Here is a 54751-nt window from a genome sequence, read left to right as displayed (position 1 = left end):
AGCACGGCTCGTTGAAGCCTATGTGCCCGTCGGTCCCGATCCCGAGCAGCTGGAGGTCCACCCCGCCGGCCTCCGCGAGAGCCCTGTCGTACGCCTCGCACGCCCCCTGCACGTCCTGCGCCGTGCCGTCCGGGCCCGTGAACTGGTCCATCCCGATCCCGAGCGGCTCCAGCACCTCACGCCGCAGCACCGACCGGTACGACTCCGGATGGTCGGCGGGCAGCCCCACGTACTCGTCGAGCTGGGCGATCCGTGCCCGCGCCGCGTCCACGGCACCGGAACGCACCTTGGCCGCCAGCGCCTCGTACACCGGCAGCGGCGTCGAGCCCGTGGCCACGCCGAGCAGGGCGTCGGGCTTGCGCCGGAGCAGCTGCGCCATGGCCTCGGCGATGAGCTCGCCACCCGCCTTGGCGTCCGGAACGATGACAACTTCCACGCTGGGCCTGCCGATCTGAGGAGGATGCTCGACTGGGACTGGAGGACCCGGGAGGGGGTCGTGTGGTTTAGACCAATCTAACAGAGCGGGGGCGTCCCTCCCAGGGTGCGGGGCGCCGCTCCCGGGCAGGCGACAGTGCCGTGCCGGCCTGGTCTCCGGCAGGTGAACAGCACGGGTCCCGCGTGGTCGTTCCGCGGCCCGGGGGAGTGGAATGGGAGCTGCACGCGCCGACGCCCCGGGAGGAACCGCCATGACCGCCGCCGCCACACCGGGCCCCTCCAGCGAACTCCCCGGCCGGACCATGGCCCGGGAGATGGCGGAGCAGCCCGCCGTCCTGCGCCGGATCCTGACCGAGGGCGCCCCCGCGATCCAGGACGTGGCCCGGCGGATCGCCGCCCGAGCGCCCCGCTTCGTCCTGCTCACCGCCCGCGGCACCTCCGACAACGCCGCCCTGTACGCCAAGTACCTCCTGGAGATCCGGCTCGGCCTGCCCTGCGGACTCACCTCGATGTCCACCACCACGGCCTACGGCGCCCGCCCCGACCTCACCGACGTCCTCGTCGTCACCGTCAGCCAGTCGGGCGGCTCCCCCGACCTGGTCGCCTCCACCCGCGCCGCCCGCGAGGCCGGCGCGATCACGCTGGCCGTCACCAACAACCCCGGCTCACCGCTCGCCGGCGTGTCCGAGTACCACATCGACATCCTGGCCGGACCGGAGAAGGCCCTCCCGGCGACCAAGACCTACACCGCCTCCCTTCTCGCCCTGTACCTCTTCGTCGAAGGACTGCGCGGCGGCGACGGGGCGGCCGCCCACGTCCTGCCGGAGCTCGCCGCGGGGCTGCTCGCCCGGCAGGACGAGGTGCGCACCCTCGCCGCCCGGTACCGCTTCGCCGAGCGCATGGTGCTCACCTCGCGCGGCTACGGCTATCCCACGGCCAAGGAGGCCGCCCTCAAGCTGATGGAGACCAGCTACATCCCCGCCCTCTCCTACTCCGGCGCCGACCTGCTGCACGGACCGCTCGCCATGGTCGACAACGTCTCCCCGGTCATCGCCGTGGTCACCGACGGCAAGGGCGGCGAAGCGCTCCAGCCCGTACTGGACCGGCTGCGCGGCCGCGGCGCCGACCTCGTCGTCGTCGGCCCCCCGCACCAGGTCGAGCAGGCCTCGGCCGGCTTCGTCCTGCCCACCCAGGGCGTCGCCGAGGAGGTCCAGCCGGTCCTGGAGATCATCCCCCTGCAGTTCCTGGCCTACGAGGTCACCATCGCCCGCGGCCAGGACCCGGACGCGCCGCGCGCACTGGCCAAGGTGACGGAGACGCGGTGAGGGAGGGGGCGGGCCGAGTCGGCGGCGGGGGGCGGGGGATACGCCTCCGCGTTCGGGGCGGCCTGGGTCTTGGGGGTGATGCCGAGCCATGCCTTCGGGGGAGCGTGGGGGGTAACTCCGAAGCCTTGGGGGGTGACTCCGGGTGCGCCCTCGGGGGACCGAGTACCGCGAGGCGGGCGCGGCCGGGCTAGGTCAGCGACCCCCCGGTCACATCCACCCAGCTCCCAGTGACCCACCGGCCTCCGTCCGAGACCAGGAACGCCACCACGTCGGCGACCTCGGCGGGCCGGCCCACCCCGCCCAGCGCCGATATCGCCGCGGCCTTCGCCCAGCCGTCGTCGCTGCCGTGCAGCAGCTCGGCCGTGTTGTCCGTGTCGATGATGCCCGGCGCCACCGAGTTCACCGTGACGCCCCGTGCCCCCAGCACCTTGGACAGGTCGCGGGAGAGCACGTCCAGCGCGCCCTTCGTCATCGCGTACGCCACGTTGTCCGGCATCACCGCCGTGCGGGCCAGCCCGGACGAGATGTTGACGACCCGGCCGCCGTCGCGCAGACGCGTCATGCCGTGCTTGAGGATGAAGAACGGCGCCTTCACGTTCACCGCGAAGGCCTCGTCGAACTCCCGCTCCGACAGCTGCGCGATCGGGCGCGTGGAACCGATGGCCGCGTTGTTCACCAGGATGTCGAGCCCGTCCGCGTGCCGGTCGAACTCCTCCCACAGCGCCTCGGCGTCGCCGGCCACGCCCAGTTCGACACCGACCGCGAAGGCCGAGCCGCCCGCTGCCTCGATCGCGGCGACCGTCTCCTTCGCCGCGGCCTCGTTCCTCCCGTAGTGCACCCCGACCCGGGCACCGTCCCGCCCCAGTCGCTCCGCGATCCCGCGGCCGATGCCCCTGCTCGCCCCCGTGACCAGTGCCGTCCTGCCCGTGAGTACGCCCATGACGGCGCCCCTCCCCATTTCTCTAGCGGTCGCTACAGAAATGACCGTACCGCAGTCCGCCGACATTTCTCTAGTGCCCGCTATAAAATGCACCCCATGGTGAACGACGACGGAACCGCGAAGACCCGGGCCAAGGCTGCACCCAGGCCCCGCGGGCGCCCTCGCTCCTTCGATCGCGAGACGGCCCTGGAGAAGGCGCTCCTGGCCTTCTGGGAACACGGCTACGAGGCCACGTCCGTCTCCGACCTGACCCGCGTCATGGACATCGGCGCCCCCAGCCTCTACGCGGCCTTCGGGGACAAGCGGTCCCTCTTCGACGAGGTCGTGCGTGTGTACGGCACGCGCTACGGCTCGTTCACCGACCGCGCCCTGGCCGAGGAGCCCACCGCCCGGGCCGCCGTCGCCCGCACGCTGCGCGAGGCCGCCACCGCGTACACGGAGCCGGGCCACCCGCACGGCTGCCTCGTCGTGCACGCCGCCGCGAACTGCTCCACCCCCGAGGTCGAACAGTCGTTGCGGGACCGCCGCAACGCGAACATCGCCGCCTTCGAGCAGCGGATCCAGGCCGACGTCGACGCCGGCCTGCTGCCCGCGGACACCGACGCCGCCGCGCTGGCCCGGCACACCGGCGCGATGATCCAGGGCATGTCACAACAGGCGCGCGACGGGGCGAGCCGGGAGGAACTGGAGGCCGTCGCCGAAATTGCCATGTCCATCTGGCCCCGCACAGGAACCCACACGGGTTAGGCTGCGTGATGGACGCCCGCGCGTCCGACGAGTCGCGGAATTAACAACAACGAACAGCCTCCCACGCATGGACACCCCGAGTGGTCTAGTCCACAATGCGTGAAGAGAGCGCGTGCACCACGCGCACCAGACCTCCGTCTTCCCCGCACAGGAAGACGGACCGAGGAACCGAGGCTCTCTGCCCTGACTGCCCCGGCTCCTCATCCTTCGGCCGACCGGGACCGCACACCCCACGGCCGATACTGCTCCGGGCTGCGGTGCCGGGAGGGTTGAGGGTCCCTCTCAGGCGCCGCGGCCCGCGGGTGTTTCCGGGCTCCGGGTATTTCGGAGCCGTACAAACGCCCGGGTACGCTCGCCCCGTGCCCTCCATGAACGAACTCGTACGCCAGCACACCGCCCTCGACGACACCGACCTCGAGTGGCTGCACCTGCTGGTCTCGGAGTGGCAGTTGCTCTCCGACCTCTCCTTCGCCGACCTGGTCCTCTGGGTCCCCACCAGCGACGGCACCCGGTACGTCTCGGTCGCCCAGATGCGGCCCAACACCGGCCCGACCTCGTACCAGGACGACATGGTGGGCCACCTCGTCCCGCGGGGGCGCCGCCCCATGCTGGACGCCGCCCTCGACGAGGGCCGCATCGTGCGCGAGGGCGACCCCGAGTGGCGCGAGGAGGTGCCCGTCCGGGTCGAGTCGATCCCCGTACGGCGGGAGGGCCGGGTCCTCGGGGTCATCGCCCGCAACACCAACCTCCTCACGGTGCGCACCCCCAGCCGACTGGAGCTCACCTACCTGCAGAGCGCCTCCGACCTGGCGCAGATGATCGCGGCCGGGTCCTTCCCGTTCGCGAACCAGCAGCTCGACATGGACGCCTCGCCCCGCGTCGGTGACGGCCTCATCCGGCTCGACGCCGACGGCCTCGTCCAGTACGCCTCGCCGAACGCGCTGTCCGCCTACCACCGGCTCGGCCTCGCCTCCGACCTCGTCGGCCAGCACCTCGGGCGGACCACGGCCGAACTCGCCCCGACCCGGGGCCCGGTGGACGAGGCCCTGGCCAAGGTCGCCAGCGGCTGGGCGCCGCGTGAGTTCGAGATCGAGGCCCATGACGGGGTCATCCAGTTCCGCGCGATCCCCCTCAAGCCCAAGGGCACCCGCATCGGTTCGCTCGTCCTGCTCCGGGACGTCACCGAACTCCGTCGCCGCGAGCGTGAGTTGATCACGAAGGACGCGACGATCCGGGAGATCCACCACCGGGTCAAGAACAACCTCCAGACGGTGGCGGCCCTGCTCCGGCTCCAGGCCCGGCGCATCGAGTCCGACCGCGGACGTGAGGCCCTGGAGGAGGCGGTGCGGCGGGTCGGGTCGATTGCGATCGTGCACGAGACCCTCTCCCAGAACCTGGACGAGCGGGTCGAGTTCGACGACATCGCCGACCGGGTCCTCGCGATGGTCGCGGAGATCTCCCCGGGCAAGGTCGCGGGCCGGCGCACCGGACGCTTCGGCATCCTGGACGCGGAGGTCGCCACCCCGCTGTCGATGGTGCTGACCGAAGTCCTGCAGAACGCGCTGGAGCACGGCTTCCGTGAAGGCGACACCGGCACCGTGGAGGTGTCGGCGGTCCGCGGCGGCACCACGAAGGAGGCGCGGCTGCTCGTCACCGTGCAGGACGACGGCGTCGGACTGCCGGAGGGTTTCGATCCGCACACGGCCGGCAACCTCGGACTGCAGATCGTCCGCACCCTGGTCGAGGGGGAGTTGGGCGGCACGTTCGACATGGTCCCGGCTCCGGAGCGCGGCACCCGCGTGATCCTGGACATCCCGGTGCGCGCGCAGAAGTAGCGGAGCCCGTCGCGACTGCCCAGCTCGGAGGCAGGGCCCACCTCAGAGGGAGGGGTTCGGTCCGCAACGCCGACCGCACCCGTGGGAAGTGCCGGTGGAAAGCAATGAGCCCCGGGCCACCAAGTGGCCCGGGGCTAAAGCTCGTTGCTGCTTAACTAAGCGCATCGGGGGAACTGCGCGCTGCGGCTCGGGGGCGGGAGATGCGTGCTCGCTGCACGCGCCGCCAAGCTCAGGCTGTCAGCAGGGGTGGGTTGTCAGGCGGAGGCCTGACGGGCCCGGTTGCGGGCGGCGCGGCGCTTCATGGCGCGGCGCTCGTCCTCGCTGAGACCACCCCAGACGCCGGAGTCCTGGCCGGACTCGAGCGCCCACTGCAGACACTGCTCGATTACCGGGCAGCGACGGCAGACGGCCTTGGCTTCCTCGATCTGCAGCAGCGCAGGACCGGTGTTGCCGATGGGGAAGAAGAGCTCGGGGTCTTCCTCGCGGCAAACGGCGTTGTGACGCCAGTCCATGGCTGCTACCTCTCCTTGGTATTACGTGCAGGTGCTTGTGAATGTGAACGCTTTCACGAATCCCTCAACAAGTGAAGGGCCGACCGCCAGGTTCCCTGGCGTGGGTCCTGTGAGTTGAAGAGGGGTTCCGGTGATCAGTGGAGGCCGGTGTTGCGGGCCGTCCCGATCGCCACGTAGAGACTCGCAAACCTCAGCGGCGGATACAACCCCTTCTGGAAAGTTTTTTTTGATTCTTCGGTGTCGACTAGGTCACAGCCGTACTTCCATGGGGTGGATCCTGGCCTAAACGTTCGAGTGAAAGGACTTTAGCCAGTTCTGCTCACACAATCACACGCAGTGCACGGCGTACGCCTGTGAACGTCACGCTGGTGCGCAGCCCCAGGTGGTCACCGTCCATCTGGAGGGGGAGAGGCACCTTCGAATGCAAGGTGAACTCCGTCAAGTCGTGCAGAGAGGTGGCGTGCTTGCCCTGGGGTCCCCGCTCCGGGGACGAAGTGAGCAACTGGGTGCCATACCGGGCAACAGCGGCGGTCGACAGGCGGCTGAGAGCGAAGATGTCGAGGCCGGTATCGAACGAGGCCTTAGGTGCCGCGTAGATCGGGCGATTCCCCAGAAACGTCCACGGGGAGGTGTTCGAGACTATGGACAGCACGAGATCGGTGACCGGTTCGGCGTCGGCCCGCTCCAGGGTGATCGTGCCGTGCCGGCGGTTGGGCTCGCCGAAGAGCTGGCGCACGACCTGGCGGACGTAGAGAGCGTGTGTGGATTTCCGGCCGCGCTCGCGGTGCTGCTCCACCCGGCCCACCACGCCGGCGTCGAAGCCGAGGCCTGCGTTGAAGGTGAACCAGCGGGCCGGCACCGACTCGTCCTCGGTGCCCGGCGTCCCCGAGGTCAGCCCCAGGCCGACCGTGCGCTCGCTGCCGTCGCGCAGGGCGTCCAGCAGGGCGCCGGTGGCCTCCACGGCGTCGTTCGGCAGGCCGAGGGCGCGGGCGAAGACGTTGGTGGAGCCGCCGGGGACCACGGCGAGACCGGGGAGGTGCCCCGGGGCGGGGCCGGCGTGCAGCAGGCCGTTGACCACCTCGTTCACCGTGCCGTCGCCGCCGAGGGCGACCACCAGGTCGATGTCGTCGCTGTCCGCCGCCAGCCGGCCCAGGTCGCGCGCGTGGCCGCGGTACTCGGTGGTGACCGCTTCCAGCTTCATCTCACTGGCCAGCGCGTGGATCAGTACGTCGCGTGTGCGCGCGCTCGTAGTGGTTGCCGCCGGATTGACCACAAGAAGTGCACGCATGACTGGCAGCGTACCTACTGGGTGGTACCGGGCCCAGACCGAGGTAGGGATCGGGTAAGAGAGCAGGGGTGAACCTCGGCACGGGGGCGCACGACGCGAGGGCTACCCTTCAGGGGTGAGCAGTGAGCAGACCCCCACCACCCCGGAGATCACCGGCCCCCGCCCGCGGCGCCTGACGTACGCCGCGCTGCTGGCCGCCCTGGAGGGGCTCGCGCTGGTCGTCGGCGGGGTCTGGATCCTCGTCCTCGGTGTCACGGGGCACCCGGACGACCGGCAGCAGGCCGTCACCGGGGGCATCACGCTGGTCGCGCTCGCGCTGCTGCCGCTGCTCGCCGCACGTGGGCTGCTGGCCCTGCGCAGCTGGAGCCGCGGCCCGGCCGTCATCACCCAGCTCATGGCGCTGCCGGTGGCCTACAACCTGCTGCAGGCCGACAGCATGGCCATCCCCGGCGGGATCGCCCTCGCCGTGGTCGCCGTCGCCTCGCTCGTCCTGCTGATCAATCCCGAGACGACCCGGGCCCTCGGGATCCGCGGGCCCGGCAACGCCGGCAGTACTCAGAAGTAGGCGGCAGGCGCAGGCGGCACGGCGAAGGAGCCGTCACTCCTCGACGAGGAGCTTCTCCCGGAGCTGCGCCAGCGTGCGCGCCAGCAGCCGGGAGACGTGCATCTGCGAGATGCCGACCTCCTGCGCGATCTGCGACTGGGTCATGTTCCCGAAGAACCGCAGGAGCAGGATCCGCTTCTCGCGCGGCGGGAGGTCCTCCAGCAGCGGCTTGAGCGACTCCCGGTACTCCACGCCCTCCAGCGCCTCGTCCTCCGCGCCGAGGGTGTCCGCGACCGCCGGGGACTCGTCGTCGGTGTCGGGGACGTCCAGGGACAGCGTGGAGTACGCGTTGGCGGACTCCAGGCCCTCCAGGACCTCCTCCTCGGAGATCGCCAGCTTCTCGGCTAGCTCGTGGACCGTGGGGGAGCGGCCGTGCAGCTGCGACAGCTCGGCCGTCGCCGTGGTCAGCGACAGCCGCAGCTCCTGCAGCCGGCGCGGGACCCGCACCGCCCAGCCCTTGTCGCGGAAGTGCCGCTTGATCTCGCCCACGACCGTCGGGGTCGCGTACGTGGAGAACTCCACACCACGGTCCGGGTCGAAACGGTCGACCGACTTGATCAGGCCGATCGTGGCGACCTGGGTCAGGTCGTCCAGCGGCTCCCCGCGGTTGCGGAAGCGGCGCGCGAGATGCTCGACGAGCGGCAGGTGCATGCGGACCAGCTGGTTGCGCAGCTCCGCGTACTCCGGGCTGCCGCTGCTCAGCGTGCGCAGCTTGAGGAACATCTCACGGGCGCCGCTGCGGTCCGGGGCGCCGTGCTGCGCGCCGTGCGCACGCTGTGCGTTCGGCGCCTCGTCCTCGGAGTGTCGCTCGTGCTCGCTCATCGTCCCGCCCGTCGCCCTTCCCCGAGCCCTCGCCTCCTCCGCCCCTCCCGACTTCGCGCGAGTGGGGGGAACCCCCTGGGCCGGGGACGTGCTGATCCCCCCGCCCGGAGGCGCGCTCCGCACGGCACCGTCCTGGCCGTGCCGCCCGCCGCCCGGGAGGACGGCCCCCGCGGAGTCGTCCTCGGGATGCGGGCGGGCCTGCTCGGGGATGCCGTCGATGCCCTCCGCCATGCGCCGGCCTCCGGCCGGACCGCTCACGCCCGTGCCCTCGGCCGGCAGCTCTCGTGTGCCGCGCTCTTCGTCCCGCACCGGCCCGTCCTCGTTCCTCACGCCGGCCCGGGTCCCGCGCCGCGCTGTTTGTAGAGGCTGATCGAAACGGTTTTGTCCTTGTCCACGGCGGAGGAGACCTTGCCCGCGAGCGCGGACAGCACCGTCCAGGCGAAGGTGTCCCGCGAGGGGGCATGCCCGTCCGTGGTCGGCGCCGAGACGGTGACCTCGAGTGAGTCGTCGACGAGGCGGAAGACGCAACTGAGCACCGAGCCGGGCACGGCCTGCTGGAGCAGAATCGCGCAGGCCTCGTCCACCGCGATGCGCAGGTCCTCGATCTCGTCGAGGGTGAAGTCCAAACGGGCCGCGAGACCGGCCGTGGCCGTACGCAGCACCGACAGGTAGGCACCCGCGGCCGGCAGCCGGACTTCCACGAAGTCCTGGGTCGCGGGCTCGCCTGCGATCTGGGACACCCTCACCTCCATGGTGGTACAAGCGTTTCAGGGCCGAGGGTCGCCCCCCGGGGTAACGCGATACGTGGTTCAGCGGTGACGCTATCGCGCTCTCGACGATCCTGTCCCCGGGACCTCAACCCCTTGCCGTCACTCACAGTAAACCTGTGGACACGCTCCGTGTCTAGGGGTTGGGCGGGCCCAAATGGGAAGAGCGCGCGCCGGATTGACGTACCCAGACGTCAGACGCTCGAACCGTCCTGGTCGGACCGTCCTGCGCCGGGGTGGTGCCGCCTCACACGAGGACATGGTCGACGAAGCACCAACGCCAGGTCTCCCCGGGTTCGTGCGTCCGCATGACGGGATGACCGGACTCCGTGTGGTGCCGCGCCGCGTGCCGTCCCGGCGAGGAGTCGCAGCAGCCGACGTGACCGCAGCTGAGGCACAGCCGCAGCTGCACCGGATCCGTGCCCTCCGCCAGGCACTCCGGACACGTCTCGCTGAGCGGGCCGGGTTCGGGGTGCGGCAGCGCGTCGGCGTGCGTGCACTGTTTCATGATTGCCAGGTTACGACGGTCGAGCGGAAGACCGCGTCGGAAAAAGAGGGCGGGCGAGGACGATGGACGTGATGCCACTGCTGTTGCTGGTGGCGGGCAGTGCCGCGATCGCCGCGGCCGCGCGGCGCACCCCGGTGCCCGCGCCGCTGCTGCTGGTCGCGGTCGGGCTGGCGGTCAGCTATCTGCCCGGCGTGCCCGACTACACCCTCGACCCGCACATCGTCCTGCCGCTCATCCTGCCCCCGCTGCTGCACACGGCCGCCACCGACAGCTCCTACCTCGACCTGCGGGCACAGCTGCGGCCGGTCGCGATGCTGTCCGTCGGGTACGTGCTGTTCGCGACCTTCGTGGTCGGCTGGGCCCTGTACATGATCGTGCCGGGCATGCCGCTGACCGCGGCCCTGGTCTTCGGCGCGGTCGTGGCGCCGCCGGACGCGGTCGCGGCGACCGCGGTGGCCCGCCGGGTCGGGCTGCCGTCGCGGATCACCACGATCCTCCAGGGCGAGTCCCTGCTGAACGACGCCACCGCGATCACCGCCTACCGGGTGGCCCTGGCCGCCGCCGTGGGGGAGGGTGCGACCTGGGCGGGGGGCATCGGCGAGTTCCTGCTCGCCGCGATCGGCGGCGTCGTGGTCGGACTGCTGCTGATGGCGCCGATCCACTGGCTGCGCACGCACGTGAAGGAAGCGCTGCCGCAGAACACGCTGTCCCTGCTGATCCCGTTCGTCGCGTACGCCGTCGCCGAGCAGGTGCACGCCTCCGGTGTGCTCGCGGTCGTCGTGGTCGCGCTCTATCTGGGACACCGCGCGTGGGAGGTCGACTTCGCCACGCGCCTGCAGGAGGAGGCGGTGTGGAAGATGGTCGCCTTCGTGCTGGAGTCCGCGGTGTTCGCGCTGATCGGGCTGCAGTTGCCGGTGGTCCTCCGCGGCCTCGGCGAGTACGAGGGCGTCGAGGCAGCCTGGTACGCCGTCGCCGTCTTCCTGGTGGTCGTCGCGGCCCGGTTCGTCTGGGTGTACCCGGCGACCTTCCTGCCACGGCTGATGTCGGAGCGCATCAGGGAGCGCGAGGGGCAGCTGACGTGGAAGGGGCCGTTCGTCATCGCGTGGGCCGGCATGCGGGGCGTGGTCTCCCTGGCGATCGCCTTCTCCATTCCGCTCACCCTGCACGGCGGTGAGGAACCGTTCCCGCAGCGCAACCTCATCCTCTTCCTGACCTTCACGACCGTCATCGGGACCCTGGTCGTGCAGGGGCTGACCCTGCCTCCGCTGATCCGTCTGCTGAAGTTCCCCGGGCGGGACGCGCAGGCCGAGACGCTCGCCGAGGCCAACGCCCAGGCGCAGGCGTCCCGGGCCGCCGAGCGGCGCCTGGACGAACTCCTCTCCGACGAGCGCAACGCCCTGCCCGGCCCACTCGCCGACCGGCTGCGCACCGTCCTGGAACGCCGCCGCAACGCCGTCTGGGAGCGGCTGGGGCAGGCCAACCCGGTCACCGGGGAATCGGTCGACGACACCTACCGGCGGCTGTCACGGGAGATGATCAGCGCCGAGCGCGAGGTGTTCGTCCGGCTCCGGGACGGCCGGTACATCGACGACGAGATGCTGCGCACGTTGCTGCGCCGGCTGGACCTGGAGGAGGCGGCGGCCTTCCGGGAGGCGACGTAGCGGCGGGAAGCGACGTGAGCGGCAGGAGGGGCGACCCGGTGGCGGGCCCGCGCCCGGTCAGGGGAACGGGCGACCGGTGATCACGGCCGCCACGGTCGCCCCGCGCGGGAAGGCGCCCTCGCCGGCCAGGGTGGCAAGCGCGTACAGCAGCTTGGCGACGTAAAGGCGTTCGACGGGTACTGCGTGGCGCCGCTCGAAGTCCGCGGCGAAGGCGTCGAGCTCCGCGGGCACGCGCGCGTAGCCGCCGAAATGGAAACGGTCGTCCATGTCCCAGTCCCCGCGCCGGCCGCCGAACGCCTCCTGCTGCAGGGCCTCCGTGTCGGCGGCCAGGAAGCCGCCCTTGAGGACCGGCACGCCCAGCGCGCGCTGCCCCGGCGCCAGACCGGCCGCCAGGCCCGCCAGCGTGCCGCCGGTACCGCAGGCCACGGCGACGACGTCGGCGCGATCGCGCAGCTCGGCGCCGAGCTCCCGGCAGCTCCGGACGGCTTCGGCGTTGCTGCCGCCCTCGGGGACGACGTACGCGTCCTCGGCGTCCGCCGCCCGCAGGAGCCCGGCCAGCACTCGCGCCTCGGACTTGCGGCGGTAGGACGCCCGGTCTGCGAAGTGCAGCCGCATGCCGTCGGCCGCGCACCGGGCCAGTGAGGGGTTGAGGGGCCGGCCGGCCAGCTCGTCGCCGCGGACGACACCGACGGTGGGGATGCCGAGCAGGCGGCCCGCGGCGGCCGTGGCGCGCAGGTGGTTGGACCAGGCGCCGCCGAAGGTGACGACGGTACGGCCGGCCGCCGCCGTCAGGTTCGGCGCCAGCTTCCGCCACTTGTTGCCGATCAGCTCCGGATGGATCAGGTCGTCCCGCTTGAGCAGCAGCCGCACGCCCCGGCGGTCGAACCGGCTGTCGGCGGCCTCCTGCACCGGCGAGGGCAGCCGGGGACGGAGACCGGCGAGGCCGGGGGTGTCGGGGCTGGTCACCGGGCCATTGTCACCCGAGGGTGGGAGAGGCGGCACCGGCCGTTCCATCGCGGCCCAGGTCCTCGCCGCTCGTCGTGCCGGGCCGCGACCGCGCCGCTCCGCGTCGGTTGCGCACCCACTCGACGAGCGAGGGCCCGCCGCGCAGGCACCACAGCGCGATCACCGGATCGCAGATCGCACAACCCAGCGAGGACGTGTGCGCGAACGGGATGATCGGGTTGCCCTTGAGGTGGTGGACGATGTCCCACACGGTGTGCAGCAGCCAGCCGACGCCGATCCACGTCCACGACTCCAGACCGCGGAAGGCCACGTACGTCAGGAGCGCGGTGAAGGCGAACTCCCAGCCGCCCAGGCCGCCTCCGCTGAGGTACGCCGCGCCTGCCCCGGCCACCATGACCGCGTTCAGGCGCCGCCGGTGCGGTTCGCGGACCAGGGACATCACCAGGGCGTAGAGGATGCCGATGCCGATCGGCGCGACGTACTGCATGGCGGGGCCGTTTCTGGAGGTGGAGGGGAACGGCTCACCACGCTAGGGCCGGCCCCGAAGGTCCCCCAGAGGCACGGCCGCCAAGTTCCCACGGGTTGTCGCCAGCCGGTCCGGAGCCTCGGCGGGGCGCTCCGCAAAGCCCGGCCCGGAGCTTCGCCGAGCCTCACCGACGCACTTTCGAACACCACCGAAACGGGCGCCTCCTGCCCAGCAGTACGAAGATCCATTCCCGCTCTTTCGGGTAATACCATCGCTGCGCTGCGTGAGGAAGGCTGGTCGTGCACATCGATGCCCGAGGCATATGGGCGTCGGTCACAACCGGGAGGGCAGTTCTCTATGTCGGTAGGCGAAGAGGTCCGCACGGAGCAGACCAAGCCGCAGCAGAGTCTCGGCACGGCGGCCGCGCGGAACCTGGCCACCACGACCAAGTCCGTGCCGCAGATGCAGGAGATCAGTTCCCGCTGGCTGCTGCGGATGCTGCCCTGGGTCGACATCCAGGGTGGTACGTACCGGGTGAACCGGCGGCTGACGTTCGCCGTGGGCGACGGCCGGCTGACGTTCGTCAAGACCGGCGACCAGGTCGAGATCATCCCCGCGGAGCTGGGCGAACTGCCGGCACTGCGCTCCTACGAGGACGAGGAGGTGCTGTTCGAGATCGCTCGCCGCTGCGAGCAGCGGGAAGTCCCGGCGGGCGAGGTGATCGCCTCCTTCGGCAGCCCGTCCGACGAGGTGTACCTGCTGGCGCACGGCCGCGTCGAGAAGGTCGGCACGGGCCCCTACGGCGACGACGAGTCCCTCGGAGTCCTCGCCGACGGCGCCTACTTCGGCGACGACGCGCTGCTGAACGAGGACGCCATCTGGGAGTACACGGCCCGCGCCCTCACCGCGTGCACCGTCCTCGTGCTGCCCCGCCAGGAGTTCGCGCAGATCGCCGAGCGCTCGGACTCGCTGCGCGAGCACCTCCAGCACATCCGCTCGATCCCCGCGCAGCGCTCCAACAAGTACGGCGAGAAGGAGATCGATCTCGCCGCAGGCCACTCCGGCGAGCCGGACATCCCGCACACGTTCGTCGACTACGAGGCCAGGCCGCGCGAGTACGAACTGAGCGTCGCCCAGACCGTGCTGCGCATCCACACGCGCGTGGCCGACCTGTACAACCAGCCGATGAACCAGACCGAGCAGCAGATCCGGCTGACGGTCGAGGCGCTGAAAGAGCGTCAGGAGCACGAGCTCATCAACAACCGGGACTTCGGGCTCCTGCACAACTGCGAGTACGACCAGCGGATCCAGCCGCACGACGGCGTGCCCAGCCCGGACGACCTGGACGAGTTGCTCAGCCGGCGTCGTGGCACGAAACTGCTCCTCGCCCACCCGCGCGCGATCGCCGCGTTCGGCCGCGAGCTCAACAAGCGGGGACTGGTCCCGGAGACCATCGACATGGCCGGGAACCGCATCCCCACCTGGCGCGGGGTGCCCATCTTCCCCTGCAACAAGATCCCGGTGACGGAGGCCCGCACCACGTCGATCATCGCCATGCGTACCGGCGAGAGCGACCAGGGCGTCATCGGTCTGCGGGCCTCGGGCATCCCGGACGAGATCGAGCCCAGCCTGTCGGTGCGCTTCATGGGCATCAACGAACAGGCCATCATCAAGTACCTGGTCACGGCCTATTACTCGGCAGCGGTCCTGGTACCGGACGCGCTCGGTGTCCTGGAGAACGTCGAGATCGGCCGCTGGCGGTGACGCTTCCGGCAGGCCGGCCGTGTCCCGCTCGGGCGGGACGGGTACACCCTGGGGGTACGCGCCCGGCGGCAGCCCAGGCGCCACCGTCCGTTCCTTCTCCGAGGCGGTCCGATGGGTGAATCCCTCACGGAGTCCAGGACGGAGCCGACGCTGCCCGCCCCCGGTGGGCGGCGCCGCGCCGCCCACCGGCCCGAGGCGGGGGCGCCGGAAGGGCGGGGACTCGAAGGGCGAGGGCTCGAAGGGCAGGGACCCATCGGGAAGGACCACCGGCCGGAAGGGGCCGAGGGGCACGAGGCGGTCGCGCTTCTGGAGCGGGCCCGCGCTGAGGTCGACCCGGTGCTGCGGGCCGCGCTCGACGCACTGCCCGGGCCGATGCGCCGCGTCGCGTGCTACCACTTCGGCTGGGAGCGGGCGGACGGCACACCGGCCGAGAGCGGTTCGGGCAAGGCGATCCGTCCCGCGCTCGTGCTCGCCGCGGCGGGCGCCCTGGGGGGACCCGAGGCGCGGGCACGGGCGGTGCGGGCGGCAGCCGCCGTGGAACTGGTCCACAACTTCACCCTGTTGCACGACGACGTGATGGACCGCGACGCCACCCGGCGGCACCGGCCCACCGCCTGGGCCGTGTTCGGTGACGCCGACGCGATCCTCGCCGGGGACGCCCTGCAGGCACTGGCCCTGCGGCTGCTCGCCGAGGACCCGCATCCGGTCTCCCCGGCGGCCGCCGCCCGGCTGGCGGACTGCGTGGTCGAACTGTGCGCGGGGCAGCACGCGGACACCTCCCTGGAGCGCCGCGCCCCGGCCGAGGTCACGCTGGAGGAGGTGCTCGCCATGGCGGAGGCCAAGACGGGCGCCCTGCTGGGCAGTGCGTGCGCGATCGGCGCGCTGTACGCCGGCGCCGGTGAGTCGGACGTGGCGGCGCTGGACGCGTTCGGCCGGGAGGCCGGACTGGCCTTCCAGCTCATCGACGACGTCATCGGCATATGGGGCGACCCGAGCCGCACCGGCAAGCCCGTCGGCGCGGACCTGGCCACCCGTAAGAAGTCCCTGCCGGTCGTCGCGGCCTTCGTCTCCGGCACCCCCGAGGCCGCCGAACTCGCCGAGCTGTACGCCCGGCCCAGCGACGAGGCGGACCTGGACCACATCGCCCGGACCGTGGAACGTGCGGGTGGCCGGGACTGGGCACAGGACCAGGCGGCCGACCGGATGGCCCGGGCGATGCAGCAACTGGCGCACGCGGTACCGGATCCGGAGGCGGCGGGCGGTCTGCTGGCCCTCGCCGAGTTCGTGACCCGGCGGACCAGTTGACGGCCGACGGCGCGGGCGGGCGGCGGCACCGCTGCCGACGGTCCTCCGGGTGACGGAAGGCCCGCACCGAGACAGGCCCCTTCGGGCGACCGGAGGGCAGGGCCCCGGGCTCCGGAGCCGTGCGGATCCTGACACCGCACGGTCGCCGGACTCCGGCCGGCGGGTCCCGCACCGCCCCACGGTGTGCGGGGCCCGTCCCTCCCGTGCTGCGCGGGCCTTGTCCGACGCTGTGCCGGGCCCGCCCTGCCAAGCTGTGCGGGATCCGCCTCTCTGGCGTTGTGCCGGGCCAGCCCTTCTGCGCTGTGCTGGATCCGCCTCTCCGATGCTGTGCTGGGCCCGCCCTTCTGCGCTGTGCGGGACCCGCCTTTTCGGCGCTGTGCTGGGTCCGGTCCGCGCTGGGCTGTGCTGCGCGGCCACCTGGACCCGCTTCTTCCGCTCCGTGCCGGACCTGCCCCTCCCGCGCTAAGCCGGGTCCGCTCCCCCCGCTGTGCCGGCCTGCCCCTCACTCGTGTCACACGCCCCTGTTTGGGCATGCGTTCGACGAGTTTCCGCCAAGGTCCGGGACCGGCCTCGGCGTCGGCTCACGGCGGCCCTACGATCAACGCCGGTCGGCCCGGTGACGGCACCGGCGATCGGCACCGATGACCGGCACGGGCGAGGGGACGTTGGACATGGGCGTGGCGATCCGGACGGCGGGGGCGGCGGACCGGGAGCTGATCGTCCGGCTCCTGGACGAGGCCTTCCAGGACGACCCCGTGAGCGGCTGGGTCTTCCCCGCGGCCGCGGAGCGCCGGGCCAAGCATCCCGGGCTCATGGCCGCGTTCACCGACATCGTGCTCGCGGCCGGCCGTGTCGACGTCACCGAGGACGGGTCCGCCTGCGCCCTGTGGCTCTCGATGCCGGCCGAGGACGGTCACGGCGACGACGGTCACGGCGGGGAAGGCCACGCCGGCGCCGGTGAGGACGACGGCCCGGCCCAGGTGCGGGAGGCCGTCGACCCGGACAACCCGCGCATCGAGGAGATCGGGCGTCTCACGGCCGCCATCCATCCCTCCGGGCGGGCCCACGAGTACCTGTGGATGATCGGCGTGGCCCCCGGCCGTCAGGGCGAGGGTCTCGGGACGGCGCTCATCGAGTCGGTTCTCGACCGCTGCGACCGTGAGGGGCTGCCCGCCTACCTGGAGGCGAGCAACGCCCGCAGCCGCAAGCTGTACGAACGCCTCGGCTTCGAGCTCTGCGGCCCGGTCCTCGATCTCCCCGACGGCCCGGCGATGTGGCCGATGTGGCGCGAGCCCCGTACGGCGACGACCGCCTAGCCCTCCCGTGACGCGCCTCCCGCCCGGGTGCCGCGCGTTCTCCCGGCCCTTCCGGCAGCGGCATCGCCTCCGGCCGTAGCTCCTCCGAGGCCAGGCGCGGCGCCGACCATGCGGAGTCTCCCTTGCCACTTCTGCTCGGGTGTCGATAATCCCTTGCAACCACTACATGAGGAGTACTACAACTAGAGTTGTTACAGCGACAGTCAACGAAAAGAGACGCTCTTGCGCAAGCTCACGTACTTCATCGCCTGCTCCCTCGACGGCTTCATCGGGGACCCGGACGGCGACGCGACGGCGATGATGAGCTTCCTCGACGAGGAGTACCTCGCCTTCCTGGGAAGCGAATATCCGGAGACCGTGGCCACCCACGGCCGCCGGGCCCTCGGCATCGACGACCTCCCGAACAAGCGGTTCGACACGATCATCCAGGGCCGCAGGAGCTATGACCTGGCCCTGCAGATGGACATCACCAGCCCCTACGCCCACCTGCGCGAATACGTCGTGTCCAGCACCCTGAAGGAGTCGCCCGACCCGAACGTGGAGATCATCTCGGACGATCTGATCGGCACGGTCCGGAAACTGAAGGCGGAGGAGAGCGAGCTCGGGATCTATTTGTGCGGCGGGTCGAAGGTCGCGGGCGAACTGTTCGACGAGATCGACGAGCTGATCATCAAGTCCTACCCGCTGGTGTACGGCGCGGGCATGCCCATGTTCGCCACGGGGTTCGCCATCTCGGAGTTCGCCCTGGAGTCGGTGCGCGCGTTCGGCAACGGCGTGGTGGTGCGCGCGTACAGCAGGAAGCGCTGAGGCCCGCCCGGGCCTACCCTGAAGGCATGGGCAGTGAGGAGCACGTCTGTCCGACCTGCGGACAGCCAGTCGAAACAGTCGTCCGGCGGCACAAGACGCTGGGCACCTGGGTCCCGAAGTGGGTGGCGGGCCCGTGCCACAACCCCGAGTGCGGGGCCTACGACGCGGAGGCCGGAGAAGCCGGTCACCCGGAGAAGGACGCCCGGACGGCCGAGCACGTCGAGACGGTCCGGGCAGCCGAGGGGTCCGTCCCTCCCGTGGGGACCCGACCCGTGACGTCCCCGCCGGAAACGGCCCCCGGGGAGACCGTCATGAAGCACCCCTGAGCCCCGAAGCATCCGCGAGCCGCAGGACCGCCTGAGCGTCCGTGCGGCCCGGCAGAGGGCGCGCGTCGGCCGGGCACCGGAGCCGCAGGGGCCGTGCGTCCCGGAGCGGACAGGACTCAAGTCCGTGGCCGGCCCGTCCGCGGGTCCCGGCTCGTCAGGCAGTAGGTGCCGCCCGCCGGGTCGCGCAGCACCGTCCAGCCGGAGAAGCGCGCCACGCACACGGCCCCGAGCGTCTCGTGCCACGCCCGGGTCGCCTCGACGTCCGCGCAGGCGAGGTCGAGGTGGGCGGAGGCCGGGCGTTCCGTGCCGAGGCGTTGCAGGAGCAGACGGACCGGCAGCCCCGGCGGCGGCTCGACCACGTGGAACTCGGGGAGGGCGCCCGGCCGCGACTCCCAGCCGGTCAGCAGCCCGCTCCAGAAGGCGACTTCGGCGGCGTACACCGACGGCGGCACGTCCAGGCACACCTGGTCGAGCCGGCTGCCCCGCACCACACCGGGCCGGGACGATTGCCCGCGCCAGGGGTCGGCGCAGAACAACTGCCCGCCCGGCGAACGCAGCACGACGAGCGAATCGAGGTCCTGCACCACGCGCGCCCCGAGCCGTACCGCCGCGTCCGCGAACTGCCGTACGTCGTCCACGCAGAAGTCGAGGTGGGCGCCGCCCGGGCCCGACTCGACGGCCTGGGCCTTGACGCACGCGTCGGCGCCGTCCGGGAGCAGCGTGACGAACTCGGTGTGCTCGCCGCGCCGTTCGGAGAGCCGGGTGGCGGTCACCGCCGTCCAGAAGGCGCAGGCGGCGTCGAAGGCCGCGCGGGGCCGGTCGGCGAAGGCGTACGTCCAGCGGATGCTCATGGCGGTGATCGTAGGGGGCGCACGCCACGGCCACCTGCGTGAACCTTGAGCAGGCTGCGCCCCGCCGTTCCCCGCCCCTGGCTCGAACTTGTTTGCATGCAGCAATGGACCACATCACGTTCCTCGTGGCCGTCGTCATCGTCACGGCGCTCGCCTTCGACTTCACCAACGGATTCCACGACACGGCGAACGCGATGGCCACGTCCATCGCCACGGGCGCGCTCGCGCCCCGCACAGCGGTCCTGATCAGCGGTGTCCTCAACGTCGTCGGTGCCTTTCTGTCCACCGAGGTGGCCAGGACGATCTCCGGCGGCATCGTGGACGACACCCTCGTCACTCCCGGGATGATCTTCGCGGGGCTGGTCGGGGCGATCCTGTGGAACCTGCTGACCTGGCTCCTCGGGCTGCCCTCCAGCTCCTCGCACGCCTTGTTCGGCGGGCTGATCGGAGCCGTCTGGGTGGGGGCGGGCAGCCACGGGATCCACTTCGCCAAGGTCGTCGAGAAGGTACTGCTCCCGGCGGTGGCCTCGCCGGTCGTGGCCGGGGTCGCCGCGCTGCTCGCGACCTGGCTCGCCTACCGGCTCACCGGCCGAGCCCGCGAGGAGTCCGTGCGCAAGGGCTTCCGGATCGGCCAGATCGCCTCCGCCTCGCTCGTCTCCCTCGCCCACGGGACCAACGACGCGCAGAAGACCATGGGCGTCATCACCCTCACCCTGATCGCGGCCGGCGCGCTCGGCCCCGACGCGGGCCCGCCCCTGTGGGTGGTCGCCTCCGCGGCCCTCGCGATCGGCCTGGGCACCTACCTCGGCGGCTGGCGGATCATCCGCACGATGGGCAAGGGCCTCACCGAGATCCAGTCGCCGCAGGGCTTCGCCGCCGAGACCGCCTCCACGACCGTGATCCTGACCTCCGCCCACCTGGGTTTCGCCCTGTCCACCACCCAGGTCGCCTCCGGCAGCATCCTCGGCGCGGGGCTAGGCCGCAGGCTCGCGGAGGTCCGCTGGGGCGTCGCGGGCCGGATGGCGGTCGCCTGGGTGGTCACCCTGCCCGCCGCCGGGCTGGTGGGGGGCCTGGCCGCCGCTGTGGTCCGCGGCGGCGGTGACCTTGGCACGGCGATCGTCGCCCTGGTCGGCGCCGCTCTCGCCGCGGGCATGGTGGTGCTCTCGCGCCGCAACCCGGTGCACGCGCACAACGTCAACGACGGCCGTGAGGTGAGCCTCCGTGCCGAGCCGCCGGCCAAGGTCCGCACGGCCGCCTGAACGGCCGGCCGCCCGGCCCCGCACCTGATCGTGCGCGGGCCGCGCAGGCACGTACGACGAAGGGGCCCGGCCGGATCGGCGGCCGGGCCCCTTCGTCGTACGTGGCGATCAGGCCTTCTTGGTCTCCCAGAAGATCTTGTCGATCTGGGCGATGTAGTCCAGCGCCTTCTGGCCGGTGGCCGGGTCGGTCGACGCCTTGGCGGCCGAGAGGGCCTTCAGGGTGTCGTTGACCAGCTGGTGCAGCTCCGGGTACTTCTCGAAGTGCGGGGGCTTGAAGTAGTCGCTCCAGAGCACCGAGACGTGGTGCTTCGCGAGCTCGGCACGCTGCTCCTTGATGACGGTGGCGCGGGCCTGGAAGTGCGGGTCGTCGTTTCCGGCCATCTTCTCCTGGACGGCCTTGACCGACTCCGCCTCGATGCGGGCCTGGGCGGGGTCGTAGACACCGCAGGGAAGGTCGCAGTGCGCGCTGACCTTGACCTTGGGTGCAAACAGGCGGGAAAGCATGGAGCATTCCTTCCTCGTGATCGTCTTCTCACAGGGGACATTACTCCGTGGGGGAGGGGTTTTCGCGAGTGCCCCCTTGGGCTTAGGACAAAAGTCCGGGGTGAGACTGAGACTGGTGGAGGAAAGAACCGGGGAGGTGCCGGGTGATGCCGGAGCTGTCGCAGGAATCCGAGCGGGGGAGGCCGGCCGCGCCCTTCGGGGTGGCCGAGGTGACCGGGCCGTCCATGGTGCCCACGCTGTACCACGGGGACCGGCTCCTCGTGCACTACGGCGCCCGGATCAAGGCCGGTGACGTCGTCGTGCTGCGGCATCCCTTCCAGCAGGACCTGCTCGTGGTGAAGCGGGCCGCCCAGCGGCGCGAGCAGGGCTGGTGGGTGCTCGGCGACAACGCCTACGCGGGCGGCGACAGCACCGACTACGGCGTCGTGCCCGACGACCTGGTGCTGGGCCGGGTCCGGTTCCGCTACCGGCCGCTCAGGCCCGGCCGGCGCTCGCCGTGGGCGCTGCTCGGCTGGGCGCTGTCGGCCGCCAGGCCCGTCTTCTCGGGCCGGGCCGCCTCCAGGCGTTTGCGGGCCCGGTAGGCCGCGACGTTGGCGCGGGTCGCGCAGCGGTCGGAGCAGTAGCGCCGGGAGCGGTTGGTGGAGGTGTCCAGGTAGGCGTTGCGGCAGGGCGCGGCCTCGCACAGACCGAGGCGGTCCACGCCGTACTCGGTCAGATGGAAGGCCAGACCCATCGCGGCGATCGCCGCGTAGCCGGCGGTCGCGTTGGACGGGTGGTCCGCCAGGTGCATGTGCCACAGCGGGCGGCCGTCGTCGTCGCGGAAGTCGTGCCCCGAGATCTGCGGGCTCACCGGGAACTCCAGCAGCAGGGAGTTCAGCAGGTCCACGGCGAGCTGCTCGTCACCGCCGTCGGCCGCCTCGAAGACCGCGCGCAGCCGGGCCCGGACCGAGCGGAAGCGGGTCACGTCCGCGTCCGTGGCGCGCCGCGCCGCCGACTGCTGGCCGCCGAACAGATCACGGACGGCCTCGACCGACGTCAGGGTGTCCTTGCCCCGGGCCGGCTCCTCGGTGTTGACGAGGCGCACGGCGTAGTCCGAGTAATAGGCCAGTTCCACTTGTAGTCCTTACGGAGGGGCTTTAGGGTCGTGAGCGCGCACTGGTAACAGCTGATGGTGCATCCAGGGTATTACGAGGGAGGGGCTCGATGACGGACGCGGACACCCGCACCGCCACCACCGACTGGCAGGCCTGGCAGGAGAGCTGGGACCGGCAGCAGGAGTGGTACATGCCCGACCGCGAGGAGCGGTTCCGGATCATGCTCGACATGGTGGAGGCCGTCGTGGGCACCGCCCCGCGCGTCCTCGACCTCGCCTGCGGCACGGGCACCATCACCGCCCGGCTGCTCGCCCGGTTCCCGGACGCCACCAGCACCGGCGTCGACCTCGACCCGGCGCTCCTCGCCATCGCCGAGGGCACCTTCGCCGGCGACGACCGGGTCGCCCTGGTCACCGCCGACCTCAAGGACCCCGACTGGCCGGCGCGGCTGCCGCACGACACGTACGACGCCGTCCTCACCGCGACGGCCCTGCACTGGCTGCACCGGGAACCTCTCGCGGAGCTCTACGGCCGCCTCGCCGGACTCGTCCGCGACGGCGGGGTCTTCATGAACGCGGACCACATGATCGACGAGACGACGCCCCGGATCAACGCCGCCGAGCGCGCGCAGCGCAACGCCCGCATGGAACAGGCCAGGCGAACCGGCGTCCTCGGCTGGACCGAGTGGTGGCAGCTCGCCGCCCAGGACCCGGTCCTCGCCGGTCCGACGGCCCGGCGCCACGAGATCTACGGCGACCACGCCGACGGTGACACGCCGTCGGTGCAGTGGCACGCGCGGGTGCTGCGCGAGAAGGGATTCGGCGAGGCCAGGCCCGTGTGGTGCTCCCCCTCGGACACCCTGCTGCTCGCCATGAAGTAACGGCGCGGGGAAAGCGAAGGGGGCGGTACGGAGATCCCGTACCGCCCCCTCGCCGTGCGTACCGTCAGAGCACCTTCGACAGGAACGACTTCGTCCGCTCGTGCTGCGGGTTGGTCAGCACCTCGCGCGGGTGGCCGGATTCGACCACCACGCCGCCGTCCATGAAGACCAGGCTGTCGCCCACCTCCCGGGCGAAGCCCATCTCGTGGGTGACGACGACCATCGTCATGCCGGACTCGGCGAGGTCGCGCATGACGTCCAGGACGTCACCCACCAGCTCCGGGTCCAGCGCAGACGTCGGCTCGTCGAACAGCATCAGCTTCGGGTCCATCGCCAGGGCCCGCGCGATGGCCACGCGCTGCTGCTGGCCGCCGGAGAGCTGGGAGGGGTAGTTGCCCGCCTTGTCGGCCAGGCCCACCCGGTCCAGCAGCTCCAGGGCGCGCTGCCGGGCCTGGCCCTTGTTCACGCCCTTGACCTGGACCGGTGCCTCCATGACGTTCTCGACGGCCGTCATGTGAGGGAACAGGTTGAAGCGCTGGAAGACCATGCCGATGTCCCGGCGCTTCCGCGCGACCTCGCTGTCCTTCAGCTCGTAGAGCTTGTCGCCCTTCTGCTTGTAGCCGACCAGCTCGCCGTCGACGTACAGGCGCCCGGCGTTGATCTTCTCCAGGTGGTTGATGCACCTCAGGAACGTCGACTTGCCGGAGCCGGAGGGGCCGATGAGGCAGAACACCTCGCCAGACTTCACCTCCAGGTCGATGCCCTTGAGCACCTCGACCGGACCGAAGGACTTGTGGACGCCCTCGGCCTTCACCATGGCGGTCATGCGGTGCCTCCCGTCGTCGACGAGCGGTTGGACAGGGACAGCACGTTGGCCTTGATCTTCTGGAACGGCGTGGCCGGGAGCGACCGGCTCGAACCACGCGCGTAGTACCGCTCCAGGTAGTACTGGCCGACGCTGAAGACCGAGGTCAGCAGCAGGTACCAGGCCGCCGCCAGGAACAGCATCTCGGCCGGGGCACCGGAGGTCTGGCCGATGTCCTGGGCGGCGCGGAGCAGTTCGGGGTACTGGACGACCGAGACGAGCGAGGTCGTCTTCAGCATGTTGATGACCTCGTTGCCCGTCGGCGGCACGATCACGCGCATCGCCTGCGGGATCACGATCCGGCGCAGCGTCTTGGAGTGGCTCATGCCGAGCGCGTGCGACGCCTCGGTCTGGCCCTCGTCGACCGAGAGCAGACCGGCACGGCAGATCTCCGCCATGTACGCCGCCTCGTTCAGGCCGAGGCCCAGCAGCGCCGTCAGGAACGGGGTCATGAAGTCCGACCACTCGTCCTTGTAGAACGGCCCGAGGTTGATGTACTCGAAGACCAGGCCCAGGTTGAACCAGACGATCAGCTGGACCAGGACCGGGGTGCCGCGGAAGAACCAGATGTAGAACCAGGCGATCGAGGAGGTCACCGGGTTCTTCGACAGGCGCATCACGGCGAGCAGGACGCCGCCGATGATGCCGATCGCCATGGACAGCACCGTCAGCAGGAGCGTTTTGCCCACGCCGTCGACGATGCGGTCGTCGAAGAAGTAGTCCGGGATCGCGTCCCAGTTGATCTTGCCCTGGGCGAACGCGTAGACGACGCCGCCCAGCAGGGCGAGGGCGACGACGGCCGAGATGTACCGCCCGTAGTGCCGGACCGGGATGGCCTTGATGGCCTCCGGCCCGGCCGGGGGCGTGTCGCCCGCCGTCTTGTCGATGTCAACAGTCACGGGTGTTGCCTTTCAGTGCCGCTGCGTCGCGGTCACTTGCCGCCGTTGATCGTGGCCTCGTCGACGGAGCCGTCCGTGACGCCCCACTTCTTCAGGATCTTCTCGTACTCGCCGTTCTTGATGATGGCGTCGAGCGCGGCCTTGAGGGCGTCCCGCAGCTCCGTCTGGTTCTTGGCGACCGCGATGCCGTACGGAGCGGCCTCGACCTGCTCGCCGACCAGCTGGAAGTCCTTGCCGCCGCCGGAGGTCTTCACGGCGTACGCGGCGACCGGGAAGTCGGACGAGCCGGCGTCGGCGCCGCCCGCGCGCAGGCGGGTCTGGGCCTGCTGGTCGTTGTCGAAGGGCTCAATGGCGATCTTCTTGCCGGACGGGCACTTCTTCGACTCGGCCTTGGCGAGGTCCTCGGAGACCGTGCCTCGCTGCAGCACGATCTTCTTGCCGCACAGGTCGGACCAGGTCTTGATGCCCTGGTCGTCGCCCTTCTTGGTGTAGATCGACACACCGGCGGTGAAGTAGTCCACGAAGTCGACGCCCTCGCCGACCTTCTTGCCGGTGTCGGAGTCGATGCCCTCCTGGCGGTCCTTGGTGTCGGTCATCGCGGACATGGCGATGTCGTACCGCTTGGAGCGCAGACCGGTGATCAGCGTGTCGAAGGTGCCGTTCTCGAACTGGAAGTCGACACCGAGCTGCTTGCCCATGGCGGCGGCGATGTCCGGGTCGATGCCGACGACCTTGCCGGAGCTGTCCTTGAACTCGACCGGGGCGTAGGCGATGTCCGAACCGACCTTGATGACGCCCTTGTCGCGGATCGCCTTGGGCAGCTTGTCGGCGAGCGGGGCGGAGGCCGTCGCGGTGTCGCTGTCCGAGCCGTTGTCCTTGGTCTGGTCACCGCATCCGGTGAGCATCAGCGCGCCTGCGACCGCGATCGCACCGACCGCTGCTAGCCGGGAGCGGGCGGCGGTCGTACGACGGGTGGAGCTTGCGGTCATGGTGGGTTCCTCCGGCGGATGGGTGGAGTTGCCGATGGGGCTCAGCGCTGCCGATGGGCTCGGCAGTGCCGTGGCCTGCCGACGGGGTCGGCAGCGCCGTGGGTCGACGAGAACACACGTCTTCGAGTGTCGCGACCTCGTGTGATTACGGCATCTTGCCATTCGGACTGCGCCATTCTGGGGGCCAGCCATGTCAAAATCGGATAACGGGCGACCCCCGAACCGCACCACTCCGGTACATCACGGCCGGACCTTCTGTGGGAATGCCTCCTTCCGGCCGGAAGATCTTCGGCATATCCCGGGATTTCGACATGGAGGCCGCGGGCTTCACCACCGCTTGAGTGGTTCTCGATGGTTTGTCCAGCCCTTGCCCCGATTTTGGACGAAGAGTCAGGGCGCCGGTATGTGACCTTGGCGTTATGGACTCGTCCTCGGTGCCTTCCGTCCGGTAAGAAGGGTCTTTACACCCCTCATCCGGGGCTCAGGGCGCGTGTGCGGCGCGCCCGACGCGTACGCGCCCGTACGTATCACGTACAGAGCACGACCACGGCCGTACGCGGTCCCGCCCACCCCTCACCAGGAGTGGCCACCCTCAAACCAATGAAGATTTAAGGGGTAAAACGAAGTGGCAGCGGAGATCGTCAATCCTCGCAGCGAGAGCAAGACCGGCGATACGGGCAACGAGGGCGGTGCGGAGCCCCTCGACTCCTTCGATCCGGCGTTCGCGCTGCACCGCGGCGGCAAGATGGCCGTGCAGGCCACGGTGCCGGTCCGTGACAAGGACGACCTGTCCCTGGCGTACACGCCCGGGGTCGCGAAGGTGTGCAGCGCGATCGCGGAGCAGCCGGAGCTGGTGCACGACTACACGTGGAAGTCCTCGGTCGTCGCCGTCGTGACGGACGGTACGGCCGTGCTGGGCCTCGGTGACATCGGGCCCGAGGCCTCCCTCCCGGTGATGGAGGGCAAGGCCATCCTGTTCAAGCAGTTCGGCGGTGTGGACGCGGTCCCGATCGCGCTGAACTGCACGGACGTCGACGAGATCGTCGAGACGGTGGTGCGGCTCGCGCCCTCGTTCGGCGGGATCAACCTGGAGGACATCTCGGCGCCGCGGTGCTTCGAGATCGAGCGGAAGCTGCAGGAGCGGCTGGACATCCCCGTCTTCCACGACGACCAGCACGGCACGGCGGTCGTGACGCTGGCCGCCCTGCGGAACGCCGCGCGGCTGAGCGGGCGGGCCGTCGGTGACCTGCGGGCCGTCATCTCCGGCGCCGGCGCGGCGGGTGTCGCCATCGCGAAGATGCTGGTCGAGGCCGGGATCGGCGATGTCGCGGTGGCCGACCGCAAGGGTGTCGTGTCGGCGGACCGGGACGACCTCACGCCGGTGAAGCGGGAGCTGGCCGGGTTCACGAACAAGGCCGGGATCACGGGGTCGCTGGAGACGGCGCTGGCCGGGGCCGACGTGTTCATCGGGGTGTCCGGCGGGACGGTGCCGGAGTCCGCGGTCGCGTCCATGGCCGAGGGGGCGTTCGTCTTCGCCATGGCGAACCCGAACCCGGAGGTGCACCCCGAGGTCGCGCACAAGTACGCGGCCGTGGTCGCCACCGGACGGTCGGACTTCCCGAACCAGATCAACAACGTGCTGGCGTTCCCCGGGATCTTCGCCGGGGCGCTGCAGGTGCGGGCCTCCCGGATCACGGAGGGGATGAAGCTGGCCGCCGCCGAGGCGCTGGCGGCCGTGGTCGGGGACGACCTGTCCGCCGACTACGTCATCCCGTCGCCGTTCGACGAGCGGGTGGCGCCTGCGGTGACCGCGGCGGTCGCCGCGGCGGCGCGTGCCGAGGGCGTGGCTCGCCGCTGACCCGGCCGGCCGAGTGTTGAGGTGACCCCGCCCGGATGGGCGGGGTCATTTCTTTGCCGGGGAATCGGCTGTTCGGGTGGTGTACGGGTGCGGACGGGCCCCGGAGGCCGCCGCCGGCACGCGCGGCGGCACCCCGCTCCGCAGGGCCGCGGGCCGGCCCCTGCCTCAGCAGGGGCGTCCCGGTCCTGGCAAGAGGGTGTGTCTCACAGGGGCATACGGTTCCGTCACCCCGGTGGGGAACCTATCGTCAAGGTCATGTTCGCTGTCTACGCCGCCCGAATCGACCGCGACCAGCCGCTGTCCGGCCTGGAGTTGGGAGAGCGCCCGGCTCCCGAGGCCCGTCCCGGCTGGAGCACCGTCACCGTCAAGGCCGCCTCCCTCAACCACCACGACCTCTGGTCCCTGCGCGGCGTCGGCCTCGCGGAGGACAAGCTGCCGATGATCCTCGGCTGCGACGCCGCCGGTGTCGACGAGGACGGCAACGAGGTCGTCCTGCACTCCGTCATCGGACAGAGCGGGCACGGGGTCGGCCCGAAGGAACCCCGCTCCATCCTCACCGAGCGCTACCAGGGCACCTTCGCCGAGCAGGTGTCCGTGCCGACCTGGAACCTCCTGCCCAAGCCGAAGGAGCTCTCCTTCGAGGAGGCCGCCTGTCTGCCGACGGCGTGGCTGACCGCGTACCGGATGCTGTTCACCAACGCGGGGGTCCGGCCCGGCGACTCCGTGCTGGTGCAGGGCGCCGGCGGGGGTGTCGCCACGGCCGCCATCGTGCTGGGCAAGGCGGCCGGGCTGCGGGTCTTCGCCACCAGCAGGGACGAGGCCAAGCGCAAGCGGGCCGTGGAGCTGGGGGCCGTCGAGGCGCTGGAGGCCGGGGCGCGCCTGCCGCAGCGGGTCGACGCCGTGATCGAGACCGTGGGGGCCGCGACCTGGTCGCATTCCGTGAAGTCGCTGAAGCCCGGCGGCACCCTGGTCATCTCCGGTGCCACCAGCGGCGACCGCCCCTCGCACGCCGAGCTGACCCGCATCTTCTTCCTGGAGCTCAAGGTCGTCGGCTCCACGATGGGGACCAAGGACGAGCTGGAGGATCTGCTGGCGTTCTGCGCGGCCACCGGCGTGCGGCCCGTCATCGACGACGTGCTGCCCATGGACCGTGCGCGGGAGGGCTTCGAACGGCTCGCGGCCGGGGAGCAGTTCGGGAAGATTCTGCTGACCAATCCGTAAGCGCGCGGCGCGGGGTGCTCGAACGGCCGGTCCGGGAACGGGCCGGCCGTTCGCATGTCAACCGGGGTTGACGGATGCCGGATGTCAACCTATGTTGACACCATGACCGAAGCAACCGATCTGGCCGAGCGTGCCGGTGACCGTGATCCGCGGGTCGGCCTGCGGGCCGTGGCCGCGCTGCGCCGGCTGCTGGAGCAGCTGGAAGCCGTGCAGGTGCGCAACGCGCGCAACCAGGGCTGGTCGTGGCAGGAGATCGCCACCGAACTCGGTGTGAGCAGGCAGGCCGTGCACAAGAAGTACGGGAGGCATTGATGTTCGAGCGGTTCACGAAGGACGCCCGGGATGTGGTGAAGAGCGCGTTCGCGTATGTGGAGGGGGGCGGTGGGGGCAGTGTGGAGGCCGAACATCTGCTGCTGGCCCTGCTCGACCGGGAGGGCAGCCGGGGGTCCTTCGCACTTGCCGCTCTGGGGCTCGGGCCCGAGGAGCGGGAGCCGGTGCGCGAGGCACTGCGGGAGGCGCGCAGGGGGGCCGGGCTGTCCCGGGCCGAGCGCGACGCCCTCGCCGGGCTGGGGATCGACGTGGCGGAGATCGTCGCCCGGGTGGAGGAGGTGCACGGCGTCGGAGCGATGTCCGGTGACCGCAGGGACACCCGGTGGTGGTCCGGGCGCCCCTCCTTCGGGCGTGCGGCCAAGGACGTGCTGGAAGGCTCGCTGCGCGCGGCCCTGGCCCAGCGGGACCGGCACATCGGCGACGAGCACCTGCTGCTGTCCCTGACAGCGCGCCCGGGCGTGCCGGCCGAGGTCCTCGCCGACCACGGGGTGACGTACGCGTCGCTGGTGCGCGTGCTGTACGGGGGCGGCGGCCAGGCCAAGGCCGGCTGAACGCGACCGGTTACTTCTTCGGCGTGCGCAGGAGCGCTCCTATGTGGGCCGCGGCCGTCGACAGATGGCGGCGGGCGTCGCGCAGTTGGTCGGGCGTGACGCCGTGGTCGCGGGCCGCGTCCCGGATGTCGTCCCGGAAGCGGTCCAGGAGACGGTCCAGGTCGCGAGCGGGGTCGCCGGTCGATTCCGCGGCGTCCTCGTGGGCCCAGGCCGGTTCGTAGGAGGCCGGGAAGTCCTCCGTGGGGCCTGCGCCCTGCGACGGTGAGCCCGGCTTGCCGGCTGCGGTGCCGGTCCAGTCGAAGCCGAAGTCCTTGCCGTAGTCCTTGCCGAACTCGCCGACTTCCTTGACCAGTTCGCTCAGGCCCTCGCGCAGGCCCGTCGGCCAGTCGCCGCGGGTGAAGTGGTCCTGGACCTGCTCCTGGACGCGGCGGGCGATGCGCTGCACCTGCTCCTGCGCCTGGGCGCGGGCCTGCTCCTGGGCCTCCTTCGCCTGGCGGCGGGCGCGCTGGGCGTCCTCGCGGGCGCGGCGGCTCTCGTCCTTGGCGCGGCGGGCCTGCTCCTTCCACTCCTGCCTGGCCCGCCGCATCTCCTCCTTGGCGATGCGCCAGGCGTCCTTGTCGCCGTACTGCGCGAAGTCCCCGTAGGGGGTGCCCTCGGGACCGCCGGTCCGGCTGCCGTTGTCCCGACGGGCCTCGGTCGCCGCGGCGCGCATCTCGCGGCGCAGGTCACCCGCGGCTCCGCGCACGTCCGCCTGGATCTCCGCGGCCAGTTCGGCGACGGACTCCCTGATCTCCAGCTCCAGGTCGGCCAGTTCGCCGCTGCGGTCGGCCAGTTCGGCGCGGCCCGCGTCCGTGATCGAGTAGACCTTGCGGCCGCCCTCGGTGGTGTGGGTGACCAGGCCCTCGGCCTCCAGCTTGGCCAGACGCGGGTAGACCGTGCCCGCCGACGGTGCGTACAGCCCCTGGAAGCGCTCCTCCAGGAGGCGGATCACCTCGTAGCCGTGACGAGGGGCCTCGTCCAGCAGCTTCAGCAGGTAGAGGCGCAGGCGGCCGTGGGCGAAGACGGGGGGCATGTCAGAGCACCTTCTTGTCGGTCGTGCCGTCGGCCGGGGCGGTGGTGGTGCCGTCGCCGGGGCCGGAGACGGAATTGTCTCCCGAGTCGCCCCCGGGGTGGCCCGCCGGGGCCGCCGGGGGGCTGTCGGTGCCGGGATGCGCGTCCCGTGGCGTGTGGTCGTCGTCCTCCTGGGCCGGCCGGCGCAGCAGGGCGATGGAGCCGGAGACCGTCGTGGCCCGCAGGGTGCCGTTGCCCGCGCCGAGGCGGCCGGTGATCTTGTGGGCGCCCCACTGGCCGTGGACGCGGAGGTCGTCGAAGGCGTTGGAGACGGCGCCGCTCGCCGTGTTGGCCTCGACCTCGGCGTCCGCCCGATGCGGCAGGCGGATCGCGATCTCGCCGGAGACGCTGGTCAGCTTCACGTCCGTGGGGCCGTCCGGGGCGAGGTCGACGATCATCGAGCCGCTGACCGAGTCGGCCCGGACCGAGTGGCCGGAGCCCTCGACCACGGTGAGGTCGCCGGAGACCGAGTTGAACCGCAGGTCGCCCGTGACGTCCTGGGCCTCCAGGCTGCCGGAGACCGTGTCGGCGCGGACCGGGCCGGACAGGGCCACCAGGGTCGTGTCGCCCGTGACGCCCTTGACCACCGTCGGGCCCTGGATGCCGGAGACGACGGCCGCCGCGCCGACGACTCCCACCTCCACGCGGGTGCCGGCCGGGACGGCCAGGGAGACCACCGCGCTGCGGCGCCAGCCCTTGCGGTCCAGCCAGGACAGGAAGCCCTTCCAGGGCAGGTCCTCGTAGGCCACCGTCAGGGTGCCGCCCTGCCGGGTCACCACGAGGGGCGGGCCCTCGATCTCGGTGACTTCCAGGCGGGCGGAACCTTCGTCCGTACCCACCACGTTCACCGTTCCGTTGACCAGGCGTACGTGGAGATCGCTCACGGGCTCGTCGAAGGTGAGCTTGCTCGGTTCCGTGACGGACCACTCGGACATCGTGAGACCTCCCCGACTCGACGCGCCATATCGCGTCTACTCCCATTCACGATATATCGCGGACGGGGAAAGTCAAGACACCCGTTCTGGGGATGGCGAAGCGGTCATAAGTGCTCATACGGCATCGATTCGCCCTAGCGTGTGAGCATGCCGACGGAAGCTGAGCCCACCGGTCCCGCGCCAGGGGCTCTGCTGCTGTGCCGGGCGGTGCCCGGGGCCGTCGGTCCGGTCGCCCATCTGCTGCGGGAGCCCATGCGGCTGACCCGGGCGGGCGACGACTGGAGCGTCCTCGTGCCCGAGGGCCGGCCCTGGCGGGACGGCGGCGAGCCCGTCGACCGCGTGGTCACGGGCTGGGCCACCGCCCTGGCCGTGGGGGCGCCCTGGCCCGTCCTCGCCCTGTGGTGGGACGCCGACCACGCGGGCTTCACCCTCGCCTACGGCTTCCGCCGCCCGGTCGGGTTCGTCTGGCTCGCGAGTGGCGTCCCCGCGGGGGAGGACGAGGCGATGCGCACGTTCGCCGCGCGCGTGGGTCTCGATCCCGTCCTGGACCTGCAGGCTCTCGAACAGCTCACGAAGCCCGACGCCGCGGCCGACGGCCCGGCCCGGCTGCGCGGTCTGCTGGCGGTCCTCGCGCGCGTGGGCGTCTCGATGCCGCCCGGGCTCACTCCCGGCGCACCCGCCGAACGCCTCGGGGAAGCCGTCGCCGTACTGCCGGACAGCCGGTCCGTCGAGTGGCCGGGTCTGCGCGAGGCGGTCGCGGAGCGCGGGACCGTCGAACACAGCCGCCTCGGCCCCTGGCTGCCCTGGGCGGGCGGCCCGAGAGCCCGAGCTCTGGCGCTCGCCCAGGTGGCGGGAGGCGTACCGCTGCTGGCGTGGGGCCTACGGCGGCGCGGCGGCGGCTGGGGCTGGGCCACGGCCGGAGCACTGCTCCTGGCCCACGGCGCGCTGGGCTTGGCCTACGACCTCACGCACCCGCGCGACTGACACCCGTGCGGTGAGCCGGGCGGCCCGGCTGAGGCGGGCCGGGCATCGCGAGTGGAGTGGGCCGGCCGTCCACCCGGGCGGTCGTGGGGCGCGGGTCATGAGGCGGTGCCTCATCCCGGCCTGCGGCCTCGCTGACGCGTGGGTGCGGACCCTCCGGGCTGGGGCGGCTGGTGGCGAGGGCGGCGGCTTGCCGGATGCCCCCGGACCGGCGCGGTGTTGCCGGTAGGGCCATCGGGCGACGCTCCCCCCTACGACCTCCCGAACGGCCGGCGACCGTTCCGCCGTCCCGGCGGGTCCTGCCGCCCGAGCCGGCCCCAGTCGCCCGAGCCGGCCCTGGTCACCCGCCCCGGTGCCGTCGTCTACTCGTCGTCCTCGTCGTCCAGGCGGGCCAGCCACGTCGCCAGGCGTTCCACCGGCACCTCGAAGTCGGGGTTGAGATCGACGAACGTGCGCAGTTGCTCGGCGAGCCACTCGAAGGTGACCTCCTCCTCGCCGCGCCGCTTCTCCAGTTCCTCGATGCCACGGTCCGTGAAGTACATGGCTCAAGGATATGCGGCCGGGCCGCACCCCCCGGCGGGGATGCGGCCCGGTGACGTGCGACGCGATGCGAGGGCTACGCCTCGAACACCTCGCGCACCAACTGCTCCTGCTCGGCCTGGTGCCGCTTCGCGGAACCGACGGCCGGGGACGAGCTGTGCGGACGCGAGATGCGGCGCAGGCGCTCGCCGTGCGGGACGTCCGCGCCGACCGCCAGGTCCAGGTGGTCGATCAGGTTGAGCGCGATGAACGGCCAGGCACCCTGGTTCGCCGGCTCCTCCTGGGCCCACAGGTACTTCTCGGCGTTCGGGTACTTCTTGATCTCCGCCTGGAGCTCGGTGCCCGGCAGCGGGTACAGCCGCTCGATGCGGATGATCGCCGTGTCCGTGACGCCGCGCTTCTGCCGCTCGGCCTCCAGGTCGTAGTAGACCTTGCCGGCGCAGAAGACGACCTTCTTCACCGCGGCCGGGTCGACCGTCGCGTCACCGATGACCGGCTGGAACTGACCCGACGTGAACTCCTCCGCCTTGGCCGCCGCCGCCTTCAGGCGCAGCATCGACTTCGGCGTGAAGACCACCAGCGGCTTGTGGTGCGGGTTGTGCACCTGCCACCGCAGGAGGTGGAAGTAGTTCGACGGCGACGTCGGCATGGCGACCGTCATGTTGTTCTGCGCGCACATCTGCAGGAAGCGCTCGGGGCGGGCCGAGGAGTGGTCCGGGCCCTGGCCCTCGTAGCCGTGCGGCAGCAGCAGGACGACACCGGAGGTCTGCGCCCACTTCTGCTCGGCCGACGAGATGAACTCGTCCACGACCGTCTGCGCGCCGTTGACGAAGTCGCCGAACTGCGCCTCCCACATCACGAGCGCCTCGGGGCGGGCCAGCGAGTAGCCGTACTCGAAGCCCATCGCCGCGTACTCGGACAGCAGGGAGTTGTAGACGTTGAGCCGTGCCTGGTCCTCGGAGAGGTACTGCAGCGGCGTGTACTCCTCGCCCGTGCTGCGGTCGATGATGACCGCGTGGCGCTGGCCGAACGTGCCGCGCTGCGAGTCCTGGCCCGCCAGGCGGACCGGGACGCCCTCCAGCAGCAGGGAGCCGATCGCGAGGGTCTCGCCCATGCCCCAGTCGATGGTGCCGTCCTCGACCATGGACGCCCGGCGCTGCAGCTGCGGCAGCAGACGCGGGTGCACGGTGACGTGGTCGGGGATGTTGACCTGGGACTCGGCGATCCGCTTGACGACCTCCGTGGTCACCGCGGTGTTCACGGCGACCGGGAACTCCGCCTGCGGGTCGGAGGTCTCCACGACCGCCGGCTGCGAGGTGGCCTCGCGGACCTCCGTGAAGACCTTCTCCAGCTGGCCCTGGTAGTCCTGCAGCGCCTGCTCGGCCTCTTCCAGGGTGATGTCGCCGCGACCGATGAGGGACTCGGTGTACAGCTTGCGCACCGAGCGCTTCTTGTCGATCAGGTCGTACATCAGCGGCTGCGTGAAGGCCGGGTTGTCCGACTCGTTGTGACCGCGGCGGCGGTAGCAGATGAGGTCGATCACCACGTCCTTGTTGAACGCCTGGCGGAACTCGAAGGCGAGCCGCGCCACGCGGACCACGGCCTCCGGGTCGTCGCCGTTCACGTGGAAGATCGGGGCCTCGATCATGCGGGCCACGTCCGTCGCGTACATGGAGGAACGCGAGGACTCGGGGGCCGCGGTGAAGCCGACCTGGTTGTTGATGACGATGTGGACCGTGCCGCCGGTGCGGTAGCCGCGCAGCTGCGACATGTTCAGGGTCTCGGCCACCACGCCCTGGCCCGCGAAGGCCGCGTCGCCGTGGATCGCGACGGGCAGGACCGTGAAGTCCGTGCCGCCCTTGCCGATGATGTCCTGCTTGGCGCGGGAGACGCCCTCCAGGACCGGGTCGACGGCCTCCAGGTGGGAGGGGTTCGCGACCAGGGAGACCTTGATCTGCTCGCCGTCCAGGCCGGTGAAGGTGCCCTCGGCGCCCAGGTGGTACTTCACGTCGCCGGAGCCGTGCATCGACTTCGGGTCGAGGTTGCCCTCGAACTCGCGGAAGATCTGCGCGTACGACTTGCCGACGATGTTGGCGAGGACGTTCAGCCGGCCGCGGTGGGCCATGCCGATGACGACCTCGTCCAGGCGGGACTCGGCGGCCGAGTCCAGCACGGCGTCCAGCAGCGGGATGACGGACTCGCCGCCCTCCAGGGAGAAGCGCTTCTGGCCGACGTACTTGGTCTGCAGGAACGTCTCGAACGCCTCGGCCGCGTTCAGCCGGCGCAGGATGCGCAGCTGCTCCTCGCGCTCCGGCTTGGAGTGCGGGCGCTCCACGCGGTCCTGGATCCACTTGCGCTGCTTCGGGTCCTGGATGTGCATGAACTCGATGCCGGTGGTGCGGCAGTACGAGTCGCGCAGGACGCCGAGGATGTCGCGCAGCTTCATCATCGACTTGCCGGCGAAGCCGCCGACGGCGAACTCGCGCTCCAGGTCCCAGAGCGTGAGGCCGTGCTCGGTGATGTCCAGGTCGGGGTGCTTGCGCTGCTGGTACTCCAGCGGGTCGGTGTCGGCCATGACGTGGCCGCGGACCCGGTAGGAGTGGATCAGCTCGAAGACGCGGGCGGCCTTGGTGACGTCGTCGTCGTGGCTGGCGTCGATGTCCTTGAGCCAGCGGACCGGCTCGTAGGGGATGCGCAGGGCCTCGAAGATGTCGTCGTAGAAGCCGTTCTCGCCGAGCAGCAGGTTGGCGACCTGGCGGAGGAACTCGCCGGAGGCGGCGCCCTGGATGACCCGGTGGTCGTAGGTCGACGTGAGCGTCATGACCTTCGAGATGCCGAGCTTGTTCAGGGTGTCCTGGCTGGTGCCCTGGAACTCCGCCGGGTAGTCCATGGAGCCGACGCCCATGATCACGGACTGGCCGGGCATCAGGCGCGGCACCGAGTGGACCGTGCCGAGGCCGCCGGGGTTGGTCAGGGAGACCGTGACGCCGGAGAAGTCGTCCATCGTCAGCTTGCCGTCGCGGGCGCGGCGGACGATGTCCTCGTAGGCCTGCCAGAACTCGAAGAAGTTCAGCGTCTCGGCCTTCTTGATCGCCGCGACGACCAGCTGGCGGTCGCCGTTCGGCTTGACCAGGTCGATGGCGAGACCGAGGTTGACGTGCTCCGGCTTGACCAGGGTCGGCTTGCCGTCCACCTTCGCGAACGAGTAGTTCATCGCCGGCATGGCCTTGATCGCCTGGACCATGGCGTAGCCGATGAGGTGCGTGAAGGAGATCTTCCCGCCGCGCGCCCGCTTGAGGTGGTTGTTGATGACGATGCGGTTGTCGAACAGCAGCTTCACCGGGACCGCGCGCACGGACGTGGCCGTGGGCAGCTCCAGGGAGGCGTCCATGTTCTTCGCGACCGCGGCGGCCGGACCGCGCAGCACGACCTGCTCGGGGCCCGCGGGGGCCTCGGCGGCGGGCTCGGCCTTCTTCGCGGACGCGGCCGGCTTGGCGGCGGCGGCCGGCTTCGCGGGGGCCGGGGCGGCCTTCGCGGGAGCGGCGGCCTGGGCCGGGGCCTGCGCGGCGGGCTTCGCCTGGGCCGGAGCCGGAGCCGGAGCCGGGGCCTGCGCCGGAGCCGCCGCGGCGGCGGGCTTCTCGGCGGCGGGCTTCTCGGCCGCCGGCGCGGGTGCCTGGGCCGGGGTGGCCGGCGCGGCCGGCTGAGCGGTGGTGGTGGTCCCCGCGGCCCCCGTGGCCGCGGTACCCGCCGGAGCCGAGGCGGCAGCGGCGCCCGGCTTGTAGTCGGCGAAGAAGTCCCACCAGGCTCGGTCTACCGAATTCGGGTCCTGGAGGTACTGCTGATAGATCTCGTCGACGAGCCACTCGTTGGCACCGAACGACGCGGCGGGGTTCTTGCCCGCTTGGTCGGTGTCGGTCGAGATGCTCGAGTTACTGGGGGACTGTGGCGACACGGCGGCAACCGCCCTCTTCCGCTTCACAAGATGATGGACAGCGGGAATCAAGGCTACGCCTCCCCGAGCGGGAAGGTCAGGCCGGGCCCGTTCAACGTCGCGCAAGTCACATCTTGGAGAGTGTTTCGGGGCTTGAAATGGCGGGAAACAAGCGTGGTTCCGCTTGAGCAGGGAAGGGGAGAGCGGGGCCTGACACGCCAGTGGCGCGGGCCTGTGCCTGATCACACGTGTCCGTCAGCGCGGATGCCCGTGGATCTTGTGGCTCCGCTTCGAACTTTACGTCAACTTGGCACAGATGGAAGTCCTGGAAGAGTGACAAGAATCCGGCAACCCCGCTCGGATTCGGCCACTCCGATCCGTCCGCCGTGCAGATCCACCGCCCAGCGGGCGATCGCCAGGCCGAGACCCGTGCCGCCGTCGCTGCCCGGCCCCTGCGGCCGCTTGGCGCTGCCGCGGTTGAACCGCTCGAAGACGCGGTGCCACTCGGACTTCGGAATGCCGGGGCCCTCGTCCAGGACCTCCAGCTCCAGCGACTCCGGCAGGGCGCCGCGCCGCGCCTTGACCGTCACCCGGCCGTGCGGCGGACTGTGCTTGACCGCGTTGTCGATGAGATTGGCCACGACCTGGTGGATGCGCTCCGGGTCGGCGTGCGCGGTCAACTCCGGCGGATGCACGTCGAGGTGCAGATGCACGTCCGTGCGGGTGTGACTGCCCGAGCCGGTGGCGATGCCCGCGCGCACCGAGGCGACCATGTTGGCCTCCTTCAGCACGCCCGACAGATACGGCCACACCTCGAAGCGCCGCTTCTTCAGCGGCACGACGCCGTTGTCCAGCCGGGACAGGTCCAGCAGCGTCTCCACCAGCCGGCCGAGGCGCTCGGTCTGCTTCAACGCCGTGCGCATCGTCTCCGGGTCGGCCTGGGTGACGCCGTCGACGATGTTCTCCAGCACCGCGCGCAGCCCTGCGATGGGCGTGCGCAGCTCGTGCGAGACGTTCGCCACCAGCTCCTTGCGCTGGCGGTCCTGGGCCTCCAGCTCGTCGGCCATGGCGTTGATCGTCACGGCCAGGTCGCCCAGCTCGTCACGGCGGTTCTCCCGCGTGCGGCGGGTGTAGTCGCCCTGCGAGATGGAACGCGCCACCGCCGTCATCTCGTCCAGCGGCGCGGTGAGCGAATGGGCCACGAACTGCGTGATGAGCAGAGTGGCGATCATCGAGAAGACCGTGATGAAGCGCAGCTCCGTCTTCGTGTGCACCGCGATCACCGACAGACCCGTGGTGATCAGCACCGAGATGACGACCAGCGCGCCCAGCTTCGTCTTGATCGAGAAGGGGCTCACCTTTCCCCAGGGTTCCGGCTCCCCGGGGTTTCTCCGTGCAGCCGGCCCGCCGCTCATGGCGTCGGGGTCTCCAGGGCGTACCCCACGCCGTGCACGGTGCGGATCCGCTCGGCGCCGATCTTCCGGCGCAGCGCCTTGATGTGGCTGTCGACCGTGCGCGTACCGGAGGCGTCCGCCCAGTCCCAGACCTCGGCGAGCAGCTGCTCGCGCGAGAGGACCGCGCGGGGGGTGTTGGCCAGACACACCAGCAGGTCGAACTCGGTGGGCGTGAGGTGGACGTCCTCGCTGCGCACCCGGACCCGGCGCTGCGCGTGGTCGATCTCCAGTTCGCCCAGGCGCAGGATGCCGCTGCGCGGCGTCGCGGCGGCCAGGGCGGCGCGCTCCACGCGGCGCAGCAGCACGTGCACGCGCGCCGCCAGCTCCCGCATCGAGAACGGCTTGGTCATGTAGTCGTCGGCGCCGACGCCCAGACCGACCAGCATGTCGGTCTCGTCGTCGCGCGCGGTGAGCATGAGCACCGGCACGGGGCGGGCGGCCTGCACGCGACGGCAGACCTCCAGACCGTCGAAGCCGGGCAGCATGATGTCGAGGATCAACAGGTCCGGCTGCCACGCCTCGGCGGTGTCGACGGCGGCCGGACCGTCGCCCGCGGTTTGCACGAGGAATCCCTCGGCTCGCAGACGGGTCGCGATGGCGTCGACGATCGTGGCGTCGTCCTCGACGACGAGCACCCGGCGCTGCGCGCCCGGAGTAGCCGTCGCCGAACCGTTGTGGGAGGTCTGTGTCTGCTCCATCGCCCGCCCCTGGGGTGTGCTTTCCGGAATCAGTGGGGTGATTCCTTCTGACTGGCCATGCCTGCGCATCGTTGCGATTGACGCTTGAATGATCGGCGTCAGAGGAGCAGCGTACGGGCAGGCAGCACGCCTTTGCTATCCAGGGCGGACGGCGAGGTGCACCACGTCGGGAACGCCCCGGGCAACCGGGATCTCTTCGGTACGCACCTGTTGGAACCCGGCATTCCACAAGGTTTCTTCGAATTCCGGAGACGGCTGGGCGGACCAGACCGCGAGGACTCCGCCGGGCCTCAACACCCGTGCGCAGCCCGCCAGTCCGGCCTCGCCGTACAGGTGCGCGTTGCCGTCCGTCACGGTCCAGTCGGGGCCGTTGTCGATGTCCAGGCACAGGGCGTCGTACGTGTCGGATGTCTCATTGACGTGGGCGACGAGATCGGCTTCGACGATGTCCGTGCGGGGGTCGGCGAGGGCCTCGGCGGAGATCGCCGACAGCGGGCCGTCGCGGTGCCATTCGACGATCGCGTGCTCGCGTTCCACCACCGCGATCCGGCCCCAGCGGGGGTCGGCGGCGGCGTGGGCCAGGGAGAAGCCGACGCCGAGTCCGCCGATCAGTACGTCGGGGTGCTCCCGGCCGGGCAGGGCGTCCAGGGCCGCGTCGACCAGCCGCCGCTCCGAGCGGCCGTCGGAGGTGTCCATCAGGAAACAGCCGTTGGCGATGATCTCCAGCCGGTCACCGTGCCGCCGCAGCACGACCTCGCCGTGCGGGCCCTCGCGCCGGTCCAGGACGTCAGGCGTGTCGTATGAGGTGGGCATCGGGTCATCCTGGCAGGTGCGGGCCGGGCTGGGCGCGGGATTAACGGGCGGACGTCGTGGGAAGCCACGGGCGGGCGCGCTGTGTGCCGGCCCCCGCGTGGCGCCCGTCACAGACAGCGGGGCGGGGACGGGCGAAGGCTGGGCCACGACGGAAGGAGGCTCCCTGTGGAACGCACCGCGCCACCGGGACGGACGGCCCCGCCCACGCCGTCCGGTGAGCCGACCCTGCCTGCGCTGTCCGGTGAGCCGGTCCCGTCCGCGGCGTGTGGTGAGCCGGTCCCGTCCGCGCTGACCTGCGTGCCCGCCGGTGCGCCGGGTCCGCCGCACGGTGGTCCGGCCGGCGTGCGGGGTCCGCTGGACGGTGGGCGTGGGCCGGGGCTGCCCGACGGTACGGCCGCGGACGACGGGCCGCTGCCGGTGCCCGTCGGCGGGCCGCTGCTGGACGGCGTGCCGAGGCAGCGCTGCCCGAGGGGCACCGCGGACCCGGGCCGACAGAGAAGCTGCCCGAGGGGCACCGCGGACCCGGGCCGACAGAGAACCGGTGTTCCGGTGGCGCACCGGCGCCGGGTTCCGCGTCCGTGGCGGCTGCTGCCCACGCCCACGGGTTCACCGTTCACCTTCGCGTACGTGGTCCTGCTCTGCGTCACCTCGCTGATCGGCGCGCACGCCGACCCCGCCGTGGTGCACGCCCTGCTCCAGTGGTCCAGCACGGACGTGGCGCACCTGGTGAGTTCGCCGGAACTGGTGCTGGTCGGCAGCGCGCTGTGGGTCGCGGGCGGGGTGGCCTCGCCGTTCACGGTCGGGTTCGTGCTGGTGCTGACCGCGCTGGAACGGCGGATCGGGGGCCTGCGCACGGCCGGGGTCTTCCTGCTCGGGCACGTCCTCGCCACCCTGGCGACCGAGGTCCCGGTGGGACTCGCGGTACTGGCCGGGCAGCTGCCCGACTCCTCCCTCCACCGTCTCGACTACGGCGTCAGCTTCGGCGTCGCGGCCGGCGCCGGCGCCCTGGCCGGTCTGCTCCCGCCGTGGCTGCGCGTACCGCTGCTGGCCGCCTTCGGCGGGATGCTTCTGCGGGACCTCTTCGCCTTCACCGACCCGATGACGAACTGGGGGCATCTGATCGCCCTGGCCATCGGGATCGCGACCTGGCCGCTGGTCCGGCGGTGGCACGCGAGCCGCACGGTTCCGACCGGGGGGTGACCCCCCGGCGGGTGACCCCCGGGATGACGGGGGAGGGCACAGGTCAGGCCCCTGCCGCCGTCGGCCGGTCGTGCCTGGCGCTGGTCAGCACCGCCGCCACTTCCCAGCCCAGCGACTCGTACAGGCCCCGGCCCGCCGGCGTGCCGGCCAGGACGCCGGTCCGGGCTCCCTGGCGCGCGGCGGCGGACTGCAGCGTGCGCATGACGAGGCCGCCCAGCCCCTTGCGGCGGTGCTCCGGGGCCGTCTCGATCCGGTCGGCGACGGCCGTGTCGCCCGTGGGGGTGATCTGGCCGCGCGCCGCCAGGGAGCCGTCCGGGGCGGCCACCATCAGGTGGGTCACCGCGCCCCGCGACCACGTGCGCAGCCGGAAGCCGTCGGGGACGGCCGGAGCGTCGTCCGCCGCCAGCGGGACCGTCATGAGGTAGCCGGGTTCGGGGTCGATCCACCAGCCGTCGTCCAGCCAGCCGGCGACCTCCGCCGGATCGCGGAAGGCCTTCAGCCACACGCCGTCCCCGGTCACCGCGCCGGCCACCTTCCGCACGGTCGTCTCGTCGAGGCCCTCGCCCGTCGCGCCGAACACGTGCCGGGTGACGTGTCCGTACAGCCCCACGTCGATCGTCCAGCCCCACGGCTCGGCCACCGGCGGAGCCGCCCCGCGCGACACGACCCACCCGTCCACCCACGCCCGCACGGTCCCGTCCACGCCGCCCCCGTAATTACCGCTAGCACCTTTGGCCTATTACGTCGATGACTCTACGCGCCCTCCTGGCAGGGGCGGCACGGGTGATCGCTGACAGCGAACACCGGTCGGGGAACAACCGGCCGTCCCCAAGCATTGAGTCGGCATAGCTCAACTTGACTGCCGAAGGGGAGATCATGGCTTCGACGTCCACACCGCTCACCCTGCCCGTGCTGCCGCTCGACGACGAGGTCGTGCTGCCCGGGATGGTGGTCCCGCTGGACCTGAGCGACTCCGAGGTCCGTGCCGCGGTGGAGGCCGCCCAGGCCGCCGCTCGGACAACACCCGGAAAGCCCCGGGTACTCCTGGTGCCACGCATCGACGGGACGTACGCGAACACCGGTGTCCTCGGCACCGTCGAGCAGGTCGGCCGGCTGGCCGACGGCGACCCGGGCGCGCTGATCCGCGGCCGGGGGCGGGTGAGGATCGGTGCGGGGACCACGGGCCCCGGCGCGGCCCTCTGGGTCGAGGGCACCAGCGTCGACGAGACCGTGCCGGAGCCGCTGCCCGGCCAGGTCGCCGAACTGGTCAAGGAGTACAAGGCCCTCGCCACCGCCTGGCTGCGCAAGCGCGGCGCCTGGCAGGTCGTCGACCGGGTCCAGGCCATCGACGACGTCTCGGCGCTGGCCGACAACTCCGGCTACTCGCCGTTCCTGACCACCGACCAGAAGGTCGAACTGCTGGAGACCACCGACCCGGTGGCCCGGCTCAAGCTCGCCACGCAGCAGCTGCGCGACCACCTCGCCGAGCAGGACGTGGCCGAGACCATCGCCAAGGACGTCCAGGAGGGCGTCGACAAGCAGCAGCGCGAGTTCCTGCTGCGGCGCCAGCTCGAAGCGGTCCGCAAGGAGCTGCGCGAGCTGAACGGCGAGGCAGGCAAGGACCCCGCCGAGGAGTCCGACGACTACCGCGCCCGCGTGGAGGCCGCCGACCTGCCCGAGAAGGTCCGCGAGGCCGCCCTGAAGGAGGTCGACAAGCTGGAGCGCTCCTCCGACCAGTCGCCCGAGGGCTCGTGGATCCGCACCTGGCTCGACACGGTCCTGGAGATGCCGTGGAACGAGCGCACCGAGGACGCCTACGACATCCAGGGCGCCAAGGAGGTCCTGGACGCCGAGCACGCCGGTCTGGAGGACGTGAAGGAGCGCATCACCGAGTACCTGGCCGTGCGCAAGCGGCGCAACGAGCGGGGTCTGGGCGTCGTCGGCGGGCGGCGCGGCGGTGCCGTGCTCGCGCTGGTCGGGCCGCCCGGCGTCGGCAAGACCTCCCTCGGCGAGTCCGTCGCCCACGCCATGGGCCGCACGTTCGTGCGCGTCGCCCTCGGCGGTGTGCGCGACGAGGCCGAGATCCGCGGACACCGGCGCACGTACGTCGGCGCGCTGCCCGGCCGGATCGTCCGCGCCATCAAGGAGGCCGGGTCGATGAACCCGGTCGTGCTCCTCGACGAGATCGACAAGGTCGGCTCGGACTTCCGGGGCGACCCGGCCGCCGCCCTGCTCGAAGTGCTCGACCCGGCGCAGAACCACACCTTCCGCGACCACTACCTGGAGGTCGAGCTCGACCTCTCGGACGTCGTCTTCCTGGCCACCGCCAACGTCCTGGAGGCGATCCCGGAGGCCCTGGCCGACCGGATGGAGATCGTCCGCCTCGACGGCTACACCGAGGACGAGAAGGTCGTCATCGCCCGCGACCACCTGCTCCCGCGGCAGCTGGAGCGGGCCGGGCTCGACAAGGACGAGGTGACCATCGACGAGGGCGCGCTGCGCAAGCTCGCCGGCGAGTACACGCGCGAGGCGGGTGTGCGCACCCTGGAGCGGTCGATCGCACGGCTGCTGCGCAAGGTCGCGGCCCAGCACGAACTGGGCGAACGGGAGCTGCCCTTCACCGTCACCGACGCGCACCTGCGGGACCTGATCGGCCGGCCGCACCACGTGCCCGAGTCCGCCCAGGACCCGGCCGAGCGCCGGACGTCCGTGCCGGGCGTGGCCACCGGGCTCGCGGTGACCGGAGCGGGCGGTGACGTGCTCTACGTCGAGGCGTCGCTGGCCGACCCGGAGACGGGCGCGGCCGGGCTGACCCTGACCGGTCAGCTGGGCGACGTGATGAAGGAGTCCGCGCAGATCGCGCTGAGCTTCCTGCGCTCCCACGGCGCCGAGCTCGAACTGCCCGTGGGCGACCTGAAGGACCGGGGCGTGCACATCCACTTCCCGGCGGGCGCGGTCCCCAAGGACGGCCCGAGCGCCGGCATCACGATGACCACGGCCCTGGCGTCCCTGCTGTCCGGCCGGCTGGTCCGCACGGACGTGGCGATGACCGGCGAGGTCTCGCTGACCGGGCGGGTGCTGCCGATCGGCGGTGTGAAGCAGAAGCTGCTCGCCGCGCACCGGGCGGGTGTCACCAGGGTGATCATCCCCAAGCGCAACGAGCCCGACCTGGACGACGTCCCGGCGGAGGTGCTGGACAAGCTCGACGTCCACGCCGTCACCGACGTCCGGCAGGTTCTGGAACTGGCGCTCGCGCCCGCGACGAACGGCGCGACGCCGGAGGTTCCGGTCGCGGCGTGACGGACGCGGCCGGTGGGGAAGGCCCGGGTTCCCGTGAGGGGGCCCGGGCCTTCACCGTGGGGTGGGCCTGTGGACACGGACGCCCTGACCTGGGAATACTTGCCGGGCTGCGGCGCCGACGGCGGCCGCAGGACAATCTCAGTAGCGACGACCTAGGCAGGGACTCACGTGCACGAGGGCGGCAACGACGACGGACACCGGGCCGGACCCGGTGAGTCCGCGGATGCCGGTGTGGCCGGAAACGGCACGGCCGCAGGCGGTACGGCCGGCAGGGGCGTGGACCGGCCCGCCTTCCTCGCGCTGGAGCGGGAACTGACGGTGCTCCTGCGGCGGGCCCGGGCCAGCCAGGGCGAGATGGCCCGCGAGGTCCACCCGGACCTGGAGTCGTCCGCGTACGGGCTGCTCGTCCGGCTGGACGAGTGCGGCAAGCAGCGGGCCACCGAGCTCGCCGCCTACATCGGCGTCGGCAAGGCCACGATGTCCCGCCAGCTGCGCGCCCTGGAGGAGCTCGGCCTGATCGCCCGCGAGCCCGACCCCGCCGACGGGCGTGCCTGGCTGGTCGCCCTCACCCAGGAGGGCCACGACCGCGTCCGCCGGGTCCGCGAGGCCCGCCGCGCCCGGTACGCCGGCCGCCTCGCCGACTGGGAGACGGACGAGGTCACCGAACTGGCCCGGCTGCTGCACCAGCTCAACCGCGGCATGGAGAAGTAGCACCCCGCACGGGGCGCGGGGCCGGGGCCGTCAGAACTCGACGTACACGACCGTCGCGTCGTCGTGGGTCTTGCTCCGGCCCAGGACCGTGGCGGCGGAATCCGCCCGTTCCCGTGTCCGGACCCGGTCCACCAGCGCCTGCGGACCCTCCTTGCGCACGAGGTGGAAGCAGTCCGTCCAGTCGCCCTCCTCGAACCTCTCCACCCAGCGGGTCGCCCCGTCCGTCAGAGCGGCCAGGGCGCGCACCTCGGAGCGGGGCAGGGTCCCGGTCACGGCCAGCCGGGCCACCGAGGCATCGGCCGCCGCCGTGAAGAAGCCGCCCTCCCTGTTCCGCAGGGTCGCGTCCACCATCGCGTCCGTGGCCAGGGCCGAGCGGGGGATCAGGGCCAGCCGGTCGTCCAGGACGGGCGTCACCACGCCGTCCGGGGACTCCAGCAGCAGGGCCGAGTCCGACAGGACGAGGTACTCCACCGTGTCCGGATTCCAGCGGGCCACGACCACCGTGGCCTGAGGGGTGCGGGGGTGAGAAAGGTCACAGGTTGAAGCATGTGCCCCGGCGGTACGCGCGATGGCGCGGGACAAGGCTTCGACCAGGGGAACATCCGGGAGTGAAACGGTCAGTTCGGTCAGCGCGCCACCGAGGCGCGCGGTGAACCAGGGGACGGAATGCAGACAGCCCGTCCCGGTCTTCGGCGGCGTCACACCGTCCAGGACGACGAGTGAACCGCCCTGTCCTGAAGCCGGAAGCCCGACAGCGGCGAAGTCCTCGTTGGGGCGGTCGGCGTCTCCCGGCTCCGAGGCGAGTTCAGTACGCATCCGGCCAGTCTGCACGAGCCCTTCACAAGGTCCGCAGAAGGTCGGCCATGGTTGCCGTACCGGCGCACCCGCGCAGGTCAGGCGCCTGGTTTGGGCTGGAATGATTTGTTCCGGGAAGACGCGGTGGCGAATACTGCCACCGCCCGCTCCCGGCGTCCAACCGGCGTGCCGCGCAAGGCCGCTGCAAGAGCCTGCGGAACTTGCCCCTCAACTCCCCTCCGAGGTTCACTCCTTCGGGTGGCGGGTCAGGTGATGCGCGTGCGCTGCCCACCGGCGCTGGGAGGGTCGGGAAGTGTACCGGGAGTACGCACCAGTTGACGGAGCGTCATCCGGGCCCAAGGGTTCACGAGTCAGGAATGCGAGCACCGGTGCAGAAGACGCGGCCTCGTCGCACAGGCAAGCAGACGGCCCCCGTTCAGGGCGCTGAGCCTACGCCCCCCACCGGAAAGGGCCGCCCCACACACGTCCGCAACCGGCTCATCGTCGCCGTGGCCGTGGTCGCCGCGGCGATCGCCGGGGCCGGCACCCCGTCGGTGCTGGCCGCCTCGGCGGAACTCCACGACTCCCAGGAGCTGGTGACGCTCGCGGAGCAGACGCAGGACGCCCTCGCCCTCGCGCACTCCCTCGCCGACGAGCGCGACGACGTCACCGCCTACATCGCGGCCGGCCGCCCCAAGTCCAAGGCGCCCTCCGAGCAGCACAGCGAACGCGTCGACCGGCAGGTCGAGGAGCTGCGCGCCGACACCGACACCCCGGCCGCGCTCCGCTCGGGTCTCGACGGCATAGCGGCCGTACGGCGGGCGGCGCTCACCGGCAAGAGCAGCGCCCTCGAAGCGCACCAGGCGTACTCCGCCGCCATCACCGAACTGCACCGGCTCGCCGAGCAGCTGGCCCAGCAGACGCCGCCCCGCGCGGGCGCCGGCGGCCACGCGCTGGCCGAGCTGGACTCCGCCGTCCAGCAGGCCGCCGCGGCCCGGGGACTGCTCCTCGCCGCGCTCAGCGTGCCGCGCTCCACCCAGACGGTCATCGACCCCGTCACCGGCCTGCCCACCGAGACCGCCACCTCCTCCGGGGCCGGCGCCCGGCAGCGCGACGCCCTGAGCGCCGCCGCCCAGCAGGCCCGGCTGCGCTCCGACGCGGCCCTGGCCGACTTCCGCGCCACCGCCCCCGAGGCGGCCCGTACCTCGTTCGACAACACGGTCACGGGCACCGAGGTCAACTCCGCCGAGAAATACCTCGCCACCCTCACCGACCAGCCGTCGCTCTCCGACGGCGAGCTGTCCACCGGCACCAAGCGGCTGGACGCGGCCCTGTCCGCCCGGGTCGACCTGATGCGCGGCGTCGAGTCCGCCCTGTACGACCGCCGCACCAAGGACCTGGAGGCCCTGCGCGACGACGACGTCACCGCGCTGGAGATCCGCATCGCCGTCCTCGGCGCCCTGATGCTGCTCGCCGTCGGTGTCGCCACGGGCATGGCCCGCAGCCTCACCCGCCCGCTCGCCGTCCTGCGCCTGGGCTCCAAGCGCCTCGCCGAGGCAGAGGACCCGGCGGCCGAGGAACCGGTGAGGTTCACCGGCCGCAACGACGAGTTCGCGCAGGTCGTCCGCTCCGTGAACGCCCTGCACGCGCACGCGGCCGCCCTCACCGAGCGGATCACCACGCTGGAGTCCGACCGCAAGCACCTCGTCGGCCAGCGCCAGAAGATGGCCGACGCGCGCGAGGAACTGCGCGGCCAGCTCGCCGAGTCCGCCGCCCAGCTGGAGCGGCTGCGCACCGCCATCGGCGGCACCTTCGTCAACCTCGCCCTGCGCACCCTCGGCCTGGTGGAACGGCAGCTGGCCGTCATCGAGAACCTGGAGGAGCGCGAGCAGGACCCGGACCGGCTCTCCACGCTGTTCAAGCTCGACCACTTCGCGACCGTCATGCGCCGGCACAGCGAGAACCTCCTGGTCCTCGCCGGCACCGAGCACGTCCAGCACGCCGCCGGCCCCGTGCCGCTGGTGGACGTGGTGCGCGCCGCGGTCAGCGAGATCGAGCGGTACGAGCGGGTCCGGATCGCCGCGCTGCCGCCGCACGCGCACATCGCCGGGTTCGCCGCCGACGACCTCTCGCACCTGCTGGCCGAACTCATGGAGAACGCCACCTCGTTCTCCCCGCCCGACCTGCCCGTCGAGATCTCCGGCTGGCTGCTGGAGAACGGCGAGGTCATGCTCTCCGTCCAGGACGAGGGCATCGGGATGACCGACGACCGGCTGGAGCGCCTGAACGCCCGCCTGTCCGACTTCGACCCGGAGGCGCCCTACGACCAGGAGGGCGAGGACGGCCTGGGCCTCGGCCTGTACGTCGTCGCCCGTCTCGCGCACCGCCACGGCGTGCGCGTCCAGCTGCGCGAGCAGAAGCAGGGCGGGGTCGCGGCGGTCGTCGTCCTGCCCCGGACCCTGCTGGCGGCGGCCCCGGCCGCGGCCGTCCCGGCCTCCGGCCCGCTCTCCGGCACCACCCACTCCTTCTCCCTGCCCGGCGCCGACGCGGAGGCCAACTCCAACGTCCTGCACGGCCGCACGAACGGCGGGGACCCACTGGTGGCCCTCGCGGAGAAGGCCGTACGGCGGGAGGAGGCCGGCCACGGCACGACCGCGGCCGAGCACCCGGAACCGCCGGAACACCCGGAACCGGCCGAGCACCCGGAACCCGCCGGGCCGGAGGAGACCGCTTCCGCGCAGGAGGTGACGGCACCGGCCGAGACCCCTGCCGAGACCACCATGGAGCTGCTCGCCCCGATACCGCAGGAGGAAGCGGAGCGGACGCAGCACGAGAGCGCGGCCGACGACGGCGGAACCACACCGCCCGGACCGGCCCCGCACGCTCACGAGACCCGCACGGGGGGTGCGGGCGGGAGCGCACACGCCGAGGCGGAAGCCGACGCCGAACACGAACGTGTCACCGACAAGGGCCTGCCCAAGCGCACGCCCAGGATCACCGCCCAGCCCACCGCCCCGCGCCAGCGCGGCGGTTCGGTCGACGCCGACGCCCTGCGCCGCCGCCTCGGCGGTTTCCGCCAGGGCGCCCAGGCCGGCTACCGCGAGGTGGAGGCGGAGATCGCCGAGCAGACGGCCTCGCACCAGCGGCCGGCCGCCGGCACATCTGGACCAGCTGATTCCGAAGAAGCCACGGGGGGCACAGTCGAGGAGGCAAGCAGTTGACCGCGCCCAGTACCTTCGGACTGATCGGACTGAGCAGTGAGGCCCGCAACCTGCACTGGCTGCTGACCAACCTCGTCGAGGAGGTGCCCGGCATCCTCTCGGTCGCGGTCGTCTCCTCCGACGGGCTGCTCCTGCTGTCCTCCGACGCAGACCGCAACAAGGAGGCCCGTCAGGCCCGGCAGTCCCAAGGGACCCGGCCCACCGGCCCGCGCGGCTCCGCCGCCGACCTCGCCACCATCGTCTCCGGCATCGGCAGCCTGACCATCGGTGCCGCCAAGCTGATGGACTTCGGCGGGGTCAAACACACCATGATCGCCATGGACGAGGGCAGCCTGTTCGTGATGTCGATCAGCGACGGCTCGCTGCTCGGCGTGCACGGCTCCGCGGACTGCGACATGAGCGTGGTGGCCTACCACATGGCCTTGTTCGTCGGCCGGGCCGGCCACGTCCTGACGCCGGAACTGCGCAGCGAACTCCGCAAATCCCTGGAGGAGTCCCAGACGACGGGGAGTGCCCGATGAGCAGGAGTCCCAAGCAGCATCTCCCGGTGCGCGGCGGGGACCGCAAGCCCGCCCGGGTCCGCCCCTACTCGCTCACCGGCGGCCGCACCCGCTTCGGCCACGTCCTCCTCGTGGAGACGTTCGTGGCCAGCACGGCCGCGCTGGACGCCCCGGAGGAGCGCAAGGAACTGACGAACGGTTCGCTGTCCACCCGGGTCATGCCGGAACTGCGGGCCATCGTCGAACTGTGCCGCCGGATGCGTACGGTGGCCGAGATCGCCGCGCTGCTGAAGATGCCGCTCGGCGTGGTCCGCGTGCTCCTCAGTGACCTCGCGGACCAGGGAAAGATCCGTGTGTACGGAACGGGAACCGGCCACGGCACGGGCCGCCCGGACCGCGCTCTGCTGGAAAGGGTGCTGAGTGGACTCCGTCGTCTCTGACGCCGCTCACGGCGTCGCTGCTTCCTCCCCGCTCGCCCGGCCCGACGCGGGCATGCACGCCTGGGAGACGGACCGCACCCGGGCCCCCATAGCCACGAAGATCGTGGTGGCGGGCGGCTTCGGCGTGGGCAAGACCACGCTGGTCACCTCCGCCTCGGAGATCACGCCCCTGCAGACCGAGGCGCTGATGACCGAGGCGAGCGAGGCCACCGACGACCTCACCGCCACGCCGGGCAAGACCTCCACCACCGTCGCCATGGACTTCGGGCGCATCACGCTCGACGACGACCTGGTGCTCTACCTGTTCGGCACGCCGGGCCAGCAGCGGTTCTGGTTCATGTGGGACGACATCGTGCGGGGCGCGATCGGTGCCGTCGTGCTGGCCGACACGCGACGGCTGAAGGACTGCTTCCCGGTCCTGGACTACTTCGAGAGCTCCGGGCTGCCGTACGTGGTCGCGGTCAACCACTTCGACGGGGCCGAGCTGTTCGAGCCGGAGGACGTGCGGGAGGCCTTGACCATCCCGCAACACATACCTGTCATGATCATGGACGCGCGTCGCCGGATCTCCGTGATCGAGACCCTCCTGGCCCTCGTCGGCCACGCGCTGGACGAAACCCCCGAGTAGAGGACAGCCCGCATGCGGAAGATACTCGTCGTCGGAGCCGGCCAGTCCGGACTCCAGATCGCTCTCGGCCTCCAGTCGCAGGGGTACGAGGTCACCCTGATGTCGAACCGGACCGCGGACGAGATCCGCACCGGCCGGGTCATGTCGACGCAGTGCATGTTCCACACGGCCCTGCAGCACGAGCGCGATCTCCAGCTGAACTTCTGGGAGTCCCAGGCCCCGAAGATCGAAGGACTGGGCGTCTCGGTCGCCGCTCCCGGCTCCTGGGCCGAGGGCCCCTCCGCGCGGGCCATCGACTGGCTCGGCCGCCTCGACGGGTTCGCGCAGTCGATCGACCAGCGCGTGAAGATGGCCGGCTGGATGGAGACCTTCGCCCAGCGCGGCGGCCAGCTCGTCATCCACGGCGCGGCCGTCGGCGACCTCGACTACTTCTCCCGCACCTACGACCTGGTGCTGGTCGCCGCCGGCAAGGGCGAGCTGGTCCAGATGTTCGGCCGCGACGCCGAGCGCTCCCCGTACAGCGAGCCGCAGCGCGCGCTGGCCGTGGCGTACGTCCACGGCCTCGGGCCGCGCCCCGAGCACCCGGACACCGAGGCGGTCCGCTGCAACCTCGTGCCGGGCGTCGGCGAGCTGTTCGTCATGCCCTGCCTGACCACCTCCGGCCGGGCCGACATCCTCTTCTGGGAGGGCATACCCGGCGGCCCGCTCGACGTCTTCGCCGGCGTCAAGGACCCCGCCGAGCACCTCTCCCTGACCCTGGAACTCATGGAGCGGTACGTCCCCTGGGAGTACGCGCGGGCCACCAAGGTCGAACTGACCGACGCCGGCGGCACGCTGGCCGGGCGCTACGCCCCCACCGTCCGCAACCCCATCGGCCGGCTCCCGAGCGGCGGCCTGGTGCTCGGCGTCGCCGACGTGGTCGTGGCGAACGACCCGATCACCGGGCAGGGCTCCAACTCGGCGTCCAAGTGCGCCGCCGCCTACCTCGCCTCGATCGTCGAGCACGGTGACAAGCCGTTCGACGAGGAGTGGATGCGGGCCACCTTCGACCGCTACTGGAACACCGCGCAGCACGTCACCAAGTGGACCAACGCGATGCTCGCGCCGCCGCCCGAGCACGTGCTGAACCTCATCGGCGCCGCCGGCGAGATCAAGCCGGTCGCCGACCGCTTCGCCAACGGCTTCGACAACCCGGCCGACTTCGAGAACTTCTTCTACGACCCGGAGAAGGCCCAGGCCTACCTGGTCGAGGCGTCGGGCGCGGGCGCCGCCTAGTCCTCCGGCGTGGACGTCGCCCGGTCCTCGTCGTCCGGGTGGCCCTCGTAGCCCTCGTCCGACCCGTCCGTCGCGCCCTCGGGGAGCTCCGGCGGCTCGTACCGCCGCAGGGGCTTCCCGTCCGGGTCCGGGCGGACGGCGCCCAGCACCGGGTTGGCCGCGATCGGTGACACCTTCACCCTCGCGCCCGGGCGGGGTGCCTGGACGACTCGGCCGTCGCCGAGGTACAGCGCCACGTGCGTGGCCTCCTCGAAGTACACGACCAGGTCGCCCGGGCGCAGCTCGTCCAGGTCGATCCGCTCCAGCCGCTTCCACTGCTCCTGACTGGTGCGCGGGATGGGCGTGCCGGCCGCGGCCCAGGCCTGCGAGGTCAGGCCGGAGCAGTCGAACGACTTCGGGCCCTCCGCGCCCCACTCGTACGGCTTGCCGAGCTGCCGTACGGCGTAGCGCACGGCCCGGCCGCCTGCCGCCGTCGGCCTGCGGACGGAGCCGGCGCTGCCGCCGGCTCCGAGCGCGCCGGACGCCATGAACCGCTTCTGCGCCTTCGCCACACCGTCCTCCTCCAGCTCGGCGACGGCGCTGAGCTGGTCCTCGTCGAGGGAGGCGAGCAGTTCCTCGACGTCGTGCAGCCGTCCGCGCACCGTGTCGCGTTCCTTCTTGCGCCGCTCGGCGAGGGCGAGCTGCTCGTCGAGGGCCGTGCGGGCCTTGCGGGCGAGGTCCCGGGCCTTGCGTTCGCTGCCCGTCAGCCGGCCGACCGTGCCGGCCCGCTCCCGGGCGATCCGGCCGATCACCCGGCCCTGGTCCACCGCGTGCTCCGGATCCCGGGCCAGCAGCAGCCGGACGTACGGGGAGATGCCGGTGCTGCTCTGGTACTGCTGCCGGGCCAGGCGGCCGGCCGCGCCCCGGCTGTCGTGCAGGGAGAGCCGGGCCCGGGCCAGGGCGCGCTCCAGCCGCTCGGTCTCGGCGCGCTGCCGCTTGAGCTTCTCCTCGGTGGCGTTGTACGCCTCGGTGGCCTGCTCGGCCTGCCGGTACAGGCGCTGAAGGTCGGTCAGGAGGCGGGCGACGGAGGGCTGTTCCCCGTCCGGCTCGGGAACGGCCGTGGCGGGCACGGGCGCGAGGGCCGTTCCGGCTGCCGTCGCCGCGACGCAGACCAGACGCAGCAGGGTTCCTGACATGCCGTCACCTCCGGTGCGGGGGCGGCCCTGTGCCGCCGGACACCGTGAGGATCGGGCGCGTGCGCGGGGTGCGCGCGGTGAGTGTGCGCGGTTCGGCGCAACGACGTCACCCGTCGGCGTCGTCCCGCTTGCCCGGCGGCGTGGCGTCTGGCTTCGTGACGTCCGGCTTCGACCACGGCCAGTTGAGCCGGCGGGTGGGAGCGCCCTCCGGGGCGTAGGCGTACTTCCAGCGGTTCGTCAGGCCCACCTTGCCCGGCCCGCGGGGCACGCGCCGGTAGACCAGCACCGTGGGCGGTCCGCCGTCCGGGTCCGGGACGGGGATGCGGTACGTCTTGGGCGGGTGGCCGGTGATGCCGAGCAGGACGGGCAGGACCCTGCCGTCCATGGGGCCGCCCTCGAAGGGGGTGTCTTCGCTCTTCACGGGATCAGTGTCAGACATCCTCGGCGAGGGCCAGGACCAGGGCGTCCGTCTGCGGGTCGCGGCGGGCGGTCACCGTCAGCACGGCGACGAACTGCTCGACGAGCCAGTCGCGCAGCTCCTCGGCCGGGGGGTCCTTGTCCTCGTCGAGCCAGATCAGCGACGACGCCTCCACGGCGGTGATCCACATACGGATGGTCATGCGCAGCCGGGGGCCGGGGTCGGTGACGCCGAGGTGGCTGAGGATGTGCTCGGCCGCGACGCGGCGGACGCCGTCGACGATGGCGGTGGTCCGTGAGGTCTCGACGACGCTGCCGCCCTGGAGGAGGGCGCTGAAGCCGGCGTCGTGCTCGTCGACGAAGGCGAGGTAGCGGTCGAGGGCGCGGGACAGGCGGGGGAGGAGGGGGCCCTCGCGGGGTTCGTCGAAGCAGTGCTGGAGCTCGTCGGCGGCGGAGCGGAGCGCGGCCTCGTAGAGCTGCTGCTTGCCGCCGGGGAAGTACCGGTACACCAGGGGGCGGGAGACGCCGGCCGCCTCGGCGACGTCGTCGAGGGAGACCTCCTCCGGCGCACGGTGCGCGAAGAGGCCCAGCGCGGCGGTGAGCAACTGGCTGCGGCGTTCCTCGACGCTGAGTCGCCGGTAGGCGGGGGTGGGGGCGGCGGCTGGTGTCATGCTCCGCAGCGTAATCGGGGGGTCGGGGGGCTGCGTAGCGGTGGCCGGGAACGTGCGGCGGGCTGCGGCGGTGGGCGGAGTGCTCGCGGTGGCCTTCGGCGGTGGGGCCGGGGTGCCCGCGGCGGCCTGTGACCGCTGGGCGGGGGTGCGCGTCTACGCCTGACGGGGGGGGTGGGTCGGGGGCGCGCCCGGGGGGGTGCGTCCGCGGGACCGCGCGCTGGGGGTTCGAAACCGCTCCCCGTACCGCGACCCGCCAACCCC

54 protein-coding genes (1 of these 54 cut by a window edge) are annotated in these 54751 nt (G+C 71.8%); 27 read left to right on the top strand and 27 right to left on the bottom strand.

Annotated features, from left to right (window positions below; all coding sequences use genetic code 11):
- Positions 1 to 436, bottom strand: partial view of a glucosamine-6-phosphate deaminase gene (nagB, locus tag ACIGAQ_RS16285; protein WP_311679437.1) — the 5' portion only. It extends 350 nt beyond the left edge of the window; only the first 436 of its 786 coding nucleotides appear in the window; the start codon lies at positions 434 to 436; its stop codon lies beyond the left edge, outside the window.
- A 250-nt stretch (positions 437 to 686) separates the two neighbouring features.
- Here nagB and ACIGAQ_RS16280 point away from each other — a divergent pair, with 250 nt between their 5' ends.
- Positions 687 to 1760, top strand: coding sequence for an SIS domain-containing protein (locus ACIGAQ_RS16280; protein ID WP_399783277.1), 1074 nt, complete (start codon positions 687 to 689; stop codon positions 1758 to 1760).
- A 187-nt stretch (positions 1761 to 1947) separates the two neighbouring features.
- On the opposite strand, the gene ACIGAQ_RS16275 is transcribed toward ACIGAQ_RS16280, so the two are convergent.
- Positions 1948 to 2700, bottom strand: coding sequence for an SDR family oxidoreductase (locus tag ACIGAQ_RS16275; protein ID WP_362278570.1), 753 nt, complete (start codon positions 2698 to 2700; stop codon positions 1948 to 1950).
- A 96-nt stretch (positions 2701 to 2796) separates the two neighbouring features.
- Between ACIGAQ_RS16275 and ACIGAQ_RS16270 the strand changes: the two genes are divergently transcribed.
- A complete protein-coding gene (locus tag ACIGAQ_RS16270; protein WP_399783273.1) occupies positions 2797 to 3447 on the top strand; it encodes a TetR/AcrR family transcriptional regulator in 651 nt (216 codons plus the stop codon).
- Between the two features lie 368 nt (positions 3448 to 3815).
- The gene (locus ACIGAQ_RS16265) at positions 3816 to 5282 is read left to right on the top strand and encodes a PAS domain-containing sensor histidine kinase (RefSeq protein WP_311680478.1); all 1467 of its coding nucleotides are present in this window, start codon (positions 3816 to 3818) and stop codon (positions 5280 to 5282) included.
- Positions 5283 to 5536: 254 nt separating this feature from the next.
- Here ACIGAQ_RS16265 and ACIGAQ_RS16260 read toward each other — a convergent pair whose 3' ends face one another.
- Complete coding sequence (locus tag ACIGAQ_RS16260; protein ID WP_003992873.1) at positions 5537 to 5794, bottom strand: WhiB family transcriptional regulator; 258 nt, start codon at positions 5792 to 5794, stop codon at positions 5537 to 5539.
- A gap of 319 nt (positions 5795 to 6113) precedes the next feature.
- A complete protein-coding gene (locus ACIGAQ_RS16255) occupies positions 6114 to 7082 on the bottom strand; it encodes a diacylglycerol kinase family protein (protein WP_362278572.1) in 969 nt (322 codons plus the stop codon).
- Positions 7083 to 7197: 115 nt separating this feature from the next.
- Between ACIGAQ_RS16255 and ACIGAQ_RS16250 the strand changes: the two genes are divergently transcribed.
- Positions 7198 to 7647, top strand: a complete 450-nt coding sequence (locus tag ACIGAQ_RS16250; RefSeq protein WP_399783270.1) for a hypothetical protein — start codon at positions 7198 to 7200, stop codon at positions 7645 to 7647.
- 33 nt (positions 7648 to 7680) lie between these two features.
- On the opposite strand, the gene ACIGAQ_RS16245 is transcribed toward ACIGAQ_RS16250, so the two are convergent.
- The 3 genes from ACIGAQ_RS16245 to ACIGAQ_RS16235 all read right to left on the bottom strand — a co-directional run bounded on the left by ACIGAQ_RS16245 (position 7681) and on the right by ACIGAQ_RS16235 (position 9783).
- Positions 7681 to 8817, bottom strand: coding sequence for an RNA polymerase sigma factor SigF (locus ACIGAQ_RS16245; RefSeq protein ID WP_399783267.1), 1137 nt, complete (start codon positions 8815 to 8817; stop codon positions 7681 to 7683).
- Positions 8818 to 8834: 17 nt separating this feature from the next.
- Positions 8835 to 9248: a hypothetical protein gene (locus tag ACIGAQ_RS16240; RefSeq protein ID WP_003992877.1), complete on the bottom strand. Its 414-nt coding sequence runs from the start codon at positions 9246 to 9248 to the stop codon at positions 8835 to 8837.
- 274 nt (positions 9249 to 9522) lie between these two features.
- Positions 9523 to 9783 carry a UBP-type zinc finger domain-containing protein gene (locus tag ACIGAQ_RS16235; protein WP_311679430.1) on the bottom strand — a complete coding sequence of 87 codons (261 nt, stop codon included), beginning with the start codon at positions 9781 to 9783 and terminating at the stop codon, positions 9523 to 9525.
- A gap of 62 nt (positions 9784 to 9845) precedes the next feature.
- Here ACIGAQ_RS16235 and ACIGAQ_RS16230 point away from each other — a divergent pair, with 62 nt between their 5' ends.
- Positions 9846 to 11444, top strand: coding sequence for a Na+/H+ antiporter (locus tag ACIGAQ_RS16230; RefSeq protein WP_311679429.1), 1599 nt, complete (start codon positions 9846 to 9848; stop codon positions 11442 to 11444).
- A 57-nt stretch (positions 11445 to 11501) separates the two neighbouring features.
- On the opposite strand, the gene ACIGAQ_RS16225 is transcribed toward ACIGAQ_RS16230, so the two are convergent.
- Together ACIGAQ_RS16225 and ACIGAQ_RS16220 are read right to left on the bottom strand one after the other, a co-directional pair.
- On the bottom strand, positions 11502 to 12410 hold the full coding sequence (locus tag ACIGAQ_RS16225; protein WP_362278575.1) for a pyridoxal-phosphate dependent enzyme: 909 nt from the start codon (positions 12408 to 12410) through the stop codon (positions 11502 to 11504).
- Positions 12411 to 12420: 10 nt separating this feature from the next.
- Entirely contained in the window at positions 12421 to 12897 is a 477-nt protein-coding gene (locus tag ACIGAQ_RS16220; protein ID WP_399783262.1) for a DUF6010 family protein, read from the bottom strand.
- A 336-nt stretch (positions 12898 to 13233) separates the two neighbouring features.
- Here ACIGAQ_RS16220 and ACIGAQ_RS16215 point away from each other — a divergent pair, with 336 nt between their 5' ends.
- The 5 genes from ACIGAQ_RS16215 (at position 13234) to ACIGAQ_RS16195 (ending at position 18394) form a co-directional block, all read left to right on the top strand.
- Positions 13234 to 14640, top strand: a complete 1407-nt coding sequence (locus ACIGAQ_RS16215) for a family 2B encapsulin nanocompartment shell protein (RefSeq protein ID WP_311679426.1) — start codon at positions 13234 to 13236, stop codon at positions 14638 to 14640.
- Between the two features lie 111 nt (positions 14641 to 14751).
- Entirely contained in the window at positions 14752 to 15945 is a 1194-nt protein-coding gene (locus ACIGAQ_RS16210) for a family 2 encapsulin nanocompartment cargo protein polyprenyl transferase (protein ID WP_399783259.1), read from the top strand.
- Positions 15946 to 16616: 671 nt separating this feature from the next.
- Positions 16617 to 17261 carry a GNAT family N-acetyltransferase gene (locus ACIGAQ_RS16205; RefSeq protein WP_399783256.1) on the top strand — a complete coding sequence of 215 codons (645 nt, stop codon included), beginning with the start codon at positions 16617 to 16619 and terminating at the stop codon, positions 17259 to 17261.
- A 222-nt stretch (positions 17262 to 17483) separates the two neighbouring features.
- Positions 17484 to 18068, top strand: a complete 585-nt coding sequence (locus ACIGAQ_RS16200; protein WP_362278579.1) for a dihydrofolate reductase family protein — start codon at positions 17484 to 17486, stop codon at positions 18066 to 18068.
- A gap of 26 nt (positions 18069 to 18094) precedes the next feature.
- Positions 18095 to 18394 carry a hypothetical protein gene (locus tag ACIGAQ_RS16195; RefSeq protein ID WP_399783253.1) on the top strand — a complete coding sequence of 100 codons (300 nt, stop codon included), beginning with the start codon at positions 18095 to 18097 and terminating at the stop codon, positions 18392 to 18394.
- Between the two features lie 116 nt (positions 18395 to 18510).
- Here ACIGAQ_RS16195 and ACIGAQ_RS16190 read toward each other — a convergent pair whose 3' ends face one another.
- On the bottom strand, positions 18511 to 19245 hold the full coding sequence (locus tag ACIGAQ_RS16190; protein WP_399783250.1) for a VOC family protein: 735 nt from the start codon (positions 19243 to 19245) through the stop codon (positions 18511 to 18513).
- A gap of 104 nt (positions 19246 to 19349) precedes the next feature.
- Between ACIGAQ_RS16190 and ACIGAQ_RS16185 the strand changes: the two genes are divergently transcribed.
- Positions 19350 to 20504, top strand: a complete 1155-nt coding sequence (locus tag ACIGAQ_RS16185) for an anion permease (RefSeq protein WP_399783248.1) — start codon at positions 19350 to 19352, stop codon at positions 20502 to 20504.
- A gap of 108 nt (positions 20505 to 20612) precedes the next feature.
- On the opposite strand, the gene sodN is transcribed toward ACIGAQ_RS16185, so the two are convergent.
- On the bottom strand, positions 20613 to 21008 hold the full coding sequence (gene sodN / locus ACIGAQ_RS16180) for a superoxide dismutase, Ni (RefSeq protein ID WP_004983535.1): 396 nt from the start codon (positions 21006 to 21008) through the stop codon (positions 20613 to 20615).
- A gap of 146 nt (positions 21009 to 21154) precedes the next feature.
- On the opposite strand from sodN, the gene sodX reads away from it, so the two are divergent.
- A complete protein-coding gene (gene sodX, locus ACIGAQ_RS16175; protein ID WP_311679418.1) occupies positions 21155 to 21589 on the top strand; it encodes a nickel-type superoxide dismutase maturation protease in 435 nt (144 codons plus the stop codon).
- Here sodX and ACIGAQ_RS16170 read toward each other — a convergent pair.
- The gene (locus tag ACIGAQ_RS16170; RefSeq protein WP_311679417.1) at positions 21472 to 22122 is read right to left on the bottom strand and encodes a CGNR zinc finger domain-containing protein; all 651 of its coding nucleotides are present in this window, start codon (positions 22120 to 22122) and stop codon (positions 21472 to 21474) included. The genes sodX and ACIGAQ_RS16170 overlap by 118 nt on opposite strands.
- An 89-nt stretch (positions 22123 to 22211) precedes the next feature.
- Between ACIGAQ_RS16170 and ACIGAQ_RS16165 the strand changes: the two genes are divergently transcribed.
- Entirely contained in the window at positions 22212 to 22982 is a 771-nt protein-coding gene (locus ACIGAQ_RS16165) for a class I SAM-dependent methyltransferase (protein WP_399783243.1), read from the top strand.
- A gap of 64 nt (positions 22983 to 23046) precedes the next feature.
- Here ACIGAQ_RS16165 and ACIGAQ_RS16160 read toward each other — a convergent pair whose 3' ends face one another.
- The 3 genes from ACIGAQ_RS16160 to ACIGAQ_RS16150 are packed head-to-tail and all read right to left on the bottom strand — an operon-like array spanning position 23047 to position 25735.
- Entirely contained in the window at positions 23047 to 23808 is a 762-nt protein-coding gene (locus tag ACIGAQ_RS16160) for an amino acid ABC transporter ATP-binding protein (protein WP_094057096.1), read from the bottom strand.
- A complete protein-coding gene (locus tag ACIGAQ_RS16155; protein WP_392109572.1) occupies positions 23805 to 24746 on the bottom strand; it encodes an amino acid ABC transporter permease in 942 nt (313 codons plus the stop codon). Before ACIGAQ_RS16155 ends, ACIGAQ_RS16160 begins: the two co-directional genes overlap by 4 nt.
- Before the next feature lie 32 nt (positions 24747 to 24778).
- Positions 24779 to 25735, bottom strand: coding sequence for an ABC transporter substrate-binding protein (locus ACIGAQ_RS16150; RefSeq protein WP_365738749.1), 957 nt, complete (start codon positions 25733 to 25735; stop codon positions 24779 to 24781).
- A gap of 625 nt (positions 25736 to 26360) precedes the next feature.
- Between ACIGAQ_RS16150 and ACIGAQ_RS16145 the strand changes: the two genes are divergently transcribed.
- The 4 genes from ACIGAQ_RS16145 to ACIGAQ_RS16130 all read left to right on the top strand — a co-directional run bounded on the left by ACIGAQ_RS16145 (position 26361) and on the right by ACIGAQ_RS16130 (position 29695).
- Positions 26361 to 27593, top strand: coding sequence for an NADP-dependent malic enzyme (locus ACIGAQ_RS16145; RefSeq protein ID WP_362278585.1), 1233 nt, complete (start codon positions 26361 to 26363; stop codon positions 27591 to 27593).
- Positions 27594 to 27848: 255 nt separating this feature from the next.
- Positions 27849 to 28814 (top strand): zinc-binding dehydrogenase, encoded by a 966-nt coding sequence (locus tag ACIGAQ_RS16140; protein WP_399783237.1) that lies wholly within the window; start codon positions 27849 to 27851, stop codon positions 28812 to 28814.
- 102 nt (positions 28815 to 28916) lie between these two features.
- Positions 28917 to 29126, top strand: coding sequence for an HTH domain-containing protein (locus tag ACIGAQ_RS16135; RefSeq protein WP_003992902.1), 210 nt, complete (start codon positions 28917 to 28919; stop codon positions 29124 to 29126).
- Positions 29126 to 29695, top strand: a complete 570-nt coding sequence (locus ACIGAQ_RS16130) for a Clp protease N-terminal domain-containing protein (RefSeq protein WP_399783234.1) — start codon at positions 29126 to 29128, stop codon at positions 29693 to 29695. Before ACIGAQ_RS16135 ends, ACIGAQ_RS16130 begins: the two co-directional genes overlap by 1 nt.
- Positions 29696 to 29705: 10 nt before the next feature.
- Here the strand turns inward: ACIGAQ_RS16130 and ACIGAQ_RS16125 are convergent, their stop codons facing one another.
- Both ACIGAQ_RS16125 and ACIGAQ_RS16120 read right to left on the bottom strand, forming a co-directional pair.
- Positions 29706 to 30767 carry a PadR family transcriptional regulator gene (locus ACIGAQ_RS16125; RefSeq protein WP_399783232.1) on the bottom strand — a complete coding sequence of 354 codons (1062 nt, stop codon included), beginning with the start codon at positions 30765 to 30767 and terminating at the stop codon, positions 29706 to 29708.
- 1 nt (position 30768) lies between these two features.
- Entirely contained in the window at positions 30769 to 31740 is a 972-nt protein-coding gene (locus tag ACIGAQ_RS16120) for a DUF4097 family beta strand repeat-containing protein (RefSeq protein WP_399783229.1), read from the bottom strand.
- A gap of 147 nt (positions 31741 to 31887) precedes the next feature.
- Between ACIGAQ_RS16120 and ACIGAQ_RS16115 the strand changes: the two genes are divergently transcribed.
- Positions 31888 to 32724 carry a hypothetical protein gene (locus tag ACIGAQ_RS16115; RefSeq protein ID WP_399783226.1) on the top strand — a complete coding sequence of 279 codons (837 nt, stop codon included), beginning with the start codon at positions 31888 to 31890 and terminating at the stop codon, positions 32722 to 32724.
- 359 nt (positions 32725 to 33083) lie between these two features.
- Here ACIGAQ_RS16115 and ACIGAQ_RS16110 read toward each other — a convergent pair whose 3' ends face one another.
- From ACIGAQ_RS16110 to ACIGAQ_RS16090, 5 genes are all read right to left on the bottom strand, one after another.
- Positions 33084 to 33263 carry a DUF6104 family protein gene (locus tag ACIGAQ_RS16110; protein WP_003992906.1) on the bottom strand — a complete coding sequence of 60 codons (180 nt, stop codon included), beginning with the start codon at positions 33261 to 33263 and terminating at the stop codon, positions 33084 to 33086.
- A 74-nt stretch (positions 33264 to 33337) separates the two neighbouring features.
- Positions 33338 to 37213 carry a multifunctional oxoglutarate decarboxylase/oxoglutarate dehydrogenase thiamine pyrophosphate-binding subunit/dihydrolipoyllysine-residue succinyltransferase subunit gene (locus tag ACIGAQ_RS16105; protein ID WP_399783223.1) on the bottom strand — a complete coding sequence of 1292 codons (3876 nt, stop codon included), beginning with the start codon at positions 37211 to 37213 and terminating at the stop codon, positions 33338 to 33340.
- 281 nt (positions 37214 to 37494) lie between these two features.
- Complete coding sequence (locus ACIGAQ_RS16100) at positions 37495 to 38607, bottom strand: HAMP domain-containing sensor histidine kinase (RefSeq protein WP_094055972.1); 1113 nt, start codon at positions 38605 to 38607, stop codon at positions 37495 to 37497.
- The gene (locus ACIGAQ_RS16095) at positions 38604 to 39344 is read right to left on the bottom strand and encodes a response regulator transcription factor (RefSeq protein ID WP_309097915.1); all 741 of its coding nucleotides are present in this window, start codon (positions 39342 to 39344) and stop codon (positions 38604 to 38606) included. Before ACIGAQ_RS16095 ends, ACIGAQ_RS16100 begins: the two co-directional genes overlap by 4 nt.
- A 135-nt stretch (positions 39345 to 39479) precedes the next feature.
- Entirely contained in the window at positions 39480 to 40157 is a 678-nt protein-coding gene (locus ACIGAQ_RS16090) for a spermidine synthase (protein WP_399783219.1), read from the bottom strand.
- Positions 40158 to 40511: 354 nt separating this feature from the next.
- Between ACIGAQ_RS16090 and ACIGAQ_RS16085 the strand changes: the two genes are divergently transcribed.
- Positions 40512 to 41357 carry a rhomboid-like protein gene (locus ACIGAQ_RS16085; protein ID WP_399784576.1) on the top strand — a complete coding sequence of 282 codons (846 nt, stop codon included), beginning with the start codon at positions 40512 to 40514 and terminating at the stop codon, positions 41355 to 41357.
- A 43-nt stretch (positions 41358 to 41400) separates the two neighbouring features.
- On the opposite strand, the gene ACIGAQ_RS16080 is transcribed toward ACIGAQ_RS16085, so the two are convergent.
- Positions 41401 to 42060, bottom strand: coding sequence for a GNAT family N-acetyltransferase (locus ACIGAQ_RS16080; RefSeq protein ID WP_311679404.1), 660 nt, complete (start codon positions 42058 to 42060; stop codon positions 41401 to 41403).
- A gap of 173 nt (positions 42061 to 42233) precedes the next feature.
- Between ACIGAQ_RS16080 and lon the strand changes: the two genes are divergently transcribed.
- The gene (lon, locus tag ACIGAQ_RS16075; RefSeq protein WP_399783216.1) at positions 42234 to 44657 is read left to right on the top strand and encodes an endopeptidase La; all 2424 of its coding nucleotides are present in this window, start codon (positions 42234 to 42236) and stop codon (positions 44655 to 44657) included.
- A 168-nt stretch (positions 44658 to 44825) separates the two neighbouring features.
- The gene (locus ACIGAQ_RS16070; protein ID WP_394814188.1) at positions 44826 to 45368 is read left to right on the top strand and encodes a MarR family winged helix-turn-helix transcriptional regulator; all 543 of its coding nucleotides are present in this window, start codon (positions 44826 to 44828) and stop codon (positions 45366 to 45368) included.
- 30 nt (positions 45369 to 45398) lie between these two features.
- Here ACIGAQ_RS16070 and ACIGAQ_RS16065 read toward each other — a convergent pair whose 3' ends face one another.
- Positions 45399 to 46184, bottom strand: a complete 786-nt coding sequence (locus tag ACIGAQ_RS16065; protein ID WP_399783213.1) for a protein phosphatase 2C domain-containing protein — start codon at positions 46182 to 46184, stop codon at positions 45399 to 45401.
- 356 nt (positions 46185 to 46540) lie between these two features.
- On the opposite strand from ACIGAQ_RS16065, the gene ACIGAQ_RS16060 reads away from it, so the two are divergent.
- From ACIGAQ_RS16060 to ACIGAQ_RS16040, 5 genes are read left to right on the top strand one after another with little or no spacing between them, the layout of a single operon-like run.
- Positions 46541 to 49384 carry a nitrate- and nitrite sensing domain-containing protein gene (locus ACIGAQ_RS16060; RefSeq protein WP_399783210.1) on the top strand — a complete coding sequence of 948 codons (2844 nt, stop codon included), beginning with the start codon at positions 46541 to 46543 and terminating at the stop codon, positions 49382 to 49384.
- Positions 49381 to 49905 carry a roadblock/LC7 domain-containing protein gene (locus ACIGAQ_RS16055; RefSeq protein WP_311679400.1) on the top strand — a complete coding sequence of 175 codons (525 nt, stop codon included), beginning with the start codon at positions 49381 to 49383 and terminating at the stop codon, positions 49903 to 49905. Before ACIGAQ_RS16060 ends, ACIGAQ_RS16055 begins: the two co-directional genes overlap by 4 nt.
- Positions 49902 to 50324 (top strand): DUF742 domain-containing protein, encoded by a 423-nt coding sequence (locus tag ACIGAQ_RS16050; protein WP_311679399.1) that lies wholly within the window; start codon positions 49902 to 49904, stop codon positions 50322 to 50324. The genes ACIGAQ_RS16055 and ACIGAQ_RS16050 overlap by 4 nt, the downstream gene beginning before the upstream one ends.
- A complete protein-coding gene (locus tag ACIGAQ_RS16045; RefSeq protein ID WP_094055963.1) occupies positions 50305 to 50952 on the top strand; it encodes an ATP/GTP-binding protein in 648 nt (215 codons plus the stop codon). The genes ACIGAQ_RS16050 and ACIGAQ_RS16045 overlap by 20 nt, the downstream gene beginning before the upstream one ends.
- Positions 50953 to 50964: 12 nt before the next feature.
- Entirely contained in the window at positions 50965 to 52227 is a 1263-nt protein-coding gene (locus tag ACIGAQ_RS16040; protein ID WP_311679398.1) for a styrene monooxygenase/indole monooxygenase family protein, read from the top strand.
- Here ACIGAQ_RS16040 and ACIGAQ_RS16035 read toward each other — a convergent pair.
- From ACIGAQ_RS16035 to ACIGAQ_RS16025, 3 genes are all read right to left on the bottom strand, one after another.
- Positions 52224 to 53402: an NlpC/P60 family protein gene (locus ACIGAQ_RS16035; RefSeq protein WP_399783205.1), complete on the bottom strand. Its 1179-nt coding sequence runs from the start codon at positions 53400 to 53402 to the stop codon at positions 52224 to 52226. The two genes, ACIGAQ_RS16040 and ACIGAQ_RS16035, sit on opposite strands and share 4 nt — an antisense overlap.
- 106 nt (positions 53403 to 53508) lie before the next feature.
- On the bottom strand, positions 53509 to 53823 hold the full coding sequence (locus ACIGAQ_RS16030; protein WP_311679396.1) for a hypothetical protein: 315 nt from the start codon (positions 53821 to 53823) through the stop codon (positions 53509 to 53511).
- A 10-nt stretch (positions 53824 to 53833) separates the two neighbouring features.
- Positions 53834 to 54490, bottom strand: a complete 657-nt coding sequence (locus ACIGAQ_RS16025; protein ID WP_311679395.1) for a TetR/AcrR family transcriptional regulator — start codon at positions 54488 to 54490, stop codon at positions 53834 to 53836.
- 40 nt (positions 54491 to 54530) lie between these two features.
- Between ACIGAQ_RS16025 and ACIGAQ_RS16020 the strand changes: the two genes are divergently transcribed.
- Positions 54531 to 54653 carry a hypothetical protein gene (locus ACIGAQ_RS16020; RefSeq protein WP_362278600.1) on the top strand — a complete coding sequence of 41 codons (123 nt, stop codon included), beginning with the start codon at positions 54531 to 54533 and terminating at the stop codon, positions 54651 to 54653.
- Positions 54654 to 54751 lie beyond the last annotated feature (98 nt).

This window comes from Streptomyces sp. NPDC085932, from assembly GCF_044540525.1.
GTDB lineage: Bacteria > Actinomycetota > Actinomycetes > Streptomycetales > Streptomycetaceae > Streptomyces > Streptomyces levis.
The sequence above is the reverse complement of the archived record's forward strand: the minus strand, read 5'-3'. Positions and strand labels throughout refer to the sequence as shown.

What these genes read in the sequence shown, in the direction of transcription:
- ACIGAQ_RS16280 (WP_399783277.1), top strand. Translation starts at nt 687, where the DNA reads ATGACCGCCGCCGCCACACCGGGCCCCTCCAGCGAACTCCCCGGCCGG.
- ACIGAQ_RS16275 (WP_362278570.1), bottom strand. Translation starts at nt 2,700, where the DNA reads ATGGGCGTACTCACGGGCAGGACGGCACTGGTCACGGGGGCGAGCAGG.
- ACIGAQ_RS16270 (WP_399783273.1), top strand. Translation starts at nt 2,797, where the DNA reads ATGGTGAACGACGACGGAACCGCGAAGACCCGGGCCAAGGCTGCACCC.
- ACIGAQ_RS16265 (WP_311680478.1), top strand. Translation starts at nt 3,816, where the DNA reads ATGAACGAACTCGTACGCCAGCACACCGCCCTCGACGACACCGACCTC.
- ACIGAQ_RS16260 (WP_003992873.1), bottom strand. Translation starts at nt 5,794, where the DNA reads ATGGACTGGCGTCACAACGCCGTTTGCCGCGAGGAAGACCCCGAGCTC.
- ACIGAQ_RS16255 (WP_362278572.1), bottom strand. Translation starts at nt 7,082, where the DNA reads ATGCGTGCACTTCTTGTGGTCAATCCGGCGGCAACCACTACGAGCGCG.
- ACIGAQ_RS16235 (WP_311679430.1), bottom strand. Translation starts at nt 9,783, where the DNA reads ATGAAACAGTGCACGCACGCCGACGCGCTGCCGCACCCCGAACCCGGC.
- ACIGAQ_RS16230 (WP_311679429.1), top strand. Translation starts at nt 9,846, where the DNA reads ATGGACGTGATGCCACTGCTGTTGCTGGTGGCGGGCAGTGCCGCGATC.
- ACIGAQ_RS16220 (WP_399783262.1), bottom strand. Translation starts at nt 12,897, where the DNA reads ATGCAGTACGTCGCGCCGATCGGCATCGGCATCCTCTACGCCCTGGTG.
- ACIGAQ_RS16215 (WP_311679426.1), top strand. Translation starts at nt 13,234, where the DNA reads ATGTCGGTAGGCGAAGAGGTCCGCACGGAGCAGACCAAGCCGCAGCAG.
- ACIGAQ_RS16210 (WP_399783259.1), top strand. Translation starts at nt 14,752, where the DNA reads ATGGGTGAATCCCTCACGGAGTCCAGGACGGAGCCGACGCTGCCCGCC.
- ACIGAQ_RS16205 (WP_399783256.1), top strand. Translation starts at nt 16,617, where the DNA reads ATGGGCGTGGCGATCCGGACGGCGGGGGCGGCGGACCGGGAGCTGATC.
- ACIGAQ_RS16195 (WP_399783253.1), top strand. Translation starts at nt 18,095, where the DNA reads ATGGGCAGTGAGGAGCACGTCTGTCCGACCTGCGGACAGCCAGTCGAA.
- ACIGAQ_RS16190 (WP_399783250.1), bottom strand. Translation starts at nt 19,245, where the DNA reads ATGAGCATCCGCTGGACGTACGCCTTCGCCGACCGGCCCCGCGCGGCC.
- ACIGAQ_RS16185 (WP_399783248.1), top strand. Translation starts at nt 19,350, where the DNA reads ATGGACCACATCACGTTCCTCGTGGCCGTCGTCATCGTCACGGCGCTC.
- sodN (WP_004983535.1), bottom strand. Translation starts at nt 21,008, where the DNA reads ATGCTTTCCCGCCTGTTTGCACCCAAGGTCAAGGTCAGCGCGCACTGC.
- sodX (WP_311679418.1), top strand. Translation starts at nt 21,155, where the DNA reads ATGCCGGAGCTGTCGCAGGAATCCGAGCGGGGGAGGCCGGCCGCGCCC.
- ACIGAQ_RS16165 (WP_399783243.1), top strand. Translation starts at nt 22,212, where the DNA reads ATGACGGACGCGGACACCCGCACCGCCACCACCGACTGGCAGGCCTGG.
- ACIGAQ_RS16160 (WP_094057096.1), bottom strand. Translation starts at nt 23,808, where the DNA reads ATGACCGCCATGGTGAAGGCCGAGGGCGTCCACAAGTCCTTCGGTCCG.
- ACIGAQ_RS16150 (WP_365738749.1), bottom strand. Translation starts at nt 25,735, where the DNA reads ATGACCGCAAGCTCCACCCGTCGTACGACCGCCGCCCGCTCCCGGCTA.
- ACIGAQ_RS16140 (WP_399783237.1), top strand. Translation starts at nt 27,849, where the DNA reads ATGTTCGCTGTCTACGCCGCCCGAATCGACCGCGACCAGCCGCTGTCC.
- ACIGAQ_RS16135 (WP_003992902.1), top strand. Translation starts at nt 28,917, where the DNA reads ATGACCGAAGCAACCGATCTGGCCGAGCGTGCCGGTGACCGTGATCCG.
- ACIGAQ_RS16130 (WP_399783234.1), top strand. Translation starts at nt 29,126, where the DNA reads ATGTTCGAGCGGTTCACGAAGGACGCCCGGGATGTGGTGAAGAGCGCG.
- ACIGAQ_RS16125 (WP_399783232.1), bottom strand. Translation starts at nt 30,767, where the DNA reads ATGCCCCCCGTCTTCGCCCACGGCCGCCTGCGCCTCTACCTGCTGAAG.
- ACIGAQ_RS16120 (WP_399783229.1), bottom strand. Translation starts at nt 31,740, where the DNA reads ATGTCCGAGTGGTCCGTCACGGAACCGAGCAAGCTCACCTTCGACGAG.
- ACIGAQ_RS16115 (WP_399783226.1), top strand. Translation starts at nt 31,888, where the DNA reads ATGCCGACGGAAGCTGAGCCCACCGGTCCCGCGCCAGGGGCTCTGCTG.
- ACIGAQ_RS16110 (WP_003992906.1), bottom strand. Translation starts at nt 33,263, where the DNA reads ATGTACTTCACGGACCGTGGCATCGAGGAACTGGAGAAGCGGCGCGGC.
- ACIGAQ_RS16100 (WP_094055972.1), bottom strand. Translation starts at nt 38,607, where the DNA reads ATGAGCGGCGGGCCGGCTGCACGGAGAAACCCCGGGGAGCCGGAACCC.
- ACIGAQ_RS16095 (WP_309097915.1), bottom strand. Translation starts at nt 39,344, where the DNA reads ATGGAGCAGACACAGACCTCCCACAACGGTTCGGCGACGGCTACTCCG.
- ACIGAQ_RS16090 (WP_399783219.1), bottom strand. Translation starts at nt 40,157, where the DNA reads ATGCCCACCTCATACGACACGCCTGACGTCCTGGACCGGCGCGAGGGC.
- lon (WP_399783216.1), top strand. Translation starts at nt 42,234, where the DNA reads ATGGCTTCGACGTCCACACCGCTCACCCTGCCCGTGCTGCCGCTCGAC.
- ACIGAQ_RS16065 (WP_399783213.1), bottom strand. Translation starts at nt 46,184, where the DNA reads ATGCGTACTGAACTCGCCTCGGAGCCGGGAGACGCCGACCGCCCCAAC.
- ACIGAQ_RS16060 (WP_399783210.1), top strand. Translation starts at nt 46,541, where the DNA reads ATGCGAGCACCGGTGCAGAAGACGCGGCCTCGTCGCACAGGCAAGCAG.
- ACIGAQ_RS16050 (WP_311679399.1), top strand. Translation starts at nt 49,902, where the DNA reads ATGAGCAGGAGTCCCAAGCAGCATCTCCCGGTGCGCGGCGGGGACCGC.
- ACIGAQ_RS16040 (WP_311679398.1), top strand. Translation starts at nt 50,965, where the DNA reads ATGCGGAAGATACTCGTCGTCGGAGCCGGCCAGTCCGGACTCCAGATC.
- ACIGAQ_RS16035 (WP_399783205.1), bottom strand. Translation starts at nt 53,402, where the DNA reads ATGTCAGGAACCCTGCTGCGTCTGGTCTGCGTCGCGGCGACGGCAGCC.
- ACIGAQ_RS16025 (WP_311679395.1), bottom strand. Translation starts at nt 54,490, where the DNA reads ATGACACCAGCCGCCGCCCCCACCCCCGCCTACCGGCGACTCAGCGTC.